Consider the following 45,384-nt stretch of genomic DNA (forward strand, 5'->3'; position numbering starts at 1 on the left):
GTGCTTTTGTCACCTAATTAAGACTTAGGCTTATTTAGGTTCGGCGACAGGAATCGTCTCTGGTGTAGGCTGTATGATCTGTGTACCTGTGCCAGTTTCGATGGTTGTCGGTGCTACTTGCTGATTTGTAGCCAGTTCAGCGGTTTTCATCGCTTGTTTTTGGCGATTAAACTCAGTGATCTGTTCAGCGGTCAGATTTGCTCCACCACCCAGCACTTGATACAGCTCGATTTGGCTGATCATATCTTGTAGTTCAAGTTGCAAGATGCCTTGTTGGTTGGCGAACAATGAACGCTCGGCATCAAGCACGGTCAGATAATTATCCAAACCCGAACGGAAACGAGCATGGGCAATATCATAAGTCTGCTGATAGTTGCGCTGCAATCGATACTGCGCTTCAAGCTGACTGCCAAGTGTCGCACGAGTCGCTAGCACATCACCAACTTCCTTAAAGGCAGTTTGGATGGCTTTTTCGTAACTGACGAGTGCAGATTTTTGGGCGATTTGCGCAACTTCATAGTTGGCACGGCGAGCACCTGCATCAAAAATCGGCAAGCTGACGCTTGGTCCAAACGACCAACCAAAAGCACTCGATTTTAATAGATTATCAAGGCTACTGCTACTAAATCCAATATTTGATGCCAATGAGATCGATGGGAAATAGGCAGCACGAGCGACATTGATATTCGCGCCAGCGGCTTTTAGGCTGTGCTCAGCTTGGATAATATCAGGGCGATAATACAACAGTTCACTTGGCAGACCTGTACTAAATAAAGTCTGCGATGTGATTGGCGATACTTCTGTGGTGTTATTCACAAAAATATCCGGCAACAGCTCATTTGGCACAGGCATACCGATCAGAAGCTGCAAGGCATTGCGTGCTTGCAAGATGCCCGTATCTGCTTGATAAACCGCAAGTTTTGCTGATTCAAGCGACGCTTCTGCTTGTAGGCTTGGCGTCTTTGAATCCACGCCTGCACCGAAGCGTTTTTGGTTAATCATCAATGAGTGCTCACGCGTCTTGACCGTCGCTGCAGCAAGCTTGCGCTGGGCGACCGCATAAGCTAGGTTGGCATAGCCTTGAGCCACGCTTGAGATGATCGAGATTTGCGCTGCGTCTTTTGCGGCATTGGTTGCTAGATACTCATGCAATGCTTGCTCTTTTTGGCTTGCGACCTTGCCCCACAAATCCAGCTCATAGCTACTCATCGCAAGATTAACATTATAAGCTGTTGATGGGTTGGCATCGACACGGTTGTTCGCCGAACGAGTCGCACCACCTGAAGCACCGATGGTCGGCAGACCTGATGCTTCGGTGATTTGATATTGTGCTCGAGCTGATTGCACTGCCAGTACAGACTTTTGTAGGTCTTTGTTATTATCTAGTGCCAATTGAATCAACGCTTTTAATTTGGCATCGGTATAATAATCCTGCCAACGCATTGAAGCAACACTTGGTGCTTCAGCGGTGCTGATAGTGTCCTTATCAAGCACTTCATAAGACTGATCAAGCTTGACATTCGGCACAGCAAGCACAGGTTTGCTTGTATCGATCTTTTTTGGGATCGTGCTACAAGCAGCCATGCTGACTGCCAGTGCCGTAAGCCCAAAGATGCGTACAGTATGTGTTGTTTTCATAATTACCTCTTAGTGATCTTGTGTCGTCTGGGCAGGCTTTGTCTTATATGGGAACACGGTACGCACCCACACATAGAACATCGGGATAAAGAACACACCTAAGAAGGTCGCTGTGATCACCCCACCAAGTACGCTTGTACCGACAGCATTTTGGCTGCCTGAGCCTGCGCCACTTGCGATGTATAATGGCACAACACCAATACCAAATGCAAGTGATGTCATGATGATTGGGCGCAGACGCATACGAGCCGCCTGCATCACTGATTCTTTGAGTGTTTTACCAGATTCTTGCAGTTCTTTGGCAAATTCAATGATCAAAATGGCGTTTTTGGCGGACAAACCCACGACGGTCAATAGACCAACTTGCAAGTACACATCATTACTCAGCCCATGTATGGTGGTTAATAAAATCGCACCCAACACGCCCAATGGAATCACCAGCAGTACCGAGAATGGGATTGACCAGCTTTCGTACAATGCCGCCAAGCACAAGAATACCACCACGACAGCTAGTGCGTAAAGGAGTGGTGCTTGACCGCCAGATTTTTGCTCCTCTAAAGACAAGCCACTCCACTCAATACCAACACCTTCAGGCAACTGCTTGGCAAAATTCTCCATCTCAGCCATCGCATCACCCGAGCTCTTGCCAGGGATAGCATTACCCGATAGCTCCATCGATGGTACGCCATTATAACGGACGACACTTGGGCTAGCGTACTCCCATTCGCTCGTTGCAAAAGCACTATACGGCACCATCTGACCATCGTTGTTACGCACATACCATTTGCCAATATCTTCTGGTATCACACGACTATCAGGCTCACCTTGCATATAGACTTTTTTGATACGGCCACGGTCAATGAAGTCATTGACATAGCTACTACCCCATGCCATTGCAAGTGTTGAGTTAATATTGCTTGCAGGGATGCCAAGCACTGCTGCCTTTTCATAATCAACATTGAGTTTTAGCTTTGGTGCATCTTCTTGACCACCTGGACGGACACCAGTCACTACCTGACTTTGTGATGCCATACCAAGTAGCATATTACGTGCTTCAAGTAGCTTTTCTCGTCCGACACCACTATTATCTTTGAGCTGCAGGTTAAAACCATTTGAGTTACCAAAACCCATAATCGCAGGCGGTGCCATTGAAATTACCATACTTGCTTCAGGAATGGTCATATTCATCATCATAGCACGATTGGCGATATTTGCCGCGGCATTCTCATCGCCCGTACGCTCGCTCCAGTCTTTGAGCTTGATGAACGCCATACCCATGTTTTGACCACTACCCATAAAGCTAAAGCCAGTAATCGAAAATACGCTTTCGACATTCTTTTCTTCTTGGGTTTGATAATACTGACGAACCTTGTCCATCACTGCTGAAGTCTTATCTTCGGTTGTGCCTGCTGGCATCTGCACCATCGCAAATAGCACGCCTTGGTCCTCTTCAGGGACAAACGCGCTTGGCAGACGCACAAAGAAAAAGCCAAGTACAGCAATAATCGCCGCATAGACAACGACATAAATCAGCTTGGCATTAAAGGTTTTGCCAACAAATTTTTCATAACCGCTACTTGCCTTATAAAAAGCACGGTTAAACCAACCAAAAAAGCCTTTTTGGGTTTGGATGTCTTGATGTTTTTTACGCTTAAGAATTGACACGCATAGCGCAGGCGTAAACACCAACGCCACAATCGCCGACAGCACCATACTGGTAATCAGCGTCACAGCAAATTGACGATAAATCACCCCTGTCGAACCACCAAAGAAAATCATCGGAACAAACACCACTGACAAAATCAGTGCAATACCGATAACCACTTTACTGATCTCTTGCATCGATTCAATGGTGGCAGTCATTACTGACATTTCAGGATTTTCTTCAAGTAGACGCTCAACATTCTCCACGACGACGATCGCATCATCGACCAATAGACCAATAGCAAGCACCATTGCAAACATCGTCAAGATATTGATACTCATACCAAACATCGACAGCACAGCAAATGTACCTAGAATTACCACAGGCACCGCCAAAGTCGGGATGATGGTCGCACGCCAGTTTTGAAGGAATAAGAACATCACCACAAATACAAGTGCAATCGCCTCAAGTAGAGTACGCACAACTTGCTCAATCGACAAGCGGACAAACGGCGTGGTATCAAATGGCACAACATAGGTCAAGCCTTTTGGAAAGTTGGCTGACATTTGAGTCATTTTATCTTCGACCGCCTGACGCACTTCAAGCGCATTAGCACCAGATGCTAGGCTGATTGCCATACTTACTGCGGTCTGACCGTTATTTTTGGACGTCCAAGAATAATCTTGTGAACCCAGCTCCACACGAGCGACATCTTTTAGATATACCTTTGCCCCTGCGGTATCAGTTTTTAGCAGAATATTTTCAAACTCTTCTGGAGTCTGCATCAGGCTTTGAACGCCAATACTAGCACTAATCAAAGCACGCTCATTATTGGTCGGTAGGCTTGCCAACTGACCTGCTGAGACTTGCACATTCTGCGACTGAATCGCCGCTGAGACATCAGATGGCATTAGGTTATAGGCACGTAGCTTGGCAGGGTCTAGCCAAATGCGCATCGCATAAGATGAACCAAACACCTCTACTGAACCCACGCCCTCGACACGGCTTAGACCATCAACAATATTGGTATTAAGATAATCACCAATATCCGCCTCATCCATACTATCATCTTCTGAGACAAAGCCATAAAACATCAAAAAGCCACTGGATGACTTATTGACCGAGACACCTTGACGCTGCACACTTTCTGGTAATGAACTGGTCGCTGATTGTAGTTTGTTTTGTACTTGGACTTGTGCTGTATCAGGGTCAGTACCACTTTCAAAGGTAAGCGTAACGCTTGCTTGACCGTTTGCAGATGAGCTAGATGACATATACATCAAGCCATCCAAGCCTTTCATCTGTTGCTCAATCACCTGCGTCACTGAGTTTTCGATGGTCTGTGCATCAGCACCTGGATAGACAGCGGACACCTGTACAGTTGGGGGTGCAATCTGCGGATACTGCTCAATAGGCAATCCACGAATGGACAAAATACCCACCAACATAATCAATAATGCAATGACCCATGCAAAAATCGGTCTTTGAATAAAAAATCGAGACATAAATTACCTATTTGTTGGGTTATTGAGCTTGTTTTGTGGTTTCGCCATCTACTTGCTCAGCAGGTCGTGCCATTGGCACAGCTGGTTGAGCTGGTGCTTGAGTTGGTGCTTGAGTTGCGCTTTGTGCAGGCACACCCTGCTCAGTAGAATTGGATGTTGGCGCAGTTTGCCCCTGAGCTTGTTCTTGGCTGACACCTGCCGGCGGCAGCTCACGCACATCAACTTCTTGATCTGCTTTGACTTTTGAGCCTCCGATGATGACAACACGGTCGCCATTATTGATGCCACCTGTCACGATCCAGTTACCATTATAAGTGCCTGCAGTGGTAACATCACGCACTTCGATTTTGTTTTGGGCGTTGACCACATAGACTTGGGTTTCGCCTTTTGCGGTGCGAGTGATGGCGCTTTGTGGCAACAAGGCAGCATTTGGCACAACCGTCTGAATCAGACGTGCATTGACAAACATACCCGGCAATAGCTGCCCGTTAGGATTTGGGAATAAGGCACGCAAAGTCACTGCGCCTGTTTTTTCATCGACTTTAGCATTGGCAAGTAGCAAGCGACCAATGATAGGATAAGTTGTACCGTCTTCTAGTACCAACTGCACCTCTGGGCTACCTTGACCCATCTTGCCCGATGCGATTTCTTCACGCATCTTAAGCATCTCAGCAGAGGATTGACTGATATCGACATAGACTTGGTCAAGACGGTTAATGGTAACCAGTGCCGTTGTTTGGTTAGCTGACACCAATGCACCTGCCGTCACCGCCGAAATGCCTGTCACACCGCTAATCGGTGCTTTGACAATGGTGCGTGATGCATCAAGCTGGCTAGCATTCAGGCTAGCTTTGGCACTGGCGATAGATGCTTTGGCACTGTTGATGGATGCATCTGCTTGATTGACTGCTTCCATAGATGCTTTGACATTCGCCTCAGCGGTACGCACTGCGGTTACTGCTTGGTCATGTAGCTGCTCTGAAATTGCACCAATCTCAAGCAGCCCCTTATAACGGTTCAAATCCGCCTGCGCTTGTGCAAGATTTGCCTGCTGTGCGACCAAATTCGCTTGTGCTGATGCTCTAGCCGCTTGTGCATTTTGCATGGTTGCCTCAGCATTGGCGACGGCTGCTTGCCCTGCCTCTAGCGAGCTTTGGTAGCTGTCTAGATTAATGCGATACAAAGGCTGACCTGCTTGCACGGTGCTACCTTCACGAAATAGCACTTCTTCAACAATACCTGTCACCTGTGGACGCACCTCGGATGTCTCACTGGCAGCAATACGCCCCGAAAAGGTCTGAATCACCGGCACAGCCTGCAAGCTGATGGTCTGCACATCAACGGTTGTCTTTGGCATTTGTTGCTGCTGTGCCGCCGCTGCATCTGCTTGCTCAGATTTGCTACAGGCGGTCAGTGCAGTTGCACCCGCCATGATTGCAACAATCATCGCCGTTTGAACATTTAACTTCATAAAAAACCTATCTTACGTTGTCTTAACTTGTTTTAATAATGATTTTAAGGTCTTTGTCTACTTAATTATCAAGGCATTATCAAGGCAATTACCCAAAACAGACAAAACCTTAAAACCACTTAATGGCTACAGAACCACCAACCCAATTTAAATTGAACAATTTTAACTCAATTCAAAAAACTTTTAAAAAAATCGATTAAGTTTATGAATTTTGTATTCATAATTATGATAAAATTGATATAATATCACATTATGAATTTAAAATTGTCAATCACTTGAGTTAAATCCTTGTATTATACACCTTATTACATCATTGGCAAATGAGAATTTTTGCACTATTTTTGTGGATAATGACAAAAATGTGTCTTGCAATTTGCCAAAAAATGTGTGCAAAGCACGGACATTGGATGAATTTTCTAAAATTTTTGAAAATTTTGCTTGTGTTTTTGAAAATTTTTGGTAATATAGCTAGCACTTAATGGCTGGATGGCAGAGTGGTCATGCAGCGGACTGCAACTCCGTGTACGCCGGTTCGATTCCGACTCCAGCCTCCATTTTTTGGTTTACCAGTTTGTTTTGATGATTTTGCGTAACGACGCATCAATTATTTGAGCAAGCGACATTTGCCCGGGTGGTGAAATTGGTAGACACAAGGGATTTAAAATCCCTCGCTCTTTTGAGCGTGCCGGTTCAAGTCCGGCCCCGGGCACCACCGTATTATCAAGCCTTTATCAGCGATAAGGGCTTTTTTGTTATCTTAATTTTGCTTATTCACCATCATTATTCATCCACCGCTCGCAAGCCTGTGATAACCATCACACCCATTTTATCCATCCAAAAATCCACATCCACCGCTCCATAACGCATGGTGCTAGTCACTTCGATTTCAGCTTGACGATATGCCACTCGTGGGTCTTGGGCGATGAGATGTTGGATAATGCTTTTGTCTATCATCGCAAGCCTACCGTCTTGGCATAGCGTATCAAAGTCTGTACTTGCCTGCGTTGTCATAGCTACCGTCTTGGTCGTCGGCACATCGATCTCGCCACTGATGGCATCAGGTACACTATCAACAAAGGGCAGATACGGCTTGATATCGACAATCGGCGTGCCATCGACCATATCCGCACCGATGATATGCAGTCGCACCCGATGCTGGATAATCTCCACTCGAGACAGTCGCACCACTGACAAGCCAATCGCTGACGGGCGATACATACTGCGAGTGGCGAACACACCCACCTTATCATTACCACCATAACGGGGTGGGCGTACCTGCGGGCGAAAATTGTCCTGTGATTTGTTCTGATGAAACTGCCACATCACCCACAGATGGCTGAATTTCTCAATCCCAACAAAGGCAGACGGCGTATCATACGGCGGTACAAACTCAATCACGCTTGCCACTTCCACAAGATTGGGCTGTCTTGGTGCGCCAAATTTTTGCACCAATGGCGAGCGATGATATCCGATGATGGGCAATTGAACAGTAGTCATAGAGAATTTTTCTTATTTATGCTAAAATAAACGGTGCTTATTCCAAATTTACCCTAAACCATTGGGTAAAAACTCGCTATCATAGCCAAAATTTCAATCATTGGCATATCCATTGCCAAGTATCCAATAATAAGAGATTATTATGTCAAAGTTTATCACAGAAACCGTCACTTATGTGCATCATTGGAATGATAGCCTATTCACCATCAAGACCACCCGTGGCGATAGTCTTCGTTTTCGTAATGGCGAATTTGCGATGATTGGTATCATGGTCGATGGCAAGCCATTGGCTCGCGCGTACTCTATCGCTAGTCCAAACTGGGCAGAAGAGCTGGAATTTTTCTCAATCAAAGTGCCTGATGGCCCGCTGACTTCTCGCCTACAGCACATCAAAGTCGGTGATGAGCTACTCATCAGCAAAAAACCAACCGGCACGCTCGTGCTAGATGACCTACTGCCAGGCAAACACCTGTATATGCTCGCTACAGGCACAGGTCTTGCACCATTCTTGTCACTATGCCGTGACCCTGAAGTCTATGAACGCTTTGAAAAAGTTATCCTAGTGCATGGCGTGCGTCATGTTGATGATTTGGCGTATCGTGATTTCTTTGAGAATGAATTGCCAAATGATGAAATCTTTGGCGAATGGGTGCGTGAAAAATTCATCTATTACCCAACCGTCACCCGTGATGAGTTCAAAAATACCGGTCGTGTGACTGATTTGATGAAATCAGGCAAGCTATTTGAAGACATCGGTCTGCCTGTGATGAACAAAGACGACGACCGTGTGATGATTTGCGGTAGCATGGCGATGAACAACGACACTTGCGCTATCTTGGATGGCTTTGGTCTAACCATTTCACCACGCATGGGCGAGCCTGCCGATTATGTGGTTGAGCGTGCGTTTGTGGGTTGATTGACCCAAGCTTGCCGTGAGGGGTAAACTTTTTTAGATAAACCTAAGCAAAATCACTTTGCTTACATTAAACAACGTGATTTTGCTTGATTCACCTAAAGGAATATATTGATGAAAAATTTAGCAATGTATGGCATGCTTGCCCTAAGCTTGGGGTTAGCAGGATGTTCTGCCAAATCAATTGATAACTTTTTGATGGCAACTTCAGGTAACGCTCGAACTTTTGATGGTCAGCTTTATAATCTCATCCAAGCAAATCTTGGCACTCAGTATATATATCAAAATGGCGATCAAGGCTTAATCATTGAGCGTCAAGCACTCAGTGCTAATTTGAATTTTGAAAATTTCAAAAATTCACGCCTGCACGATGAGCAAATCAATCGCCAGCATGATTGCCAAATCCAAACCAAATCACACCCCAAAGGCACCTACTATTTCTGCCAATACACCAACATTCCCGCTGGCGTGTTGTACACATTCAGCACTGATGGCAAATACGGCTATTTTAAAGCTTATGCCAACAAACATGGCATCAAAGATGAAATCCATAAGGCGGGTAAATTAATCGAATACGATACAGCTTATTTATCAAATTAACCTGTTCATCTCATTTTTTTGTCATGATATCAAAAGGCGTGCTAATTGAACCGCGCCCCAAAAGTTAGACAACCTTTGGAGTGCGGTTCATACATTGATTTTGTTGGCTTTTTATTTTTTTATCAAATAGCTATTTGGCGATTATTCACCGATAGCGGTGCGTAGCTTTTCTGCCAACTTAGCAAGCTCATCTTGATTACCCATTTTGCTTTCGTGCTTGGCAATGTTGCTCAAATGCGTCGGCACAAGGTGCATATGATAATGAAACACCGATTGTCCTGCATCCGAGTGATTAAGCTGCATTTGTACGATGCCTTGTACGCCAAACACCGCACGCTGTGCCGCCATCACTTTTTGGGCGGTCTTAAACACCGCACAGGCGTATTCACAAGGCAAATCTGACAGCTCAACTGCTTGGCATTTTGGAATGACAAGCACATGGCCGGTATCCACTGGCATGATGTCCATAAAGGCAAGCGTTTTGTCGTCTTCATAGACCTTATGGCAAGGGGTTTCACCACGCAAAATCTTGGCAAAAATATTGTTCTCATCATAGACCATCGTCATTTTTTGCTCCTTTTTTTACTGAATTAAACTCACACGAATAGCGTATAAAACAACTATATTTTAGCATAGCCTTTGTGTTATAGTAGTATTTTTGTTTAAAAGTTTTTGACATGACACAAACCACTGATACGCCTGAATTTGTTTTACAAGAACTTCTAAAAAATGATGCTTTTGTATTTCGGGTGCATAACATCAAGCTGACAACGCTCACTATCAATCGTGACTTGCCACAGATGTTCTTGGCACATTATGACAGCTTGGATGATGATATCAAAGCAGATACACCGCTAAGTCCTGAATTATTAAGACAGATTAACACCCTAATGACCGCCGATGAAGCCAATCACTTGCTTGGCTTGGCATCGGGTACGATACGAGCAGCATATCATATCAAAATCAGTGGCACGGTGGTGATTGTCAATGATGATTTGCCATTAGCACTACATTTATCATTCACCAATACTGCCAAATTATCACAAGCCATCTATGGTCAAGACATTGCAACTTTGGTGGAACAAGAAGCCCAAAAATGGCAACTGACAGGCACGGTCAATCTACTGCACAAAAGCAGCAAGCACAAGCTAATCAGCATTGATATGGATGATGAGATGCTAACCATCGAGCCACATGATGGCTATGTCAGACTGCCCAATGCTCATGCGCTCGCCACCACGCACGCCATCAACACCATCAAGAGCAATACCCCAGAGCTGGTTCGCTTTGTGCATGATGCGATAGTTGATAAAGTGATGGCAACTTATCAAGAACAAACCCAATAGCCATTTACCATTGGGTTTGCGTACTTGTTATACTTTATTGTCCGTATCATCAGGTAGCGCCAATGGCCCTGTGAGCAGATGCTCATCCGCCAGTTCATTGGCTGAATTGTGCTCGGCGGACTCTTGGGTGATGTACCATTGACTATTGCGATACAGGGTCAATCTATCCCGACCCAAGCCACGCCATAGGCAGTACATCATCACAAACACCACGATGGCAAACGGTGCACCTGCAACAATCGCTGCCGCTTGTAATGCTGTCAAGCCACCTGCCGTCAGTAGCACCGCTGCCATCACCCCTTCGGATGTCACCCAAAACAGTCGCTGAACCTTCGGCGGGTCGGTCTCACCACCAGCGGTCAGCATATCGACGACTAGGCTTGCACTATCTGCCGATGTCACAAACCACAGCACAATCATCATCAAAATCACGACCATCAAGCCTTTGGTCAATGGATACTGTTCAATCAGCTTAAAAATCGCACTGCCATAATCGGCTTGTACCGCTTCGACCAAGCCTATGTTGCCATCGAGTGCCATCTGCACCGCCACGCCACCAAATGCCGTAAACCAAAAGAACAGCAGTAACATCGGCACAAACAGCACACCAAACAAGAACTCACGAATGGTACGACCACGAGAAATACGCGCAATAAACACGCCCACAAATGGCGACCAACTCACCCACCACGCCCAATAAAACACCGTCCAACTCGCCTGCCAGTCGCTGTCGCTATAAGCTTCATTCCACAGTCCAAGCGTAATCAGATTGCCAGCATAATTGCCAATATTCTCAACAAAACTATCAAAAATAAACTGCGTCGGGCCTGTGATGATGATAAAGGCAAGCAGTGCCAAAGTCACAATGATGGTGATGTCGCTTAATCGCTTCACACCCTTGTCCAAGCCTGCCATCACAGAAAACGCCGCACAAGCGGTAATCCCTGCAATCAGCGCTACCTTGAGCGTCAGACTTGGTGTGATACCAAGCATCTGCACAAGCCCTGTCTCAAGCTGCATCACGCCAAGACCCAGACTTGTCACCACCCCAAAAATCGTACCAAACACCGCCAAAATATCCACCGTATGACCCCAGCCGCCATAGATGCGCTGACCAATCAAGGGAAACAGCACCGAACGGATGGATAGCGGCAAGCCACGACGATAATGGAAATACGCAAGCGACAACGCCACCACCGCATAGACCGCCCAAGCGTGTAGCCCCCAATGCAAAAACGAAATCATCATCGCTTGCTTGGCGGCTTCTACCGTCTGCGCATCCGCCACAGGTGGCGCAACAAAATGATACAAAGGCTCAGCCACACCCCAGTACAACAGCCCAATGCCAATCCCTGCCGAGAACAACATCCCAATCCACGAACCAAAGCTATACTGCGGTGTCTCCGTCTGATGCCCTAGGCGAATATCGCCATAATGACTAAAGCCCAGATACACACAAAACACGAGCGCCGTATTCATCAAAATAATGAGCACAAAGCCAAAATGCGTGCTAATCAGCGACTGCACCTGCCCAAACAACTGCCCTGCGTGCTCACTAAATACCGCCCCATACAGCATAAAAACTACAATCAACGCTGCTGAAATCGCAAATACAGGCACGCTTACCTTAGGAAAGATACCAAATTTAGATATCGTCACGCCACGTCGCACTGCGTCCGCTTGATGTGCTGTCGGGGGTGCGGTGGACTGATTTTTTGTGTTATTCATAAAACTATCCCATCAATCTGTTGGTGGATGATGATGGACTTTTAGTTGTATTATTGATACTTTCCAATAAATCTATCAATCAGCGTCACTGCCGAAAAAATACAACTAAAAATCTATCTGCAAATCTCGCTAAGTAGAAATACAGATTATCAATAAAATCAACTGATTGCAAATTTTATGATACAATATATCTGATTAATCAGTCACATTTGATATTGTACTATCCGATAAGTGATTGAAAATTGGGGTAATTTTTGGATATATAAAAGTTTGTTTTTATTTTGTAATTTATCAATAAAAATTATAAATAATCTGCCATCCGTCCGACAACCACTGCCAATTGATAACCAAAATTTATGACAATTGCAAACAAAATCAAGCATCATTTTGTCAATAAAAATGCTAAAATAAGTGATAATTTACTCACTGCCCTCATCGGCAAATAATATAGGAAGACAGATTATGCCAGTTTATCGCTCCAAGACTTCTACCGCTGGTCGCAATATGGCAGGCGCTCGCGCGCTATGGCGTGCCACCGGTATGACGGATGATGATTTTAACAAGCCAATCATCGCCATCGCCAACTCATTCACGCAGTTCGTCCCGGGTCATGTGCACCTAAAAGACTTAGGTCAACTAGTCGCTCGTGAAATCGAAGCGGCTGGCGGTGTCGCCAAAGAATTTAACACCATCGCTGTCGATGATGGCATCGCGATGGGTCATGGCGGTATGCTATATAGCTTGCCAAGTCGTGATTTGATTGCTGATAGTGTTGAGTACATGGTCAATGCTCACTGTGCTGATGCGCTGGTCTGTATCTCAAACTGCGATAAAATCACCCCGGGTATGCTGATGGCTGCCATGCGCCTAAATATCCCGACTATCTTTGTCTCAGGTGGCCCGATGGAAGCAGGCAAGGTGCTAGCAAGCACGCTTGGTGATGGTCATACCGTGCATGAGACAGTAACCGATGATAATGGTCAAAAGGTGCGTAAGCTTGACCTAGTCGATGCGATGATTGATGCTGCTGATGATTTAATCAGTGATAGCGATGTCGCCACCACCGAACGCTCAGCATGCCCGACTTGTGGCTCGTGCTCAGGGATGTTCACCGCCAACTCAATGAACTGCTTGACCGAAGCGCTTGGTCTGTCACTACCGGGCAATGGCTCACTGCTTGCTACTCATGCCAAGCGTCGTGATTTGTTCTTGGAAGCAGGTCGCCGTATCGTTGAGCTTGCCAAGCGTTATTATGAACAAGACGACGCATCAGTGCTACCACGCTCAATCGCCACCAAAGCCGCTTATGAAAACGCCATGAGCCTAGATATCGCTATGGGCGGCTCGACCAATACCATCTTGCACCTACTGGCCGCCGCCAACGAAGCAGGCGTGGACTTTAAGATGGCAGACATTGACCGCCTATCTCGTCAAGTGCCTTGCCTATCAAAAGTCGCCCCTGCTACCCAAAAATACCACATGGAAGATGTGCACCGTGCCGGTGGCGTGATGGGCATTCTAGCCGAGCTTGACCGCGCAGGGCTACTACAGACTGATGTGCCAACCGTCCACAGCGCGACGCTTGCCGATGCTCTTGCCAAGTGGGACATCATGAACCCTGACAATACCGAAGCTCGTGAACTGTATATCGCAGCACCAGGTGGCGTACGCACTACCCAAGCCTTTAGCCAAAATAAAGTCTGGTCAAATCTCGATGTCAATCGTGAGTCAGGCTGTATCCGTAGCCGTGAGCACGCCTATTCCCAAGACGGCGGACTTGCGGTGCTATTTGGCAATATCGCCGAGCGTGGCTGTGTGGTCAAAACCGCAGGCGTGGACGAAAGCATCCTAAAATTCACTGGCCGTGCCCGCGTCTTTGAGAGTCAAGACTCTGCTGTGGCTGCCATCTTGGACGACCAAATCGTCGCTGGTGACATCGTCATCATCCGCTACGAAGGTCCAAAAGGCGGCCCTGGTATGCAAGAGATGCTCTACCCAACTTCATATCTCAAATCAAAAGGCTTAGGCAAAGCCTGCGCCCTACTCACCGATGGTCGCTTCAGCGGGGGCACATCAGGTCTGTCTATCGGCCATGCCAGCCCTGAAGCTGCCGAAGGCGGTGCGATTGGCTTGGTAGAAGAGTTTGATACCATTCATATTGATATCCCAAATCGTAGTATTCATTTGGATGTATCAGATGAAGAATTGGCAAAACGCCGTGAAGCGATGGAAGCTCGTGGCAAGATGGCGTGGAAACCCGCCAATCGTGAACGCTATGTCTCACAAGCTTTGCGTGCCTATGCAGCGATGGCAACATCTGCTGATACAGGGGCAGTGCGTGATGTCAGTCAGGTTGAGTAAATTATCCAATTGATTGATATCAATACAAATCAAGCTATCAGATGATGGCTTGATTTTTTTCACCTAGAAAAACAAAAGCCTTATCCATCCGAATAAGGCTTTTGGGGTATTCACTTAACTGTAAAATAAACTATCACATCATTCAGGCTTAAAGCTGTCTTTTAACCCGACGATTTGGTTAAATACCGGCAAGTCGGCATTGTGCTCAATGGCATCAGCGATAAAGTAGCTTTCACGCTCGAATTGGAAACGCTCGCCTGCCGCTGCTTTTGCCAAATCAGGCTCAACCACCGCTTGGCAGATGGTGAGTGAGTTTGGGTTTAGATGTTGTTTAATCCATAGCGTATCAGCATCGGTATCGGCATCGATAATTTCTTTTTCGTGTAGGCTGACATCGCTGATTTCATCATCTTCGAGCAGCAGATACTCATACAGACGCACCACCGCATCGACGCCATGACTGGCTGACACCCAGTGGATGACGCCTTTGACCTTGCGACCTTCTGGGTTGTTACCCAGTGTATTTTCATCGATGGTGGCAATTAATTCGACCACTTGACCTGCTTCATCCAGCTTATGCTCATTGACCTTGAGCACATAGCTGTTACGCAGGCGGATTTCAGGATTTTCGGGCGATAGACGCTTGTAGCCTGCCGGTGGCACGACTTCAAAGTCAGTCTGGTCGATATAGATGGTCTTGGTGAATGGAATACGGCGTTCACCCATGTCAAGCGATGGATGCTTTGGCTGTGTTAGCCATAGCACTTCGCCATCAAAGTCGGCGACGGTTTTTGGGTTTTTGAGTTCAGCAAATTTTGCCACCGCTTCATCAAAGTTGGTAATCGTCACCTTCAGCGGACGCAACACTGCCATGCCACGAGCGGTAGTGTCTTCGAGTGATTTACGCACGCTAAATTCAAGCATGCGATGATCCACTAAGCCATCAGATTTAGTGATACCCACACGCTCACAAAAATCACGCAAGCCATCAGGCGTATAACCACGACGGCGCATACCTGCCACCGTCGGCATACGCGGATCATCCCAGCCTGACACCACACCCATATCCACCAGACGCTTAAGTTTACGCTTACTGGTCAAGGTATGATCAATATTCAGACGGCTAAATTCGTACTGATGTGGCGGGTTGTCAAAGCCCACTTTCTCAATCACCCAATCATAAAATGGGCGATGGTCTTCAAACTCAAGCGTACACAACGAATGCGTGATGCCTTCGAGCGCATCCGACAGCGGATGAGCAAAGTCATACATCGGATAGATACACCAGTCATCACCTGTCTGATGGTGATGGGCGTGCATCACACGATAGATGACAGGGTCACGCATATTCATGTTTGGGTGCGCCATATCAATCTTGGCACGCAGTACTGCACCGCCATCAGGATATTTGCCGTTTTTCATGTCGTCAAAACGAGCCAAATTCACTTCCACGCTCTCATCACGCTGTGGCGATGGCTTACCCACTTCGGTGAATGAGCCACGATTGGCACGAATTTCATCGATGCTTTGTAAGTCCACATAGGCATCGCCTTGCTTAATCAGCTGTACCGCCCAAGCGTGCAGCTGCTCAAAGTAGCTTGACGCATAACGCACATCGCCCGCCCATTCAAAGCCAAGCCACTTGACATCTTCTTTGATGCCATCGACATAGTCTTGTTTTTCGGCAGTTGGGTTGGTGTCATCAAAGCGTAGATTGCACGCACCACCGAACTCGCCTGCCACGCCGAAATTTAGGCAGATGGATTTGACATGACCGATGTGCAAATAGCCATTCGGCTCAGGCGGAAAACGGGTCAAAATGCTCTCGTGCTTGCCTGATTGTAGGTCATCACGGATGATGGCTCGGATAAAGTCGTTTTTTTCGGGTAACTCGTTAGCAGTTGTCATCTGTTTGTCCAAATTATTATCAATAAACACAAAATAAACCTTGATACTTTAGCATAATTGGCATGATTTTTCATCTGTTTAATCAGCAATTTAATCAGCAATTTTACTGAATCATTTCTTGGCGGATTTATTCTTTAAATCATCAAAATCATCCCCATATTTATCGGACAACTGTGCTATAATAGCCGAAATTTTCACCCACTTTAAGGATTTGTCATGGATATGCCAATTGTAGAATTTGACACCACTTATGGTAACATCGTCATCGAGCTAAACGCCGAAAAAGCGCCTGTAACCGTTGCCAACTTCATCGATTATGTTGAGTCAGGCCATTATGACGGCTTGATTTTTCACCGTGTGATTGACGGCTTTATGATTCAAGGTGGCGGTATGGACGCCAATATGAACGAAAAACGCACTGGCACGCCAATTAAAAACGAAGCGGACAACGGCCTAAAAAACAACACCGGCACTATCGCTATGGCTCGTACTTCTGACCCACATTCAGCGACAGCGCAGTTCTTTATTAATGTGCGTGACAACGATTTTCTAAACTACACCAGCCCAACGCCACAAGGCTGGGGCTATGCGGTATTCGGTCAAGTCATCGAAGGTATGGATGTTGTGAACCAAATCAAAGGCGTGCCAACAGGTCGCTTTGGCTATCATGCGGATGTACCGACCGAGCCAATCGTCATCAACAGCGCCAAAGTCGTTAAGAAATAATGCATTCGACTGATTATTTTTTTACCACAAAGCCGTCTGAAATTCAGGCGGTTTTTATTAGCGATTTGCACTTATCGGCACGCACGCCCCACTTGTGCCGTGCGTTTATTCGGCTGATTGATGATTTGTGCGTCTTACCAAATCTTGGCAGTGTCTATATTTTGGGTGATTGGCTGGATGCGTGGATTGGCGATGATGTGTATTTATCACTTGATGAGACTGCCAGAGCCAAGCACTGGCTAACACCTGTGCTGATGAGCCTAAAAAAATTGGCAGATAAACGGGTGCAACTCTTTGTCATGCATGGCAATCGGGATTTTACACTGTCCAATCGCCTAACCAAAGTCTTTGGCGGTGCTATCATCAGCGAACCCTATTATCTGACCACCGCTCACGCACGCATCCGCCTAGAGCATGGCGATGCACTGTGCACCGACGACACTAAATATCAGCAATACCGTGCCATCATCCGCCATCCTGTGGTGCTGTGGCTACTATTGCGTCTGCCTTTATCCATCCGCTCAAAGCTCGGTCAAGACATCAAACACAAATCCAGCCAAGACAAAGCAGCCAAATCCTACACCATCATGGATGTTAATAATGATGCCGTGCGCCATGCCATGAGCGACTGCACACTACTCATTCACGGACATACGCACCGCCCTGCCGTACATCATACTGATAACAAAACCCGCATCGTGCTTGGTGACTGGCGAGATGATGGCAAGCACATCACGGCAGAAATCGGGCTATTGATTGGTGATGAAGTTATGTTGGCAAGTTTTAGCTCGTAAAATGGATTTGGTGCATTTTGCCAATTTTCTCACTTTATCCATAAAAAAAGCGAACAGCCATCAGCCATTCGCTTTTTTTCGCAAGATACGCATTATTCAATCAAGTAGCTTATATTAATTTTTCTAATTTTTCCAATTTAAAAAGCTTAATCCAACAACTTAAAAAAATGCTCACGATAATGGCGCAGTTCACGAATCGAATCACGAATATCATCAAGCGCCAGATGTGTACCGCCTTTTTGGTAGCCATTGGCGACATCAGGACGCCAGCGATAGCACAGCTCTTTGATGCTTGAAACATCTAGGTTACGATAGTGGAAATACCGCTCAAGCGTTGGCATTTGGCGAGCCAAAAAACGACGGTCTTGGCAGATGGAATTACCACACATCGGTGAGATGCCTGCATCCACCCATTTTGATAGAAATTCAATGGTCTGCGCTTCAGCATCCGCCAAAGTCACCTTACTACGGCGTACACGGTCAATCAGCCCTGACTGCCCATGCTGCGTTTTGTTCCAGTCATCCATGCCGTTTAGCACCACATCGCTGACTTTGATGGCGAGTACCGGCCCTTCGGCTAGGATATTTAGGTCATCATCGGTGACAATGGTGGCAATCTCGATGATTTCATCGTTTTGAGTATCCAGCCCCGTCATCTCAAGGTCAATCCAAATCAGTGCTTTTTTGGCTTTGGCAGACGGCTTTGGGGTGGCGATTTTGATTTTATCAGTCATATACTATCCTTATTCAATCCGTGCATTGTATCACAGCCAAGTCATAATCACCATAACTACCGACGGACAATCAAAGACAATGCCATCATCATGCACGCATCACCAATACATTGCACAATACATGAGCCGTCAGGATAAATTACCAAAAAGCAACGCTTAGCAGTCGTTTTGTGGCAAAAATTTTGTTATAATCTCCACTTTATCCATGTTGCCGACAGCCCATGCCAAAGAATAAAATCAAAGCCTGGCTACCCACACCTGAAAAATTGCGTGAAAATCGCTTGGTGGCGATGTTTGCGCCGTTTTTGGCAGACCCGCGTCTATGGCAGATGAACCGCAACTCACTCAATCGTGCGGTGTATGTCGGTGTTTTGGCAGCATTTTTTCCTTTACCCGGGCAGATGCCACTTGCTATCATCGGTGCATTGATTGCTCGTGCCAATATCCCGATGGCGGTTGCTTTGACTTGGATTACCAATCCTTTGACAGGTATTCCCGTGTTTTGGCTTGCGTATTCATTGGGTGCACTGCTACTTGGTGAGCCGCTCATCGGACTGCGTGCCATTGGCATGATTTTGACCGATTTGACGCTATGGGCGACAGCTGATGGTGTGAATCCTTTTACTCATCACAAGATTTTTTCGTGGCAGGCGATGGTGGTTGGGCTTGTCCTATCTGCTATCATTACCAGTATCGTGCTCGGCATTGCCTTTCGCTTATTTTGGCACTATCGCACGGTGCGAGATTGGCAAGCACGACACGGCTACAACGCCAAAGCACCCAAATTCAGCAGCCAAAAAGGGCATAAACTGCGAGACAAGCTGCGTAATCAACACACACAGCAGACACAGCAGTCATCGGATAACGATTTTTCTATTTAATCCCATCCCTTATCGCACCTTATATCCGATATCTTGCCTAAGGATATGAAAATTTTTCATTAGTCTTTTGCTTATAAATGGCGTATAATTTTCCGCCAAATACCTATTAAGTTTGATGAAATTTGCCGTGCGGATGGGTATTTATTCTGTCAAGCCTAAAAAAGCCACCAGAATCGCACATTTTTTTATTTTTTTATTAAGTGAAATCTTATGAACTACTCCGTATTTACTTCAGAATCAGTGAGTGAAGGTCATCCAGATAAGATGGCTGACCAAATCTCTGATGCCTTGCTTGATGCCATCTTGACCCAAGACAAAGACGCTCGTGTGGCGTGCGAAACCTTGGTAAAAACAGGGGCAGTGGTATTGGCAGGTGAAATCAGCACACACGCTAACATCGATGTCGAAGGCATCGTGCGTGATACCGTCAATAAGATCGGCTACAACCATTCTGATCTTGGCTTTGATGGCTCAACTTGTGCCGTCATCAATATGATTGGTAAGCAATCTCCAGAAATCGCCCAAGGCGTCGATCGCTCACGCCCAGAAGATCAAGGCGCAGGCGACCAAGGTCTGATGTTTGGCTATGCCACCAACGAAACCGATGTACTGATGCCAGCACCGATTCAGCTATCACACCGCTTAATGGAGCGTCAAGCTGAACTTCGTAAAAATGGTACATTGCCATGGCTACGCCCAGATGCTAAGGCTCAGCTGACCATGCATTATGATGCCAACCATAAGCCATTTGCTGTCGATGCCGTCGTACTATCAACTCAGCACAGCCCTGAAATCAGCCAAGCTGACCTACACGAAGCTGTGATGGAAGAAATCATCAAAAAAGTCATCCCGGCTGAGCTACTGCACAAAGACACGCTATATCACATCAACCCAACAGGCAAATTCGTCATCGGCGGCCCTGTCGGTGATGCAGGCTTAACCGGTCGTAAAATCATCGTCGATACCTACGGCGGTATGGCTCGTCATGGCGGTGGTGCATTCAGTGGCAAAGACCCATCAAAAGTGGATCGCTCAGCTGCCTATGCTGGTCGTTATGTCGCCAAAAACATCGTCGCAGCAGGCCTAGCTGATCGCTGTGAAGTACAGGTGAGCTATGCCATCGGTGTCGCTGAGCCGACTTCGATTTCGGTGAATACCTTTAATACTGGTAAAATCAGCGATAACGACATCGTAAAACTGATCCGTGCGCACTTTGACCTACGCCCATACGGCATCACTCGTATGCTAGATCTATTGCAGCCGATGTATGAAATCACTGCAAGCTACGGTCACTTTGGTCGCACAGGCTCGGATACTGCCTTTACTTGGGAGCGTACCGACAAAGCCGAGCTACTACGCAACGCAATTTAATCAAACGCTTGCTTAGCACATCCAAAAGCCTTAGAATACTCGTGTTCTAAGGCTTTTTTTATTAGGAAATCATCATGAGCGACAAACCAGAATTTAACGAACAAGAATTTCAAGCGCAGATGAATGCGTTTTTTGAGCGAGCAGATGCGGTGATTAATCTTGCCAACAGTCAGCTAAGTCCACAATCGCACGCAGGCCAAGTCGCCGCTAGCCTAAACTACGCCGCTGCTCGCTTTGCGGTGTCGGCTGCGACCATCGGCTTTGTCAAGGGCAGCGATTTGGCAAAAGAAAAAGATGACATCATCAAATTCTACACCGAAAAATACCAACAAATGCTGTCAGAGAACCTTGACCAGTATATCGAAAATTTCGACAAATATACCAATCTTGCTAAATCCCAATAAGATTGATGTCAATTTTTTATTGCTTGATTTTACATCTTAAATCAAGCAATTTTTTTTTATTTGACATATTTATTCACAAACTGCATATTTTCTAGCTTTTAAAATCCAAAAAAGTGGTGTAAACTGCTAAAAGGCTTGATAAGTGATTAATCTTATCATATCATCACAAAATCCGATAATTATACCGATATGACATAATTATCATGTTGTTCTTTTATATAATTGTTTGTTTAGCATAGGGAGCGCATCGTGACGACAAAACAAAACACACCAAAAGCACCTAACGAATTTTTGGATCAAGAAAAAGACCTACCGCTCATCGCTGATACCGAACTGCTTGGTCGTATTCTACTGGATGTGCTCAAAGAGCAAACTTCACCGATTGTCGCTGATACCATTGATCAGCTGATCGCAGGGGGCAATCCTGAGCATATCATCAAGGATGCTCTGCCAAAGCTGAACAGTCGTCAAATCGAAAATCTCATCCGTGCGTGCAGTCTATTCGCCCAAGTGCTCAACATCGCCGAAGACCATCACCACGCACGCCGCCGCCAAATCCACGAACAGCTTGAGAGCACACCAAGCCCATCAAGCTTTGCCGGTGTGCTTGGCGAAATTGAAGAAAAAGGCATCAACCCAACCCAACTTCAAAAACAGCTTGATAAGCTATCCATCAGTGCGGTGATGACCGCTCACCCGACCGAAGTACAGCGTCAAAGCGTGCTCAAGCTACATCGCCAAATCCGCGCCCTGCTCACCGAGCATCAGCACGCCATCGGCTACCAAAAGCATCGCCTGACCGAACAAATCAAAACCGTGCTACTGTCACTATGGCAGACCAATGAAACTCGCCATTTCAAAATCAATGTCAGTGATGAGATTACCAATGGCGTGGCGTATTTTGATTTGAGTTTTTTCCAAGCCATTCCCAAGCTATATGCCCGCCTAAGCCATCAGCTCGGCGAACGCTATCCACACACCACACTGCCTGATGTGATTCGCATCGGTGGCTGGATTGGTGGCGACCGTGACGGCAACCCATTTGTTGATGCTGACACCCTACGCCATGCCTTTAAGCGTCAAAGTGCGGCACTGTTTTATTATTATCGTGACCAGTTGGGCGAGCTGTACCAAGAACTACCGCTATCGATTCGCCGTGTCAAGGTCAATGATGATGTGCTTGAGATGGCTGCCAATTCTCCCGAAAAACTGCTATCTCGTGCCGAAGAGCCGTATCGCTTGGCGGTGGCGCTAATTTCTGCTCGTATCGTGGCGACCAGTCATCGCTTTGGCCTAGATTATGGCTGTCGCTTTGGGGTGGCGGATGCCTACCAAGACAGCGCTGAATTTTTGGCGGATTTGGAAAAGCTACACCGCTCATTGACCCAAAACGGCAGTGAATATCTGGCACAAGGTCGCTTGCAGGATTTGATGCGTGCGGTGAGCGTGTTTGGCTTTTATCTGATGCCACTGGATTTGCGTCAGCACGCACAGGTGCACGCTGAGACAGTGCATGATTTGTTTAAGCACGCTGATTTGGAAGATTATCTAAGTCTGTCTGAGCCTGCTCGTCAGCGTGTGCTACTGCGTGAGCTTGCCACCGCTCGCCCGCTATACAGCCAATATGTCGAGTATGATGCACAGACCACCAAAGAGCTGAATATCTTTTTGGCGGCAGCGGACATCAAAAACCGCTACGGCGAAACTGCCATTTCCCAAAGTATCATCTCAAACTGCGAAACCATCAGCGATATGCTTGCCCTAGCACTGATTATGAAAGAAACGGGGCTACTACATATCGAAAATGGCAGTCCAAAATCACGCCTAAATATCGTGCCACTATTTGAGACCATCGAAGCACTCCAAAACTGCATCGGCGTGATGGATGAACTGCTTGGCAAGCCATGGTATCAAAGCCTGCTCAAAAGCCGTGATAACACCCAAGAAATCATGCTTGGCTACTCCGACAGCAACAAAGACGGTGGCTATGTCACCAGCCAATGGTCGCTATATCAAGCTGAAGAAAAACTGGTGCAAATCTTTGCCAAACATCAAGTGCAAATGCGTCTGTTCCACGGTCGTGGCGGTAGCGTCGGTCGTGGTGGCGGCCCGTCTTTTGAAGCGATTTTGGCACAGCCTGCAGGCTCGGTGGCAGGTCAAATCCGCATCACCGAACAAGGCGAAGTCATCACTGCCAAATACGCCGAAGCCAATAACGCTGAGCATAATCTAGAAGTACTCGTCGCAGCGACGCTCAAAGCAACAATCCTACCCAATGCGACAATGACTCCCGATTTTGAGCTGATGTCACATTTATCCGAATCAGCATTTACTCATTATCGTGCGCTGATTGAGCATCCTGCGTTTATTGATTATTTCCTACAAACCAGTCCAATCACCGAGATTGCCACCTTGAACATCGGCTCTCGCCCTGCTAGTCGTAAGACTTTGGCACGCATTCAGGATTTGCGAGCGATTCCGTGGGTGTTCTCATGGATGCAAAACCGCCTAATGCTACCGGCTTGGTATGGCTTTGGTACGGCGATTGAGACGCTGATTCAAGCAGATGATGGTAATTTGGCTAAGCTAAAAGCCCATGCCAAAGACAGTGCATTCTTTTATGCGATGCTCTCAAACATGGAACAAGTGCTTGCCAAAACCGACCTTAGCATCGCCAAGACCTATGTTGAGCTTGCCGAAGATAAAGCATCTGCCGATGTCATCTATGCAATGATTGAAGCAGAATACACACGTAGTAAAAATGCCCTACTACAATTGACCGAGCAAGACACCGTACTGACAGGCAACCGCTCATTGGCTCGCTCATTAGCCCTACGCCTACCGTATCTCAATGCACTCAACTGGCTACAGGTACTCCTACTCAAAGAGCGTCGGGGCGAGCAGTCGCTTGACCGCACCGATGGCTTTGATGATGACCGCTTATTACAGCTGATTCACCTGACCATCAATGGCGTGGCGCAAGGCTTGAGAAATACAGGTTGATCCACCTAAGGGCAGAGCTGGTTGCTTTGCCCTTTCATTGTTTGTAATAATAAGATTAATAATTTAACAACAAAGGATATTTTATGTGCGAAACTTTACTTGACCAATTAACTACAGATTCTAGTACTCACAACAATAACAAACCCACCGCACCACAGATCAATGATGAACGGCGCACGGCCTTGACGCTGCTGTGTGATTTGATCAAGATTGACAGCCAAAACGATCATGAAGCTAAAGTTGCTCTATGTTTGCAGAAGTTTTTGGCGTCTTATGGCATCGCATCAGAGTTGGTAGAATTTTGTGAAGGTCGGTCAAGCTTGGTCGCCGAGATTCATAACGGCGATGGCAAGACGCTTGCCATCTCAGGACATCTGGATGTCGTGAGTGCAGGCGATGCCAACCTTTGGACACATCCGCCATTTTCGGCGCACATCGATGACGATGGCGTACTGTGGGGTCGGGGTGCATCGGACATGAAATCAGGCCTTGCTGCACTGGTGATAGCGATGATCCATCTGAATGAAACCAAAAACTTCTCTGGCACAATCCGTCTGTTGGCGACCGTCGGTGAAGAAGTCGGCGAATACGGTTCACAGCAGCTGACCAAGCTTGGCTATATGGATGATGTCGATGGCCTACTGATCGCTGAGCCGTGCAATGTCGGCATCATCCATGCCCACAAAGGCTCGCTGAATTATAAAGTCATCGCCAAAGGGGTCGCTGCACACTCATCGATGCCTGAGCTTGGCAATAACGCCATCGAGCAGCTGAATACCGCCATGACACAGATCATCACAGATATTCGCACTAAGGCTGCTACCATCACCAATCCGCTGCTTGGCAACACTCTACACAATATCACACTTATCCAAGGTGGCACGCAGGTAAATTCCATTCCTGATCATGCTGAATTTGAAGCCAATGCCCGCACCGTACCTGAGTATGATAACCAAGCAGTGATTCAAGACATCCAAGCCATCATCGATACGCTGAACGCCCAAGATGGCTATGAGCTAAGCCTTATTGTCACTGCCGATCAGCCGCCTGTGTATGCTGCACCAGATTCGCCATTGATTCACAGTATTATCAATAGCACCAAAGATCTGCCAAGATTACAAGTGCCTTATCTGCTAGATAGCATGGGTCGAGTGCTAAACCAAGACCTAAGCACACTTTCCCAAAAGTTCCCCAAGGGGCTAGCACCCATCACAGCATCAGGCACGACGGATGCGGCACAGTTTTTGCGTCATCGTGATGACATTGACCTAGCCATCTATGGGCCAGGCATTCCGATGCTCAATCATAAGATCGACGAGCGGATCAACATCGGGCAGTATTTTGATTTTATTGATGTATATCAAGTAATTATCGCCAATTATCTTGATGGTACATTATCTGATTAATCTTACTACTGCTGACATGTATAGCTTATCGTGCATGGCTTTTTTGACCCTGTGGTCAAAGTTTGGACAAGCGTTCACCTTGAAAATTCATCATTACGACTGTAAAGTATGTCATATCGTACAATGGAGTGTCCACAATGAAACCTTTAATGTCATTAATACTAGCAACAGGATTGCTATTTAGTGCACCTACTTTGGCGATCGCCAAGCCCACTTACAATCCCACGACCAATGAATCCATCCGCATTTTGCGTGATATGATTCAAATCCCATCAGAAAATAATCACGAAGCGCAAGTCGCTGAGTACCTGCAAAAAGTTCTCAAATCACATGGTATTCAAGCAACTTTGATTCCCTATGCACCAGGTCGTAGCAATTTGATCGCTGAAATTCATAATGGCAGTGGCAAGACACTTGCCATCTCAGGACATCTGGATGTCGTTGATGCTGGCAACCATGACGAATGGACGCATCCACCATTTTCGGCGCATATCGATGATGACGGGGTGATGTGGGGTCGGGGTGCAACAGATATGAAATCCGGACTTGCTGCACTGGTGATGGCAATGATTCGACTGAACGAAACCAAAAACTTCACCGGTACGGTTCGCCTAATCGCCACCGTCGGCGAAGAGATTGGCGAGCTTGGAGCCAATCAGCTCACTACGCTTGGCTATATGGATGATGTCGATGGATTATTGATTGCAGAGCCAAGTAGCGTTGGTATTATTCATGCACATAAAGGCTCACTTAATTATAAAGTCACTGCCAAAGGGGTCGCTGCTCACTCATCCATGCCTGCCACAGGCAAAAATGCCATCGATGCACTCACCCAAGCAATGACAGCAATCAATGATGAACTACAACAAAAATTCAATACCGCTGATAATGCCATACTTGGCAAGGGATTTAGCAATGTCACACTCATCAAAGGTGGCAATCAAATCAACTCTATTCCAGATTATGCAGAATTTGAAGCTAACGCACGCACCGTGCCTGAGTTTGACAATCAAGCAGTGATTGCTGAAATTCAGCGCATTATCAACAAACTGAACAGTGAGCAAAAACTCAATCTATCTTTGGAAGTTACCGCCGATTTACCGCCCGTCCAAGCCAAAGCATCATCCCCGCTTATCGATGCCATCATCGACACAGTCAAGGATCAGCCATCACTCGGCGTATCAGCACAGTTTGATCTGATGCAGTCTGTGCTCAAGCAAGATCTGAGCGCTGCCAAGCAGCGATTTGGCAAAACACAAATCGCACCGATGGCTGTCTCTGGCACGACCGATGCGGCGCAGTTTTTACGGCATCGTAATGATATTGACCTAGCCATCTATGGGCCAGGTATTCCGATGCTCAATCATAAGGTTGATGAGCGAGTACCGCTTGAGCAGTATTTGGCATTTATTGATGTCTATGAACAGGTCATCAGTCGCTATCTGACGCCCAGTACCGCATCCAAATAATCCAAGCTTAGAAACACAAAAGGCAGAAACTCAATTTCTGCCTTTTGCTATCTGACTGCTTTGATTATCGGTCATTTAACTTAGTATGATGCCCATTGACCGCTTTTCATCTCAAGAATCTTATCAGCACGAGCAGCCAGCTGCCTGTCATGCGTCACCATCAGTAGCGCCATGCCGATAGATGACTGTAGCTCGGTCAATAGCTCAAATACCGCTGTGGCATTTTCATCATCCAAATTACCCGTCGGCTCATCTGCCAAGACCAGTGCAGGCTCGGTTACCAAAGCTCGGGCGATTGCCACACGCTGACGCTCACCGCCTGACAGCTCGCTTGGGCGATGATGCAGGCGATGACCCAGCCCCACACGCTCAAGCAATGCATTGGCACGGCGTTCGGCTTCTTGGATGCTGACATCAGCACGCATCAGTAGTGGCATGGCGACATTTTCGGTGGCGCTAAATTCAGCCAATAGATGGTGAAATTGATACACAAAGCCCAGATGTTGATTGCGCAGCTCGCCACGGCGTGTCTCATTGAGCTGATTTAGGCAGACACCTTTTAACCATACTTCGCCCGTGGTCGGGGTATCCAGTCCGCCAAGTAGATGTAGTAGCGTTGACTTGCCTGAACCACTGCTACCAACGATGGCAATACGCTCGCCCGCCTGGACGGTGAGATCCAATCCTGACAGCACGGTGGTTTTGATTTTGCCTTCGTCATAGACTTTGCTGATGTTTTTGGCTTCTAAAATCACACTCATCACATATCCTTATTCATATCGCAAAGTCTGAGCAGGCTCGATACGAGATGCTCGTAGTGCTGGATAAATCGTCATCAAAAAGCTTAGCAAGAATGACGCCACAGTAATCAGTGCCACATCAGACGCCTTGACTTGTGATGGCAGATAATCCACAAAATACACGCTACCATCAAATAGGCTAATGCCAAACACTTGACTGATAAACACCAAAATATCATTCACCGTCAAAGCCAAAGTCACCCCTAGCACCGTACCGACCACCGTGCCGATGACACCGATAATCATCCCTTGCACCATAAATACTTGCATGATGAGCTTAGGCGATGCACCAAAGGTCTTTAGGATAGCAATATCAGATTTTTTGTCAGTGACTAGCATGACAAGGCTTGAGACGATATTAAATGCCGCAACCACGACAATGAGAAACAGCAGCAGACCAATCATCGCTTTTTCCATCTGGATGGCGCTAAATAGATTGCCGTGCGTCTGTGTCCAGTTGCTCGGATGTAGGCGCATCGGGTCGATATTGGCGGCATTGTATGAGACTTGTTGCGCCTTAAAAATATCGTCAAGCTTCATGCGTAGCCCTTGTGCACCTTCGGGCAGTCTGAGCATCACGCCTGCATCACGCATCTGAATAAAGCCCATCGCACCGTCAATCTCGCTACTGATACGAAACACGCCCACTAAGGTAAATCGCTTAAAGCGGGGAATCACCCCTGCTGCCGATGGTGTCGCTTCGGGCAGTACCAAAGTCACTTGGTCGCCAAGCTGTAAGCCTAATGACTGCACCATCGTCTCGCCCAAGACGATACCAAATTCACCTGCTTTGAGTGACTCAAGCCCACCTGCAATCATGTGATTGCCAATGATAGACACTTGCTTTTCGTATTCAGGCTCAATCCCTGTCACCATAATGCCTGCCACTTGCCCTTCGGCAGTCAGCATCCCTTGTAGCTGAATAAATGGCGCAACCGCTTGCACTTCTTTATTTTCAGCCTGAATTTTTTCTGCCAAAGGCTGCCAATCGGTCATGATATCTGATGACATGACGGTCGCTTGTGGCACCATGCCTAAAATGCGTGATTTGAGTTCACGGTCAAAGCCATTCATCACCGACAGCACGGTGATGAGCACCGCCACGCCGAGCGTCAAACCAATCATAGAAATGAGCGAAATAAAGGAAATAAAGCCGTTTTTACGCTTGGCTTTGGTGTACCTAAGCCCGATAAATAACGCCAAAGGACGAAACATAGATTTTTTCCATAGTACAATAATCTTAACAGTTTAGCATTTTTTGACCAAAATCACCATCAAACTATTGCTATGCCATCAATTTTTGCCAAATTTTACCGTTTGGATAACTCACAGCAATTAAGATAGCGATACAAACAGCGATTACTTAAGCGATTTATCCTGATAATTTATCCTACCAACTTATGATGAATTTGATGCATATCGCTTGATATTTTTGTGGCTTATCCCTATATAAAAAGCAGTTTTTAATGAGTATAAATCATGACCACCCAAACTTTTCGCTATCAATACACCCACGAAACCGCACCGATTAAGATTGATTTGCCTTGTGATAAGAATGCCAGTCATGGCGACCATTGGGCGATTTTGACCGATAATATCGCTGAAGATGTCCCTAATTGGCTACAAGCCATGCTGGATAAGGCGACTTTGCCAACAGGTATCGGTCAAAACAGCGCCGCCAATGCCAAGCTATTACTTGGCATGAATGACACTTGCCATATCAAGCAAATCCTATCGATGGCAGATGGCAAGCCCCAAGCCTTTATCAATGCCTTTCCTGCGGTGCATAGCCCTTATGGTCTGACCTGCACCATTGAGCGGATTATCCGCTGTGATGCGACATCGGATGCGATTTTGTGCCTAAGCACGCCTGATGGTGCGACCATCTATGCCTTTGACCAGCTGTATGCGGTCAATCGCACCGATTATCGCACGCCAAAAAAATACTATGTCAATTTTAGCGCATGGGCGTACAACATCGAGCCAAGCCGCCAAGACGAAACCATCCTAATCGAAGACCAAGAAGCCATCCGCCATCACCGTGCGTTCAATGACATCATTGCTAGTAACGGCGGTCAAGTGCCTGACGACATCGACGAACAAATCCGCAATTGGCAACCTGCCGACCAAAAAGACAACGAACCGCTTGCCCCTGTTGAGATTAATCTTGGGCATATGTGTGCTTATCTATTTGGCGAAGTGTTTGGTCAAGAAGATGAAGCTTGGTGTCAAGGTCAAGTACTTGGCAAATCACAAACTGAATTTTTTGGCAAAGACATTACCTTGTTTGATGTGGTGATTTTGCGTGAACCTGATGCCGACCCATTTGTGGTGCGTATCGCCACGCCAACAACCGCCACCACCGATGCCATCGCTGTGCATGACTATATCCAAGCCAATATTTGGCTACAAGCTGCTATCTATGCTGAAAATCAGTCACAGGTGAAATAAGCTGCTATTTAAACAAATTTATTAAAAAAATCATTAAAAAAAGATGGGCTTAACTGATTAAGTCCATCTTTTTTTGTATTTTAAGATTTTAAACGATAATTAGCCAAACACCGCTTGATACTCACCATCATCAAAGCCAATCACCGCTACCGTCTTGCCTTGATACTCGCCAATGATGATGGGACGCTTGAGCATACTTTGGTTATTTTTGACAATCTCATACACCGCCTCACGACTGCCGTCCGCCACACCAGCAAGCACCGCTTTGGTATCGTCATCGAGCTTGCGATAGGTTGTGCCTTGTTTATTAATCACTTTTTCGCCAAACAGGCTGACAAAATTACTAAAGTCATCCATGCTTAGCACTTGTTTTTTATAATCAAAAAAGTCATAGCTTACGCCAAGTTCGGTCAGCTTATCAAAGGCTTTTTTCATGGTATTGCAATTTTTGATGCCATAGACAGTGATACTCATCATATCCCCCAAAGTTTTTTGGTTAAAGTTTGCCAAATTATAGCAAATTGGCACGGATTTTAGGTATAATAACCTGTTTATATTTTTCTTTTTTTACCGCATTGGATTTGATATGAGTAAGATTTCATCAGACAGCCACTTGGACAATTACGATTTTTCGACGATTGAGCGTACATTGCAACAACAATGGGACAGCGACAAACGCTATCACACCACCAATGAGCCAAGCGACAAGCCAACTCGCTATATGCTGTCGATGTTCCCTTATCCAAGCGGTAAACTGCATATGGGTCATGTGCGTAACTATGCCATCACCGATGTGCTCAGCCGTTATTATCGCCAAAAAGGCTATGATGTCATGCAACCGATGGGCTGGGATGCGTTCGGTCTGCCTGCCGAAAATGCCGCCATCGCCAATGCGGTCGCCCCTGCCAAATGGACTTTCCAAAACATCGACAATATGCGTACACAGCTCAAGGCGCTGGGTCTGTCGATTGACTGGTCTCGTGAATTTGCCACCTGTACGCCTGAATATTATCGCTGGGAGCAGTGGCTGTTTTTACAACTCTACAAAAAAGGGTTGGTTTATAAAAAACTTGCCACAGTGAACTGGGACCCTGTGGACAATACCGTCCTTGCCAATGAACAAGTGGTCGATGGTCGTGGCTGGCGTTCGGGTGCGATTGTCGAAAAGCGTGACATCCCAATGTATTATTTCAAAATCACCGACTATGCCGATGAGCTACTCGATGACCTAAAAACCCTAGAAGGTCATTGGCCAAAACAAGTGCTATCAATGCAGCACAACTGGATTGGCAAAAGTCGTGGCATGGAGCTTGATTTTACTTATACGCTCGGTGAACAAAGCGATGTGTTGCGTGTATTCACCACTCGCCCTGATACGGTGATGGGTGTCAGCTATCTAGCCGTGGCTGCCGAGCATCCATTGGCACAATACGCCGCTAAGCAAAATGAAGCCATCGCACAGTTCTGCGCTGAATGCAAACAAGGCTCTGTGGCTGAAGCTGACCTTGCCAAAGCCGAAAAAGTCGGCATGGATACAGGGCTATTTGCCACTCACCCAATCACAGGTGAAGATGTGCCTGTCTGGGTCGCCAACTATGTACTGATGAGCTATGGCTCAGGTGCGGTGATGGGCGTGCCTGCGCATGATGAGCGTGATTTTGAATTTGCTAATAAATACGGCTTGCCAATCACCCAAGTCATCGACTGGAGCGACAAACAAGGTCAATACGACAGCAGTCAGTGGCAAGAATGGTACAGCGACAAAGAAACTGGACACTGCATCAATTCAGGCGTGCTCGATGGCCTATCATCAGCTGATGCCATCGCCAAAGTCGAAGAAATCGTCGGCGCAAAAAATCTTGGCAAAGCCACCATCCAATACCGTCTGCGTGACTGGGGCGTGAGCCGTCAGCGTTATTGGGGCTGCCCGATTCCGATGGTGAACTGTGCTTACTGCGGTACTGTGCCTGTCGATGAAGCGGATTTGCCTGTGGTGCTACCGACCGATGTCATCCCTGATGGTCGTGGCAATCCACTGAAGAATATGCCAGAGTTCATCAACTGCACCTGCCCAAAATGCGGTCAGCCTGCCGAGCGTGAGACAGATACTTTTGATACCTTTGTTGAGTCGAGTTGGTATGCACAGCGTTTTGCTAGCCCGCATGACAGCACGCAGATGATTGACCATGCTGCCGCTGATAAATGGCTACCTGTGGATCAATATGTCGGCGGGGTCGAGCACGCTGTACTGCACTTGCTATACGCACGCTTTTTCCACAAAGTGATGCGTGATGAAGGGCTAGTCAGCGGTGATGAGCCATTTGCCAATCTACTTGCCCAAGGCATGGTGCTGGCAGGTACTTATTATCGTGAAAATGCCGATGGCTCAAAATCGTACTATTTCCCACATGAGATTGACCTTGTGATGACGGGTACTGAAGTCACAGGCGCAACGCTCAAAGCCGATGGACAGCCTGTCATCATTGGCAAAATCGAGAAAATGAGTAAATCAAAAAACAACGGCGTCGATCCCCAAGAAATCATCGAGCAATACGGTGCTGATACCGTGCGTCTATACACGCTATTCACCGCCCCTGCCGATCAGACGCTAGAATGGTCAGACTCAGCACTCAAAGGTCCGCACAATTTTGTCAAAAAAGTATGGCGTACCGTTGGCGAGCACCTAAGTGCAATTGTTGGCAAATCAGTCAATGCCATCGACAAAGCATCATTGTCAAAAGCCGCCAAAGACCTACGCCGTAAGACGCACGAAACCATCGCCAAAATCGATGTCAGCTTAGGCGAGCATTTGGCACTGAACACACCAGTATCTAGCTTGATGGAGCTATGCAATGAGATTGCAAGCTTTGAAGTGGCAAATGATAATGATCTGGCAGTGCGCCATGAAGCCATCCTTGCGCTACTGACCATGCTATCACTGTATGCACCGCACGTTGGCGAATATTTGCTAGATGCACTCGGCATCGATACACGCACGGTCGCGTTCCCTGCGCTTGATGAAACTGCCCTAGTCAATGACACCATCACGATGGTCGTACAGGTCAATGGTAAAGTGCGTGGTAAAATGGAAGTCGCTGTCGGCACTGACAATGACACGCTAATCCGTGAAGCCAAAGCACTAGAAGGCGTTGCTAAGTTCATCACCGGCGACATCAAAAAAGAAATCGTCGTACCGAACAAACTGATCAGCTTCGTCGTGGCAGGTGCGTGATGACAATGTTAAAAGCCCTTTCAATCAGCCTAATGGCAGTCGGTGCATTGTCACTGACCGCCTGTGGCTATCAGCTGCGTGGCATGGGCGAAAATAGCCTAAAGCTTGCCCCGGCGTATAGTCAGGTCAATATCACCACCGAAGACAATGCGTTGGCTTATGGCTTTAAGCATAAGCTTGCCACCCGTTTGGCTCAGCTTGGCGTGAGTACCAGTAGCGACGCTACCCACACCATCATGGTGCAAAATCTGCGTTATCGTCGCTATGAGCTACTTGGCGTACTGACCGAAGTACGCCTGCTGATGATGGCGGATGTGACTTATCAAATCAATGGTAAAAGTGTCACCTACCCAATCCAAGTCGAGCGTAGCTATCAGTACAATGAAGCAGGTGTCGCCACTAGCGACCAGCAAGGTGAACAAGCACAAGCATGGCTACAGGACAACTTAGCCGAGCGCATCGCCGAGCAGTACTATGCGATGGGTAGTCAGACTAGCCAATAACCATGCAGCAGCGTTTTTTGGCACTTGCCCAAAGCCTATTACAAGCACCACAAACCCTGTGCGGATTGTGGCTTGTACATTCTGATGAGCCATTAGTACTGCAGTGGCTCATCGATGCTTGTCGTCCCAGTTGGCAAGCAAACGCCCAGTTGCCCAAACGCATTGAGCTCAATAGCCCCAAACAGTGGCAAGAAGTCATCAATGAGCTATCCGCCCTATCGCTGTTTGCCGAATCCACCGCCATCATCGTCACAGGTAAGTATAAGCCCGATAACGACACGATGGATGCGCTGACACGCTTTGCCGATGATGTCAAAGCAGGCAACAGCACCAATCATCTGATTTGGCTACTACCCAAGCAGGACAAAAAATCCCAAGCCACCAAAGCCTTTCGACTATTTGACACGCATGGCACGATTATCGACGGCAATATCTCTAACGAAAATCAACGCCAAGAGCTGCTACAATACTGGGCGACACGCCTACATCTCATGCTGGATGCCGACGCTTGGCGGATGCTGATGAGTCATACCGAGCACGATTTACTCACCGCTTATCAGTGCCTGTGGCGACTGTCGTATAGCTATACCACGCCCGACCAAAGCACGCCAACAGCCATCGATATACCGACACTGATGCAGTCGCTGTCCGACGGTGGTAGCTTTAGCGTGTTTGATTTGTCCGATGCGCTCATCCATCAAGACGCCATTACCTGCCAAAAAATCCTACATCATCTCAAGCAAACCGACACCGCACCCAGCATCATCCTATGGGCGATTAATAAAGACCTACAACTGATTGCAGGCTTGCAAGCAGGTAAAGACGCCCAAAGTCTAGGCGTTTGGCGCAACAAAGAAAACAGCTACTATCGCCTATCAAGACGACTAGCACCGAGTGCACTTGGCGTGCTACACACCCAAGTCTATCACTGCGACAAAGCCATCAAAGGACTTAGCGATGATGATGTCTGGCGACTGCTTGAACGGCTGATTTTGGGCATGTGTGGTGTGGCGTTGCTACAGGCTGATGTATGAAAACTCATCCGCTCGGCATTGTATTCCCAATCATCATCTTTATTATCGCTATTGCCCACTTTCTCATCAGTGGCGAGCGACCATATGGTCGTGATAAGCCCTACGCCAATCGCTCAAAGGTTTTCCAAGATTTTCAACAAGAAATGCCCAAGCTCACCAAAGGCTTAGGTGAACCAACCAATATTTCTCATACGCATAAACAAGGGATTGATTTTGTAGGTATCAGCTACTCATACCCCTATAACGAACAATTAATTCAGCTTGTACACGCCAATGCCATCGAACACAATTGGCAACCAGTCAATACCCAAAAGCCAAATACGCTAAAATTCTACTGCCGTAATCAACAAGAATTAAGCATTGAGCCATCATCACTGTATCCAAATCACGCCATCATTAGCCTATATTTCTATATCAATCCCAAAGACCAGAGCTGTCCATAACGCCATTTGTGATAAAAATTACAAAAACACAACAATTCTCTACATAAGTTGCGTTTGCCAAAATCCTACTATAAATAAAAACTGTTATCATTATCATCATTTTATGGGTACAATATCATCACTATTTTTGACATTTTTTAGGATTTATCATGTCATCCGCCAAACCAACTGCCAAATCGTTCAGCTCTGTTAAATTCAGCCGTTATATTAAGTGGATTATCCTTGCCTTAGTGCTGGCTGCCCTTGCTTTTTTTGGGTATAAAAAATTAAACCCAACCCCTGTCGCCCCACGATATCTCACCACCACCGTCGATACAGGCGACATCGAAAACACCGTACTGGCATCAGGCAAAATTAAAGCCATCCAAACCGTCGATGTCGGTGCACAGGTCTCAGGCGAGATTACTAAGCTGTATGTTGAGATTGGCGATGAAGTCAAAAAAGGCGATTTGATTGCGCAAATCAGCCAAGTCGAACAAAAAAACACCGTCTCAAACGCCCAAGCATCGCTATCACAAGCTGAAGCGAGCCTGAACCAAGCACGGGGGGATTTGGCGACCAAACAAGGTGAAGTCGCAAGCGCCCAAGCCACCATTGACACTCGCCAAGCCGAGCTCAACAAAGCACAGCAAAGCTTTAATCGACTCGCAGGACTCATTGATATTGACGCCATCAGCCGTGAAGAATACGACACAGCCAAATCAAACCTTGAAGTCGCCAAAGCTGCACTTGCCACCGCCAAAGCCAATTATCAAAACACCCTGACAGCGGTCAATAATGCCAAGCTTGCCATCGACAGCCAACAAGCTGCCATCACCAAAGCCAAAAACGATGTCATCACCGCCCAAGAAGACCTAAGCTACACCACCATCCGTGCACCGATGGATGGCACAGTCGTCGCCATCAGCCAAAAACAAGGCACGACGGTCAATGCCAACCAATCCGCCCCAACCATCGTGACGCTCGCTGACCTAAGCCGTGTGCGTATCAACGCCCAAATCTCTGAAGCGGATGTGGTGAACATCACCCCAAATATGGCAGCACGATTTAATATCATTGGCAATCCCAATCAGCAGTTTGACGCCATCTTAAGCGGCGTCGAGCCTGCACCCGAGACCATTAGCACCACCAGTAGCACTGACTCAGCGGTGTATTATATCGGCTACTTGGATGTGGATAATAGCGAAGGTAAATTTCGCATCGACATGACTGCACAGGTCAATATCATCATCAATGCCGCTCGTGGCGTGCTTGTCGTGCCATCATCTGCCATTGAGACCAAAGACGGTAAAAGCACCGTGCGTATCATCGGCGAAGACGGCTTTGCCAAGCCCGTTGAAGTCGTCGTTGGTATCGACAATCGAGTCAATGCCGAAATCAAATCAGGGCTAAACAAAGGCGATGTCATCGTCATCGGCGAACAAAGCCAAGAGCAATCATCAAGCGGTAACAAAAACAACAACCGCCCACCGATGATGTAAGGTGATGATGATGCAAACAACGACATCCCATCAGGGCAAGACACCCTTGATTGAAGTGCGTGAGTTGGTGCGTGATTTTCCAGCAGGCGATAGCCAAATCCGCATCTTGCACGGTATTAATCTGACGCTATATCAAGGCGAAATGGTCGCCATCATCGGTCAGTCGGGCTCAGGTAAGTCCACTTTGATGAATATCTTGGGCTGTCTTGATAAAGCCAGTGGCGGACACTATGCCATCTTTGGTCGCTCGGTCGATGATATGGACACCGAAGAGCTTGCCAAGCTACGCCGTGAACACTTTGGCTTTATTTTTCAGCGATATCATCTGCTTGGCGATATCAATGCGCTTGATAATGTCACCGTGCCTGCCGTCTATGCCGGTATGGACACCGCCAAACGCCGTGCCCGAGCCGCCGAGCTACTCACCGCACTTGGACTTGGCGATAAGACCCAAAACCGCCCAAATCAGCTCTCAGGCGGTCAGCAGCAGCGTGTCTCTATCGCTCGTGCCTTGATGAATGGCGGTGATATCATCCTAGCCGATGAGCCCACAGGCGCACTCGATAGCCACTCGGGTATCGAAGTGATGAAAATCTTGCACGAGCTCAAAGACAAAGGCCATACCATCATCATGGTCACGCACGACCCCAAGCTTGCCGCTCAAGCCGAGCGAGTGATTGAGCTCAAAGACGGTCATATCATCGCCGACTACTACACCGAGCACGCCACGCACCGCACCGCCATCACGCATAGCGACCATTCACGCCAAAAATCCGATAGCAAAAATGCCTTGCTGGGCTTTTTTGACCGTCTCAAAGAAGCGTTCAAAATGTCGCTCTACGCCATGAAAGCCCACAAGATGCGCACCCTGCTGACCATGCTTGGCATCATCATCGGTATCGCATCAGTGGTATCGGTAGTAGGTCTGGGTCAAGGCTCACAACAAAAAATCCTAGCCGACATCAATCAGCTGGGCACAAATACCATCACCGTCATCGATGGCTACCCCTTTGGCGACCCACGGCGTAAATACGGTCATGACAATCTCACCACCGCCGATGCCGATGCCGTCGCCGCTCAGCCATATGCCAAAAGTGTCAGTCCGCAGGTCGATAGCAGTGTCACCGCTCGCTACAAGAACATCGAAGCATCCGCCAGTGTCAATGGCGTGGGCAAGGATTATCTGACCGTCACCGGCGAAAAGCTCGCTATGGGGCAAGGCTTTAGTGCCGACAGTGTCAATAAACTCACCCAAGATATCATCATTGATAACAATGCTTATAAGACTTTTTTTAATGGTCAAGGCAATCCCATCGGCGAGATTATCCTAGTGGGTAAAGTCCCGGGGCAAGTGGTGGGCGTACTGTCAAGCAAAAACACAAGCTTTGGTCGCCAAAACAACACGCCACAGCTGTATATGCCCTACACAACAGTGATGCATCGGATGCTTGGCACAAGCTATCTAGACCGCTTTGTGGTGCTGATTGATGAGAACACGCCATCCAATGTCGCCGAAACCGCCATCAGTGAGCTCATCAAATCACGGCACGGCACGGATGACTTTAATATCATGAACACCGATTCGATTCGTCAGACCATCGAATCCACGACAGGCACGATGACGCTACTTGTCTCATCCATCGCCATCATCTCGCTCATCGTCGGCGGTATCGGCGTGATGAATATTATGCTTGTCTCAGTCACCGAACGCACGAGCGAAATCGGTGTGCGTATGGCGGTCGGCGCTCGCCAAAGCGACATCATGCAGCAGTTTTTGATTGAAGCGGTGCTTGTGTGTATCCTTGGCGGGATTTTGGGTGTGGCGTTTGCCTTTGCCATTGGTGAGCTGATTAATAAGTTTGGCGGTGGGGATTTTAGCGTGGTCTATTCGCCTTTATCCATCGTTGCTGCTTTTGTTTGCTCGACCTTAATTGGCGTGGTATTTGGCTTTTTGCCTGCCCGCTCTGCATCACAGCTCAATCCTGTGGATGCCTTGAGTCGTAATTAATCATTCCGATGTAGAATTGTGGTGCATTTCACGCCCAAGCACAGCAGACGAAATCCAATAAAATCAATGCTTGGCGTGATTTTTTGCTAAAATTTTGAAAATTTTTGGATTTTTTGCAAATTAATGCTTGCAATCATAAAAATTATGCGTATAATATGCACCACATTAGCGATACGGAGTACCGTATCCGACTAGATAAATGGGTCGTTAGCTCAGTTGGTAGAGCAGTTGACTTTTAATCAATTGGTCGCAGGTTCGAATCCTGCACGACCCACCATTTATCCTAGTATCGCTAACGGGTCGTTAGCTCAGTTGGTAGAGCAGTTGACTTTTAATCAATTGGTCGCAGGTTCGAATCCTGCACGACCCACCATCATTCCCCAATAGCTCAGTCGGTAGAGCATCGGACTGTTAATCCGTGTGTCCCTGGTTCGAGCCCAGGTTGGGGAGCCATATTCAAAGAAGCCCTTGGTGATTACCAAGGGTTTTTTATTTGTATCCTGATAAATTTACCAAACCATGCAATTTGACAAGCCTAGCTATCATGCTATAATCATGGACTGCCATTCAGATTTTATAATACAAAGGATTTGCCATGCTACCCCCACACATCAAAAATCGCTACTCAGATCATCCGCAGACTATCATGCGCCCTGTACATCTGCGTCTATCCGAAGAGATTATCAAGCATCTTGAAGTCACCGCCCAAGATCATGGCTTTGATCGTATTCAAGGCTTGATTCGCCTGTATATCCGTCAAGGGCTTGACCGTGATAATTCCAACTACACTCTAGCTGATGATGTGCTATTTATCGAAAAACTACGCAAAAAAGGCGTCAGCCAAAAAATCATCGATGAAGCCCTAGCTGATGTCAATCAAAAATGCGATTTGGGCTAAATTCACACCGCCAAACACTTATCAACACTGATTGACCCAATCAAAGCCACATAAAAATGCACCACCTAGCAAGATGGTGCATTTATTTGGACTGTTTTATAGCAATGCTAATTGCGATATTGATACAATGTTGATTACAAGGTTTATTGCAATTTGGTCGCAGGCTCGTCAAAGCTTAACTTGACGCCATCGCCAAGTCCTTTGCCAATTTGCACACCAAATCGATCAAAAAACTGATTCATCGGATCGACATAGGTATAATCCACCGTATCTAGCTCAAGCTGTTTTTTGAGCTGGGTGATGCCGCCTGTTTTGTCCGCCAACCCGAGTGCCACCGCATCTTTACCCGTCCAAAAAAGCCCTGTAAATAGCTTATTTTGTTCAGGATTTTTGAGCTTATCGCCACGGCCTTGTTTGACAGCATTGATAAAATTTTGGTGCGTGGTGTCGAGCATTTTTTGGACATGGGCGGCTTCTTCTGCGGTCATCTCACGGCTCATACTCAAGATGTCCTTGTACTCGCCTGCGGTCAAGGTACGGTCTTTGACGCCGACTTTTTTCATCAGCTCTTCGATGTTGTAGCCTGACATGATGACACCGATTGAGCCAACCAGACTTGATGGATTAACCCAAATCTCATCGGCCGCCGCTGCGATATAATACGCACCAGATGCGCCGACATCGCCGATGATGGCATAGAGTTTCTTATCAGGGTATTCTTTGCGTAGATCCATCGCCGTTTGCCAAATCTCATCCGACTGTACAGGTGAGCCACCGGGCGAGTTGATGTTTAGCACCACTGCTTGGGCGTTGTCATTTTCAAAGGCTTGGGTCAGTGATTCGCCGATATTTTGGGCATTAGTGTCGGTGTCGCTAGCAATCACGCCATTGACATCCACCACCGCAATGTGCGGCTCAGCCATGCCCACCGTGTCAAGTGTCGATGATGACGAGCTACAGCCATAGCCAAAGGCGATGATGATAAACACAATATAAGCAAAAGTGAGTAATTTAAAGAAAATCCCCCAGCGACGGCTTGCCTTTTGTTCTTCGATACTAGCAAGTAGGGTTTTTTCGAGCAGACGCCATTCTTCGCCCTGTCTTGGTGCTGTCATTGGCGTTTGCTCAAGCTTTGGTTGGTTGGATTCGTTGGATTTATTGGGATTTGGTGGCCACGCCATAAAAATTCCTTTGATGGATAAATTTGATAACTAAAACCACTCTATTCTACCCCAAAAATCCCTTTGGTGATAGTCCACAATCCATGCCATCTATTTAGCACTTGGATAGATGGTCGCTGCGGGGAGTTGCCTTGTGATGGGTTTGGTGTCGGTAGCGTTTTGTGCACCCAAAATCAGTGGCTGATGCCCTTGCTTTGGTGTGATTGCCAAAGATGGCTCACTATCGCACAGCATCGCCCACAACTGCCATAACAGCGGCTCGCCACCAGTCATGGTCACCATCTGCACGCCCTGCTGATTGGGTGGATTTGATGGGCTTGGTTGTGGCAATTGTGCATCATCTTGGTCTAGCTCATCCAAAGCGGTCGCATCAGTATCCATACTTGGCATATCAACCGCAAGCATCGGCAAATCGCTGACAATCTCAAGCTCACAGTGCTGGACACGCTCATCATCAATCATCTGCCACCCTGTCAAGGCACGAATGCTGAGCGTATCATCTTGCCACACCATCCCTGCGGTGCATGGCTCATGATACAGTGATGGCAATGGCTCATGCCGCCCTGCTTGCCAGTAGCGATGGATAGGGATGGTTTGTTGAATGTGCGCCACCACAGGCATCAGTTTGGCACTTGGACTTTGGACGATGACGCCATCGAGCGTATCCACGCCTTGTCGATGTAGTGCATCTATGAGCTGATTTGTATAATTATCCTTAAGCTTAGCCCCTTGCTCAGATAGCAGTAGCCAATGCCGTGTACCGTTGTCATCATGCACTTTTAGCAAATATTGGCTAAGAGTTGGGCTATCGCTATCTAGCCAAATCAGCTCAATACCTGATGAATGCTTTGGCATACCAATCAAGCATAACGCCACGAGTGGCACGCATAGCACGGTCTTTGGTAGCACCTTTGGCAGTAGTAATAATGTCACCATCATAAAGCACAGCACAAAGCCCGCCATGCCAAACGGCGCATACAGCCAAGCACTGATACCGCCCAATTGCTCCACGAGCGTAAACTCAAGCCCCGTGTGCAACATCTGCAAAATCTGCGCCGACACACCCCACAGTATATCCGAGATGCTTGGTGTGATGACAAATATCGCCCCTGCAATCAGATTGATCGGGACAATCACCGCACCAAACAGCGATACGGCAAATACATTGACCACCAAGCCCCATATCGATACCTTACCAAATAGCATCACCGACAAAGGTAGCATCGCAAAAAACAGCCAACATTGCAGCTTGATGATTTGCTTGGTGCGCACCCAGCCAAGTGCCATCGCCCCGCCTTGCACCAACTTAGCATCATCCATCTCATAGCGCATGAGTAGTAGCACAGCGATGAACGACAGCCAAAAGCCTGCTTGCCACAGCACATACGGGTCAAGCCACACCATCACCAAAGCCACGACGCATAGCACCGACAGCGCCGATATCGGCAGGGCAAAATAACGCACCGCCCACACCGCCATCAGCATATACACAGTACGCACCGCCGGCACATCAAAGCCTGTAAACAGCGCATACAATAGGCTTGCCGCCACCATAATCGCCATGCGAATTTGCCATCTGGGTATGGCTTGATAAACACTCATCGCAAAGCGATCAAGCACCCATAGCAGTACAGTCGCCAACATCATCGCCAAAAACAGCACATGAGCACCCGAGATGGCGAGCAAATGCGAAATGCCTGCCAGCTGATACAGTGTCTTGGTGGATTTATCAATCAGCGCACGATCACCGGTTAATAGGCTTAGAGTGACCGCCTGTGCTTGCGCTTGCTGGGTGGTGAGCCTGTGCCAATCTTGATAAAAATGTATACGCAAGCGATGGCGGTACTGCTCAAGCGTGATGATTAGCCCTTCGCCAAAGCTCTGCGGCGTGTGTGTACTGATTGCACCCACTTGGATAATGCGAGCATTGGCATGGATATGGCGTGTGCGTAGCCACTGATTGGCATCAAAGCCACTGGCACTGACCGTCCGCTCAATCGGCGTAATCAATAGCACCACATCAGCGATATCGCCTGGCTTTAGTGTGTTCAGCACTGATAAATCTTGCTTGCTAAAATTAGGATTGGCAGACATCATCACGGTTGCGCCATTAAGCCGATCCAGACCTGCATCATGCGTGCGAACACCGCCCAAATCATCAGATGGGCGTGATAGGATAGATTGAGATGGTGCATCGTTTACCAAAAAAGGATTGGCACTCGTCAGTGTGCGTGCATCAGTCTGCACAGGTGCGGCAGTGACTTGTGTCAAGATAGCTTCTTGGCGATAGCTACTACCTAGCACCGCATCATACACACCATCACTGACGGTCGGTATGTATGCTTTGGCTTGAATCAGATGGCGTGACAGCGGTGTATGCTCATTAAACTCAAGATGTGCCACAATACCACGCAGTACAAATAACACCATGATGACAATGAGTGAACTGACTTGTAAAATACGGCGTCTGCCACGCTTTTGGCTAATGATGCTTGCACTCGTTAAGCTGATGACAGCGACGAACAGCAGCCCCGTCATTAACCAAAATGCCATCGGTGACAGTAAGATGCTTGATGATGACTCATCAAACCCAAAGCCATCCATCACACCAAGTACAGCAAATAGTAGCAGGCTTACTACACCAAATAGCCAAATCGCCACAGTCTATCAGCCACTGATGGTTTTTTGATGGCGGATGATCATCTCAAGTAGTAGCAGATCATCCGTATAAGTCAATTTCATATTCATCTTAGACGCACTAACGATCCGCACCTGCTTACCAAATCGCTCATAGGCACTGGCTTCATCAGTGATCATCAGATCCAGCTTAGCCACTTGATCAAGCACATCCATCAGCTCACCTAGGCGAAATACCTGTGGTGTCAGCGCCTGCCACAGATGCTCACGACTTACAGTGTGATCGATCATGCCATTCATCGCAAATTTAAGCGTATCCACGACAGGACTTGCCAAAATCGCTGCATCGCCTTTCTCATCACCTGCATCAATCCGAACGATGACATCGATGAGTGCAGCCAGATCTGATTTGGGCAAGCAAGGTCTTGCTGCATCATGGATCAGCACCCAGTCATCGAGTGATGCACCAAGGTTTTGAATGCTTTGTAAGCCTGATTGTACCGACTGCCACCGCTCAGCACCGCCGATCGCTGTATGAATGGGTGCATGATAAGTAGCGGTCAGACTTGATAATATCGGCGAAAGATACGAATCATCAGCAGCATGCACCAAAGTCAAATCGCCAATACGCTGATCGCACAGACTCATCACACTATGCTCAAGTACAGTATGATCAGCGATGCGCAGATACTGCTTGGGACACTCAGCACCGAAGCGAGTACCTTTGCCAGCGGCGACAATCAGCGCATGAATTTTGGGGGAATTTTTCATCATTTTATACATAAGCAAAAATCGCCAAAATAAATTGACGATTTTTTGTGATAGAAAAAATTATTGTGATGCTGTCGGCTTTTCGACTTCAGGCACAGAGTCCACAGATTCGACCGTTGAATCCATAGGTGGTGCTATCTGACGACTGTAAGTAATCGGCGCGGTACTTAGCTGCATAAAAGTCTCTCCAGGCTTAATTAAGCCCAGATCAAGGCGTGCATGCTCTTCGATGGCAGACAATCCAGATTTAAGATCCTGAACATCTGCCACCAAGATACTATTGGCATAAAGCTGCTCATCACGAATTCGAATGAGTTCTTTTTTTCGCACTTGCAAAGCTTCATAGTCAGCACGACCGTATTCACCATGCCAATATTGGTATTGCAGTAGCGCCAATACAATCACAGCCAGCACGATTGCGATCAAATAACCAACATTCGTGCTGATTCTGCGCTTTGGTGTGTAAGTCGTGTTCGCCACAGAAATCACCATCAATTAGCCACGCAGACCAATGAACTCTTCACGGCCACGATAGGCAGCGCTGA

At 47.2% G+C, this 45,384-nt stretch carries 35 protein-coding genes and 5 tRNA genes; 25 read left to right on the forward strand and 15 right to left on the reverse strand.

All coding sequences use genetic code 11. The features are described 5' to 3' along the window. Positions 1 to 30: 30 nt before the first annotated feature. From Q0N89_RS02920 to Q0N89_RS02930, 3 genes are read right to left on the reverse strand one after another with little or no spacing between them, the layout of a single operon-like run. The gene (locus Q0N89_RS02920; RefSeq protein ID WP_294033306.1) at positions 31 to 1,638 is read right to left on the reverse strand and encodes an efflux transporter outer membrane subunit; all 1,608 of its coding nucleotides are present in this window, start codon (positions 1,636 to 1,638) and stop codon (positions 31 to 33) included. 9 nt (positions 1,639 to 1,647) lie between these two features. Next, positions 1,648 to 4,788 carry an efflux RND transporter permease subunit gene (locus tag Q0N89_RS02925; protein WP_294033307.1) on the reverse strand — a complete coding sequence of 1,047 codons (3,141 nt, stop codon included), beginning with the start codon at positions 4,786 to 4,788 and terminating at the stop codon, positions 1,648 to 1,650. 19 nt (positions 4,789 to 4,807) lie between these two features. Further along, complete coding sequence (locus Q0N89_RS02930; RefSeq protein WP_294033308.1) at positions 4,808 to 6,259, reverse strand: efflux RND transporter periplasmic adaptor subunit; 1,452 nt, start codon at positions 6,257 to 6,259, stop codon at positions 4,808 to 4,810. Positions 6,260 to 6,739: 480 nt separating this feature from the next. Here Q0N89_RS02930 and Q0N89_RS02935 point away from each other — a divergent pair. Further along, positions 6,740 to 6,813: transfer RNA gene (locus Q0N89_RS02935), tRNA-Cys, on the forward strand. 71 nt (positions 6,814 to 6,884) lie between these two features. Beyond that, positions 6,885 to 6,971: transfer RNA gene (locus Q0N89_RS02940), tRNA-Leu, on the forward strand. 68 nt (positions 6,972 to 7,039) lie between these two features. On the opposite strand, the gene tsaA is transcribed toward Q0N89_RS02940, so the two are convergent. After that, on the reverse strand, positions 7,040 to 7,756 hold the full coding sequence (gene tsaA, locus Q0N89_RS02945) for a tRNA (N6-threonylcarbamoyladenosine(37)-N6)-methyltransferase TrmO (RefSeq protein WP_294033309.1): 717 nt from the start codon (positions 7,754 to 7,756) through the stop codon (positions 7,040 to 7,042). 142 nt (positions 7,757 to 7,898) lie between these two features. On the opposite strand from tsaA, the gene Q0N89_RS02950 reads away from it, so the two are divergent. Both Q0N89_RS02950 and Q0N89_RS02955 read left to right on the forward strand, forming a co-directional pair. Next, positions 7,899 to 8,672: a ferredoxin--NADP reductase gene (locus Q0N89_RS02950; RefSeq protein WP_294033310.1), complete on the forward strand. Its 774-nt coding sequence runs from the start codon at positions 7,899 to 7,901 to the stop codon at positions 8,670 to 8,672. A 111-nt stretch (positions 8,673 to 8,783) separates the two neighbouring features. After that, positions 8,784 to 9,269 carry a hypothetical protein gene (locus Q0N89_RS02955; protein WP_294033311.1) on the forward strand — a complete coding sequence of 162 codons (486 nt, stop codon included), beginning with the start codon at positions 8,784 to 8,786 and terminating at the stop codon, positions 9,267 to 9,269. A gap of 141 nt (positions 9,270 to 9,410) precedes the next feature. Here Q0N89_RS02955 and Q0N89_RS02960 read toward each other — a convergent pair whose 3' ends face one another. After that, entirely contained in the window at positions 9,411 to 9,836 is a 426-nt protein-coding gene (locus Q0N89_RS02960; RefSeq protein ID WP_294033312.1) for an HIT family protein, read from the reverse strand. Positions 9,837 to 9,946: 110 nt separating this feature from the next. Here Q0N89_RS02960 and Q0N89_RS02965 point away from each other — a divergent pair, with 110 nt between their 5' ends. Continuing rightward, the gene (locus Q0N89_RS02965; RefSeq protein ID WP_294033313.1) at positions 9,947 to 10,615 is read left to right on the forward strand and encodes a hypothetical protein; all 669 of its coding nucleotides are present in this window, start codon (positions 9,947 to 9,949) and stop codon (positions 10,613 to 10,615) included. A gap of 27 nt (positions 10,616 to 10,642) precedes the next feature. Here the strand turns inward: Q0N89_RS02965 and Q0N89_RS02970 are convergent, their stop codons facing one another. Continuing rightward, entirely contained in the window at positions 10,643 to 12,343 is a 1,701-nt protein-coding gene (locus Q0N89_RS02970) for a BCCT family transporter (protein ID WP_294033314.1), read from the reverse strand. Positions 12,344 to 12,805: 462 nt separating this feature from the next. Here Q0N89_RS02970 and ilvD point away from each other — a divergent pair, with 462 nt between their 5' ends. Then, on the forward strand, positions 12,806 to 14,704 hold the full coding sequence (gene ilvD, locus Q0N89_RS02975) for a dihydroxy-acid dehydratase (RefSeq protein ID WP_294033315.1): 1,899 nt from the start codon (positions 12,806 to 12,808) through the stop codon (positions 14,702 to 14,704). A gap of 138 nt (positions 14,705 to 14,842) precedes the next feature. Here the strand turns inward: ilvD and Q0N89_RS02980 are convergent, their stop codons facing one another. Next, a complete protein-coding gene (locus Q0N89_RS02980; RefSeq protein WP_294033316.1) occupies positions 14,843 to 16,612 on the reverse strand; it encodes a glutamine--tRNA ligase/YqeY domain fusion protein in 1,770 nt (589 codons plus the stop codon). Positions 16,613 to 16,828: 216 nt separating this feature from the next. Between Q0N89_RS02980 and Q0N89_RS02985 the strand changes: the two genes are divergently transcribed. After that, positions 16,829 to 17,338 (forward strand): peptidylprolyl isomerase, encoded by a 510-nt coding sequence (locus Q0N89_RS02985; RefSeq protein ID WP_078253462.1) that lies wholly within the window; start codon positions 16,829 to 16,831, stop codon positions 17,336 to 17,338. Beyond that, the gene (locus Q0N89_RS02990; RefSeq protein WP_294033317.1) at positions 17,338 to 18,132 is read left to right on the forward strand and encodes a UDP-2,3-diacylglucosamine diphosphatase; all 795 of its coding nucleotides are present in this window, start codon (positions 17,338 to 17,340) and stop codon (positions 18,130 to 18,132) included. Before Q0N89_RS02985 ends, Q0N89_RS02990 begins: the two co-directional genes overlap by 1 nt. A 146-nt stretch (positions 18,133 to 18,278) precedes the next feature. Here Q0N89_RS02990 and orn read toward each other — a convergent pair whose 3' ends face one another. Next, positions 18,279 to 18,866, reverse strand: a complete 588-nt coding sequence (gene orn, locus Q0N89_RS02995; protein WP_294033318.1) for an oligoribonuclease — start codon at positions 18,864 to 18,866, stop codon at positions 18,279 to 18,281. A 221-nt stretch (positions 18,867 to 19,087) separates the two neighbouring features. Here orn and Q0N89_RS03000 point away from each other — a divergent pair, with 221 nt between their 5' ends. The 6 genes from Q0N89_RS03000 to Q0N89_RS03025 all read left to right on the forward strand — a co-directional run bounded on the left by Q0N89_RS03000 (position 19,088) and on the right by Q0N89_RS03025 (position 27,400). Continuing rightward, positions 19,088 to 19,747 (forward strand): DUF2062 domain-containing protein, encoded by a 660-nt coding sequence (locus tag Q0N89_RS03000; protein ID WP_294033319.1) that lies wholly within the window; start codon positions 19,088 to 19,090, stop codon positions 19,745 to 19,747. Positions 19,748 to 19,957: 210 nt separating this feature from the next. Then, positions 19,958 to 21,118 (forward strand): methionine adenosyltransferase, encoded by a 1,161-nt coding sequence (metK, locus tag Q0N89_RS03005; protein ID WP_294033320.1) that lies wholly within the window; start codon positions 19,958 to 19,960, stop codon positions 21,116 to 21,118. A 74-nt stretch (positions 21,119 to 21,192) separates the two neighbouring features. Beyond that, positions 21,193 to 21,522 carry a DUF3144 domain-containing protein gene (locus Q0N89_RS03010; protein ID WP_103033418.1) on the forward strand — a complete coding sequence of 110 codons (330 nt, stop codon included), beginning with the start codon at positions 21,193 to 21,195 and terminating at the stop codon, positions 21,520 to 21,522. A 249-nt stretch (positions 21,523 to 21,771) separates the two neighbouring features. Then, complete coding sequence (ppc, locus tag Q0N89_RS03015) at positions 21,772 to 24,525, forward strand: phosphoenolpyruvate carboxylase (RefSeq protein ID WP_294033321.1); 2,754 nt, start codon at positions 21,772 to 21,774, stop codon at positions 24,523 to 24,525. A gap of 83 nt (positions 24,526 to 24,608) precedes the next feature. Next, positions 24,609 to 25,931 carry an ArgE/DapE family deacylase gene (locus tag Q0N89_RS03020; protein ID WP_294033322.1) on the forward strand — a complete coding sequence of 441 codons (1,323 nt, stop codon included), beginning with the start codon at positions 24,609 to 24,611 and terminating at the stop codon, positions 25,929 to 25,931. A gap of 137 nt (positions 25,932 to 26,068) precedes the next feature. After that, positions 26,069 to 27,400, forward strand: a complete 1,332-nt coding sequence (locus tag Q0N89_RS03025; protein WP_294033323.1) for an ArgE/DapE family deacylase — start codon at positions 26,069 to 26,071, stop codon at positions 27,398 to 27,400. Positions 27,401 to 27,480: 80 nt separating this feature from the next. On the opposite strand, the gene lolD is transcribed toward Q0N89_RS03025, so the two are convergent. Both lolD and Q0N89_RS03035 read right to left on the reverse strand, forming a co-directional pair. After that, positions 27,481 to 28,161, reverse strand: a complete 681-nt coding sequence (gene lolD, locus Q0N89_RS03030) for a lipoprotein-releasing ABC transporter ATP-binding protein LolD (RefSeq protein ID WP_294033324.1) — start codon at positions 28,159 to 28,161, stop codon at positions 27,481 to 27,483. A 9-nt stretch (positions 28,162 to 28,170) separates the two neighbouring features. Further along, complete coding sequence (locus Q0N89_RS03035; protein ID WP_294033325.1) at positions 28,171 to 29,415, reverse strand: lipoprotein-releasing ABC transporter permease subunit; 1,245 nt, start codon at positions 29,413 to 29,415, stop codon at positions 28,171 to 28,173. 264 nt (positions 29,416 to 29,679) lie between these two features. Between Q0N89_RS03035 and Q0N89_RS03040 the strand changes: the two genes are divergently transcribed. Beyond that, a complete protein-coding gene (locus tag Q0N89_RS03040; RefSeq protein ID WP_294033326.1) occupies positions 29,680 to 30,651 on the forward strand; it encodes a hypothetical protein in 972 nt (323 codons plus the stop codon). Positions 30,652 to 30,750: 99 nt separating this feature from the next. Here Q0N89_RS03040 and Q0N89_RS03045 read toward each other — a convergent pair whose 3' ends face one another. Further along, a complete protein-coding gene (locus Q0N89_RS03045) occupies positions 30,751 to 31,125 on the reverse strand; it encodes an arsenate reductase family protein (RefSeq protein ID WP_294033327.1) in 375 nt (124 codons plus the stop codon). A gap of 112 nt (positions 31,126 to 31,237) precedes the next feature. On the opposite strand from Q0N89_RS03045, the gene leuS reads away from it, so the two are divergent. The 10 genes from leuS to Q0N89_RS03095 all read left to right on the forward strand — a co-directional run bounded on the left by leuS (position 31,238) and on the right by Q0N89_RS03095 (position 40,250). Continuing rightward, the gene (gene leuS / locus Q0N89_RS03050) at positions 31,238 to 33,883 is read left to right on the forward strand and encodes a leucine--tRNA ligase (RefSeq protein WP_294033328.1); all 2,646 of its coding nucleotides are present in this window, start codon (positions 31,238 to 31,240) and stop codon (positions 33,881 to 33,883) included. Further along, positions 33,883 to 34,386, forward strand: a complete 504-nt coding sequence (locus tag Q0N89_RS03055) for a hypothetical protein (RefSeq protein WP_294033329.1) — start codon at positions 33,883 to 33,885, stop codon at positions 34,384 to 34,386. Before leuS ends, Q0N89_RS03055 begins: the two co-directional genes overlap by 1 nt. A 2-nt stretch (positions 34,387 to 34,388) precedes the next feature. Next, positions 34,389 to 35,420 (forward strand): DNA polymerase III subunit delta, encoded by a 1,032-nt coding sequence (holA, locus tag Q0N89_RS03060; protein ID WP_294033330.1) that lies wholly within the window; start codon positions 34,389 to 34,391, stop codon positions 35,418 to 35,420. Continuing rightward, entirely contained in the window at positions 35,417 to 35,863 is a 447-nt protein-coding gene (locus Q0N89_RS03065; protein ID WP_294033331.1) for a hypothetical protein, read from the forward strand. The genes holA and Q0N89_RS03065 overlap by 4 nt, the downstream gene beginning before the upstream one ends. A 149-nt stretch (positions 35,864 to 36,012) precedes the next feature. Then, positions 36,013 to 37,344 carry an efflux RND transporter periplasmic adaptor subunit gene (locus Q0N89_RS03070; RefSeq protein ID WP_294033332.1) on the forward strand — a complete coding sequence of 444 codons (1,332 nt, stop codon included), beginning with the start codon at positions 36,013 to 36,015 and terminating at the stop codon, positions 37,342 to 37,344. A gap of 10 nt (positions 37,345 to 37,354) precedes the next feature. Beyond that, entirely contained in the window at positions 37,355 to 39,352 is a 1,998-nt protein-coding gene (locus Q0N89_RS03075; protein ID WP_294033333.1) for a MacB family efflux pump subunit, read from the forward strand. A 201-nt stretch (positions 39,353 to 39,553) separates the two neighbouring features. Next, positions 39,554 to 39,629 (forward strand) — tRNA-Lys (locus Q0N89_RS03080). Between the two features lie 20 nt (positions 39,630 to 39,649). Next, positions 39,650 to 39,725: transfer RNA gene (locus Q0N89_RS03085), tRNA-Lys, on the forward strand. 4 nt (positions 39,726 to 39,729) lie between these two features. Continuing rightward, positions 39,730 to 39,805: transfer RNA gene (locus tag Q0N89_RS03090), tRNA-Asn, on the forward strand. 142 nt (positions 39,806 to 39,947) lie between these two features. Further along, entirely contained in the window at positions 39,948 to 40,250 is a 303-nt protein-coding gene (locus Q0N89_RS03095; RefSeq protein ID WP_294033334.1) for a CopG family transcriptional regulator, read from the forward strand. Positions 40,251 to 40,393: 143 nt separating this feature from the next. Here the strand turns inward: Q0N89_RS03095 and sppA are convergent, their stop codons facing one another. From sppA to Q0N89_RS03115, 4 genes are all read right to left on the reverse strand, one after another. After that, positions 40,394 to 41,431 carry a signal peptide peptidase SppA gene (gene sppA, locus Q0N89_RS03100; RefSeq protein ID WP_294033335.1) on the reverse strand — a complete coding sequence of 346 codons (1,038 nt, stop codon included), beginning with the start codon at positions 41,429 to 41,431 and terminating at the stop codon, positions 40,394 to 40,396. A 90-nt stretch (positions 41,432 to 41,521) separates the two neighbouring features. Next, entirely contained in the window at positions 41,522 to 44,092 is a 2,571-nt protein-coding gene (locus tag Q0N89_RS03105) for a ComEC/Rec2 family competence protein (RefSeq protein WP_294033336.1), read from the reverse strand. A 6-nt stretch (positions 44,093 to 44,098) separates the two neighbouring features. Continuing rightward, entirely contained in the window at positions 44,099 to 44,839 is a 741-nt protein-coding gene (ispD, locus tag Q0N89_RS03110) for a 2-C-methyl-D-erythritol 4-phosphate cytidylyltransferase (protein ID WP_294033337.1), read from the reverse strand. Positions 44,840 to 44,899: 60 nt separating this feature from the next. Further along, a complete protein-coding gene (locus Q0N89_RS03115) occupies positions 44,900 to 45,319 on the reverse strand; it encodes a septum formation initiator family protein (protein ID WP_294033338.1) in 420 nt (139 codons plus the stop codon). Positions 45,320 to 45,384: the final 65 nt, after the last annotated feature.

It is taken from the genome of uncultured Moraxella sp. (assembly GCF_945873075.1).
In the GTDB taxonomy this organism is placed as follows: domain Bacteria; phylum Pseudomonadota; class Gammaproteobacteria; order Pseudomonadales; family Moraxellaceae; genus Moraxella.

What these genes read in the sequence shown, in the direction of transcription:
- Q0N89_RS02920 (WP_294033306.1), bottom strand. Translation starts at nt 1,638, where the DNA reads ATGAAAACAACACATACTGTACGCATCTTTGGGCTTACGGCACTGGCA.
- Q0N89_RS02925 (WP_294033307.1), bottom strand. Translation starts at nt 4,788, where the DNA reads ATGTCTCGATTTTTTATTCAAAGACCGATTTTTGCATGGGTCATTGCA.
- Q0N89_RS02930 (WP_294033308.1), bottom strand. Translation starts at nt 6,259, where the DNA reads ATGAAGTTAAATGTTCAAACGGCGATGATTGTTGCAATCATGGCGGGT.
- tsaA (WP_294033309.1), bottom strand. Translation starts at nt 7,756, where the DNA reads ATGACTACTGTTCAATTGCCCATCATCGGATATCATCGCTCGCCATTG.
- Q0N89_RS02950 (WP_294033310.1), top strand. Translation starts at nt 7,899, where the DNA reads ATGTCAAAGTTTATCACAGAAACCGTCACTTATGTGCATCATTGGAAT.
- Q0N89_RS02955 (WP_294033311.1), top strand. Translation starts at nt 8,784, where the DNA reads ATGAAAAATTTAGCAATGTATGGCATGCTTGCCCTAAGCTTGGGGTTA.
- Q0N89_RS02960 (WP_294033312.1), bottom strand. Translation starts at nt 9,836, where the DNA reads ATGACGATGGTCTATGATGAGAACAATATTTTTGCCAAGATTTTGCGT.
- Q0N89_RS02965 (WP_294033313.1), top strand. Translation starts at nt 9,947, where the DNA reads ATGACACAAACCACTGATACGCCTGAATTTGTTTTACAAGAACTTCTA.
- Q0N89_RS02970 (WP_294033314.1), bottom strand. Translation starts at nt 12,343, where the DNA reads ATGAATAACACAAAAAATCAGTCCACCGCACCCCCGACAGCACATCAA.
- ilvD (WP_294033315.1), top strand. Translation starts at nt 12,806, where the DNA reads ATGCCAGTTTATCGCTCCAAGACTTCTACCGCTGGTCGCAATATGGCA.
- Q0N89_RS02980 (WP_294033316.1), bottom strand. Translation starts at nt 16,612, where the DNA reads ATGACAACTGCTAACGAGTTACCCGAAAAAAACGACTTTATCCGAGCC.
- Q0N89_RS02985 (WP_078253462.1), top strand. Translation starts at nt 16,829, where the DNA reads ATGGATATGCCAATTGTAGAATTTGACACCACTTATGGTAACATCGTC.
- Q0N89_RS02990 (WP_294033317.1), top strand. Translation starts at nt 17,338, where the DNA reads ATGCATTCGACTGATTATTTTTTTACCACAAAGCCGTCTGAAATTCAG.
- orn (WP_294033318.1), bottom strand. Translation starts at nt 18,866, where the DNA reads ATGACTGATAAAATCAAAATCGCCACCCCAAAGCCGTCTGCCAAAGCC.
- Q0N89_RS03000 (WP_294033319.1), top strand. Translation starts at nt 19,088, where the DNA reads ATGCCAAAGAATAAAATCAAAGCCTGGCTACCCACACCTGAAAAATTG.
- metK (WP_294033320.1), top strand. Translation starts at nt 19,958, where the DNA reads ATGAACTACTCCGTATTTACTTCAGAATCAGTGAGTGAAGGTCATCCA.
- Q0N89_RS03010 (WP_103033418.1), top strand. Translation starts at nt 21,193, where the DNA reads ATGAGCGACAAACCAGAATTTAACGAACAAGAATTTCAAGCGCAGATG.
- Q0N89_RS03020 (WP_294033322.1), top strand. Translation starts at nt 24,609, where the DNA reads ATGTGCGAAACTTTACTTGACCAATTAACTACAGATTCTAGTACTCAC.
- Q0N89_RS03025 (WP_294033323.1), top strand. Translation starts at nt 26,069, where the DNA reads ATGAAACCTTTAATGTCATTAATACTAGCAACAGGATTGCTATTTAGT.
- lolD (WP_294033324.1), bottom strand. Translation starts at nt 28,161, where the DNA reads ATGAGTGTGATTTTAGAAGCCAAAAACATCAGCAAAGTCTATGACGAA.
- Q0N89_RS03035 (WP_294033325.1), bottom strand. Translation starts at nt 29,415, where the DNA reads ATGTTTCGTCCTTTGGCGTTATTTATCGGGCTTAGGTACACCAAAGCC.
- Q0N89_RS03040 (WP_294033326.1), top strand. Translation starts at nt 29,680, where the DNA reads ATGACCACCCAAACTTTTCGCTATCAATACACCCACGAAACCGCACCG.
- Q0N89_RS03045 (WP_294033327.1), bottom strand. Translation starts at nt 31,125, where the DNA reads ATGAGTATCACTGTCTATGGCATCAAAAATTGCAATACCATGAAAAAA.
- leuS (WP_294033328.1), top strand. Translation starts at nt 31,238, where the DNA reads ATGAGTAAGATTTCATCAGACAGCCACTTGGACAATTACGATTTTTCG.
- Q0N89_RS03055 (WP_294033329.1), top strand. Translation starts at nt 33,883, where the DNA reads ATGACAATGTTAAAAGCCCTTTCAATCAGCCTAATGGCAGTCGGTGCA.
- holA (WP_294033330.1), top strand. Translation starts at nt 34,389, where the DNA reads ATGCAGCAGCGTTTTTTGGCACTTGCCCAAAGCCTATTACAAGCACCA.
- Q0N89_RS03065 (WP_294033331.1), top strand. Translation starts at nt 35,417, where the DNA reads ATGAAAACTCATCCGCTCGGCATTGTATTCCCAATCATCATCTTTATT.
- Q0N89_RS03070 (WP_294033332.1), top strand. Translation starts at nt 36,013, where the DNA reads ATGTCATCCGCCAAACCAACTGCCAAATCGTTCAGCTCTGTTAAATTC.
- Q0N89_RS03075 (WP_294033333.1), top strand. Translation starts at nt 37,355, where the DNA reads ATGCAAACAACGACATCCCATCAGGGCAAGACACCCTTGATTGAAGTG.
- Q0N89_RS03095 (WP_294033334.1), top strand. Translation starts at nt 39,948, where the DNA reads ATGCTACCCCCACACATCAAAAATCGCTACTCAGATCATCCGCAGACT.
- sppA (WP_294033335.1), bottom strand. Translation starts at nt 41,431, where the DNA reads ATGGCGTGGCCACCAAATCCCAATAAATCCAACGAATCCAACCAACCA.
- ispD (WP_294033337.1), bottom strand. Translation starts at nt 44,839, where the DNA reads ATGAAAAATTCCCCCAAAATTCATGCGCTGATTGTCGCCGCTGGCAAA.